Origin of the sequence: Acinetobacter sp. YH12039 (genome assembly GCF_013420015.1) — a bacterium.
Lineage (GTDB): Bacteria > Pseudomonadota > Gammaproteobacteria > Pseudomonadales > Moraxellaceae > Acinetobacter > Acinetobacter amyesii.
Genome location: NZ_VOZA01000010.1, coordinates 1 through 57,671, shown reverse-complemented (window position 1 = coordinate 57,671; position 57,671 = coordinate 1). Strand labels below are relative to the sequence as shown.

Sequence of the window (57,671 nt, the reverse complement as noted above, 5' to 3'; positions counted from 1 at the left end):
CGAACTAAAAGTACCTCAATATATTGAAGATGCAATTCTTTGGGCTTGTTCATTAGACAAATCTTCTAGTGAGGAATAGTTAGATGAAATTTACAGATGAACAACTCCATTATATTGAACGTACACAAATTACAGAGAATATTTTTTTAAATGCATGTCCTGGTAGTGGAAAAACTGAAACCATTGCTCAACGAGTAGCAAATGAAGTTGAAAGTTGGGCGAATTTTCCTAGTGGCATAGCTGTTCTATCTTTTACTAAAAGTGCTGCTAAAGAAATTGAACATCGAATTAAAGAAAAAATTGACAATAACACGACCTACCCACATTTCATTGGAACATTCGATAGCTTTATTTTAAAAAATATTGTGAATCCTCTTTCGAAAGATATTTCCAAATATGAAGGACATAATGGAGATTATTCATTTAAAGTAGTGAACTATGATTCGCAGTTATTTTTTTTAACAAAGTATCCACATGGTTATCAAAAAATTTCAGGACATCATGTAGAAATTGATAACAGAACAGGACGTTTTAAATTTCATACGCCAAATAAAGATACAAACAGAGCTCTTAATGCTATGGTTTTAGAGCAATGGCAAAAAGATGATATTTATCGTGCGAAGAAAAAATGCCGTGATGCAGGTTTTCTAACTCATAAGGATATCGAATACCTTGCGGAATCAGCTCTTACCACTCGTACTGCAACACAGGATTATGCAAAAAAATTAGCAAAAAGATTTCAACTTATCATTGTTGATGAATGCCAAGATCTATCCTTTGAACAACTAAATATCTTAAAAGCCATGATGTTGAATGGAACAAAATTACATTTTGTTGGAGATTTGAATCAATCTATATATGAGTTTAGGGATGTTGATCCTAATGACATTATTAACTTTATAACTGACAATGGCTTTCGAGAAATTCAATTAACTAAAAACTTTCGAAGCTGTCAAAAAATTGTAAATATTGCTACAAATATTATGAAATCAGGTTCAATCGAAGCTGATTTCACATCACCCGAACAATCATGTTTTGTACTTCAGTATAAAGATTCACCTAGCGAAGTGATTTCTCAATTTAATGAACTAACCAAACAGTATAGCAATCGAGTTTTAGTAGCTAGAGGTCATCAAACTTTAAACCAGTTATCTATTGTGGATAGCACACCAGCGAAACCAATTGAGTTCTTACTAAGCTCAATCTTGAATTTTGATGAGACAAGTTATACTTCAATCAATCAGTCACTTATTGATTTTTCAAAATATATTAAAGATAAGGTAAAGCTAGAAACAAAATCTAGTGATTATAATTGCCCTCAAATTATTGCATCAGAATTAGATTGGAGATTGTTCCTCCACAACTCTATCCAGTATTTATTAAATCATGATTTACAATTAGATAGTTGTACATGGACAAATTGGTGCAAAAAAGTAAATGCTGTTGTTATTAATTTGTTTAAGCAAGAATTTGTACTCCCAGAGATTTATGAAGCATTAAAAAATTCTGACTTTAAAATTAGGTCTCCAAGTGGTAAAGCAACACACTGCATCTCTAACTATCACCGTAAAAATGATTCATTAGATATCAAATTCAGAAAATCAACTATTCATGGTGTTAAAGGTGAAACACATGAAGCTACTATGCTGATCTCAAATCCTACACGGAATGGAACTGGCACACATTGGTCTCATTGGATTGGAGATAAAACATCTGAAGCTGCTAGATTTGCTTATGTAGCATCATCTAGACCAAAGCATATTTTAGTTTGGTGTGTTAAAAAATTAAAACCTATTGAAAAAATAGAATTAGAAAGTTTGGGCTTTGAGGTATTGAATTGTTAGTCTTGAAATATAAAATTTTTTACTAGTCAAAGTGTTCAAGTTAGATAAGAATCATTGTTCATGATACTTAGTGTCCATTTTTATTGGAATACGCATTTTGGCTTATATTTTTGAAATTGAGTTCTTATAATTTATATATTTTTTACTAGTAAAATTGATATAAAAGTATTCTTTAAAGAATAAAAAAGATCCCAAGAAGGGATCTTTTTTATATGTTTTATATATATTACTTAACTAGTAATAATCATTAGCCACCTTTTTTTATGAAACTATTTCTCTTCCCTATGAGAGAAAAATTAGGGTTTCCATATAAATTCAAAAATGATTTGTGGGAGCGGTTTAATCCACAAAAACCACTGTACAAATTATAATTTAAAGAAATAGTTCAACTGCTTTTCGTCAATGAGTTTTTATCCCCGCTCAACACCAAGATATAATCCCATACTTTCAACTCTAATGAGTCCTTTTCGGATTTTGCCCCCTTAGAAACATTAGCTAAAAGACACGCAGCTACTATTGCTAGAAATATTTGGATAGATACTCTCAAACTTGTATTAGATATTAATTCAACAAAAGTAAAGTTAAAAACTATTAATGAAAGTGGCAAAAGCACCCGACTTGAATTCATCTGTTTTTTAAATTCAGGAAAATCACGATTAATAACCAATAAATTTTGTTTGTCTTTACTCCACAACATTGGCTCAAAACATACATCCAATTTTTTTTCTAATTTTTCAAGTTCTACATCATCACTAGACAACTGATATCTTCGAACCTTTAAGATTAAATATAATTCGCAGATTCAAATCCCAAGTGCAACACATTTGTAGTTAGTTGAAAAAGTTAGGTGTATTCATAGAATCATTAGACTTTTTCAACTCGCAATTGGAAAGCACACAATGAAGAAATACACCCAACTTTCTCAAGATGAAAGATACGAAATTTATGCTACTTTGAAAAGTAAAAGTTCAATCGCTAGCCTTGCTCGGGAATTAGGACGTTCACGATCAACCATCTACCGTGAATTAAAAAGAAATACTGGGCAACGTGGATATAGAGCTCAACAGGTAGCTAAATTTGCAAGTCAAAGACGGTACCGTCCTTCATCATCAATGACAGCATTTGCCTTCGCTTATATTGATTATTTGATTGGTTTGGACTGGTCACCCGAACAAATTTCAGGTGCTTTAACACAACGCGGTTGGCTGGATGTACCTTCACATGAGTGGATTTACCAGTACATTTATCAAGATAAATCAAAAGGCGGTAAACTTCATCTACATTTAAGGCATCAGAAGAAATATCGAAAACGCGGTTACAAAAACACGGATCGTAGGGGTCAAATCATTGATAAAACAAGTATTCACTGCCGACACCAGGTCATTGATCAACGACAACGTTTAGGAGATTTCGAAGGTGACACGGTGATTGGTAAACATCATAAAGGTGCTTTATTGACTCTCGTTGATCGAAAGAGCCTGTATGTACATATTGTTCATTTAGGGCCAACAAGAGCATCCTCTCAAACGATTACTTGTGCATTAGATCGTTTACAAATGAGCCATGCTTATAGTGTGACATTTGATAATGGCAAAGAATTTTCCGAACACAAAAGAATTACTGATGCTGGCATAGAGACGTATTTTGCTGATCCTTACAAGTCTATTCAGCGAGCTAGAAATGAAAATACGAATGGTTTAATCCGTCAATATCTGCCAAAATCATCATCGTTTGATGGCGTGTCAAACGAACAAATAGAGCAGATAGAATTTGCACTCAACCATCGTCCTAGAAAAACACTAGGTTGGTATACACCGAGTGAAGTTATGGCTGGTTTTTATACTGTTGCACTTGCCGCTTGAATCCGCTATTTAAAAAAGCTCTGGATATCTAAAAAATAATGAGAATCATCTAAAGATTTAAGGTGATTGTACGTAATTCTACTTTCCCCATCTAAATCCCTAAATAAAAGTTAATCAATAATTCTTTCAAACTCTGATTTACTAATATACGAAGAAAAATTATTTGTATAAATTTCAAACCAATGCAAATAATTCAATAAAACTATATAGAATCTTTCATGGACTTTGCCCACATTAAATTGATTGATTTCAAATAAAATTCCAGAAATAAACTCATTAAAATTATTTTTCATTAAAAAAATTCTGTTTTTGTTTTATTTATATACATTTAGAATATAACAATGAAACTCTATTTTGACAAATATAGATGGGCTATGTACTATATATACACCCACCTCAAAACGTCCCTATCGTCTAGAGGCCTAGGACATCGCCCTTTCACGGCGGTAACCGGGGTTCGAATCCCCGTAGGGACGCCAATTCTTCTGTCAGCTCTGAGACAAACTTAAAGTTTATTTATCTATAATTTATATTAATTGATTGCATCATCATTGCATTCTTCTCTACAATTACTCGCTTCATTATTTGATTCTCCTTTTTCTCTATGCAGTCATCACATTCTCCGAATGATGCTTCGCATCAGGGCAATTCTGCGCCGTTAAAACGCGCTATGAGTACTCGACATCTGGTGATGATTTCGCTTGGCGGCGCAATCGGTACTGGTTTATTTCTTGGTTCGGGTGAAGTCATTGCACAAACGGGGCCTGTAGGTGCCATTATTTCGTATTTTTTAGGCGGTATTATCGCCTATATGGTGATGCTTTGCTTAGGCGAGCTCGCTGTACATATGCCAGAATCTGGTTCATTTGGCGCTTATGCTAAACGCTATATCGGACCTGGTACGGGTTATACCATCACTTGGCTCTATTGGCTGACATGGTCAGTAACGCTAGGAACTGAATTTACCGCTGCTGCACTTTTAATGCAGGAATGGTTCCCAGACAGCTCTATGTGGATGTGGACCTTAATCTTTGGTGCTTTTGTATTCTGCTTGAATATGATTTCAACCAAATGGTTTGCTGAATCTGAATTTTGGCTAGCTTTAGTCAAAGTGATTACCGTTGTAGCCTTTATTATTTTAGGTCTATTGGCCATTTTTGGTGTTTTAGGCTATCAAGGCTATGAAGCTGCACCGCTGTTTAGCAACCTCACTGCACAAGGCTGGTTCCCTGAAGGTTTGTTCCCAATCTTCGCTACAATGTTGATTGTTAACTTTGCATTCTCAGGTACTGAACTGATTGGTGTTGCTGCGGGTGAAACCAAAGATCCAGCGAAAAATGTGCCTAAAGCCATTAACACGGCGATTTTCCGCTTATTGATTTTCTTTGTGGGTACCATTGTTGTTATTACTGCACTATTACCACACCAAGAGGCCGGCTTATCTGCCGAAGGTGTAAGTAGTTCACCTTTCGTAACGGTATTCCAGCACATTGGTATTCCTTATGCAGAAGACATTATCCGCTTTGTGATTATCACAGCCCTACTTTCTGCTGCAAACTCAGGTTTATTTGCTGCATCTCGAATGATGTGGTCATTGTCCTATAGTAAGCAATTACCTGCAGTGTTCTCTAAAGTGAACTCGCGCGGTATTCCTTATGTTGCCGTGATCGTGACCATGATCGGTGGTATGCCGGGCTTACTGTCTGAACAATTCGCTCCAGAAACCATCTTCAAAAACTTGTTAGGTGTCGCGGCATTTACCATGGTGGTGGTATGGATGAGTATTTGTTTAAGCCAATTCAACTTCCGCCGTCAGTGGTATAAAGAAGGTAAAACTGCAAAAGATTTAGCTTTTGCTGCACCACTCTTCCCAATTGTGCCGATACTCGGTTTTGTATTCTGTCTTATTACCTGTATTAGTATGGTATTTGACCCAGAAATGTTAACTGGCTTTATCTGCTGTATGATCTTCATTGTGGCGTGTTATATCAGCTACTACACCTTGTATCACAACAAAGATTGATCTGCGTTGTCATACCAAACACGATAAAAGAGTAACTTCGGTTGCTCTTTTTTTATGGCTATATTTTAATAAAAGTAGAATAAAAACTGGTCCGTCGATGAGGTGCAATATGCAGATCATCTTTATCCATGGCATGAATCAACAACAACAAACTGCACGTACGCTCGAACAGCATTGGCTTGCACTGTTGTCTCAAGGCTTAAAGCAAAGCCATCAAGAGACTTTTTTATCGTATATACAGCACCATATGCGCATGCCTTTTTATGGAGACTTACTCACGCGTTATCATTTGCAGAATATGCTTCAAGCCAGCACCTTGACACCTCAAACGTGGCCACATTTTCCGTTTATCCATCGCACTGAACTCCCAGAAAAATCACCAAAAGTACTTGAGCATCATGCTGTACAAAATAATCTACCTGACATCACCCTCAATGATGCTATTGGATTAAGCCAATCATTCAAATCGATCACTGCACTTGGCAAAGATCTTGTCCTACGCGATTTTGCAGTTTTAATGAATTATTTCCCAAAATTACATGCCACACTTTTGCATAAATTTTTGGTCGAAACTTATCTCTATTTATCCAATCCACACTTTATTCAGGCAGTTCATACTCGTCTGCATGAGCAATTACATCAAACGAAACCCACCCTGTTGATTGCACATTCGCTAGGTAGCGTGATTGCGTATCATTTTTTACTGTTACATCCTGAACTCAACATACAGCGCTTTATCACCTTGGGCTCACCTTTGGCTTTTCGTGTCATCCAAGCCCACTTACCTCAGCCTTTACAGCGACCTGATGCAATTTCAGGCGATTGGTTAAACTTTTATTCACATGATGATTTTCTCAGCGCTTTTCCACTGAGTCAGGCACCATTTGATTTTCAACCCGCCATTATCAACCAGCAAATTCAGACATCGATTGAACACCCACACGATATTGCTGGATATTTAACGCATCCAGAAGTTATTGCTACAATCTTACAAGTGTTGAAAAAACCGACATAAATAATGTATTTTTCAAACATTTTTAGCAAATTGTTTTAATTTTATGCACTCAACAACAAAAACTGAATTTATTTATAGAAAAGCGTTTGACACCCCCCGATTTTCACCCTAATATACGCCCACCTCTGAAACGTCCCTATCGTCTAGAGGCCTAGGACATCGCCCTTTCACGGCGGTAACCGGGGTTCGAATCCCCGTAGGGACGCCAATTTTCAGAAGTACATTTTATTAAGTCCCTATCGTCTAGAGGCCTAGGACATCGCCCTTTCACGGCGGTAACCGGGGTTCGAATCCCCGTAGGGACGCCATTATTTAGTCTAAAAACTTAGACTGAAATAAACGGTTTTAAAATTTGCTTTCTGTACTGTCCCTATCGTCTAGAGGCCTAGGACATCGCCCTTTCACGGCGGTAACCGGGGTTCGAATCCCCGTAGGGACGCCATATTCGAGTTGGTTTTAATCACTCATTAAAAAGCTCAAGCATTGCGACTTGGGCTTTTTTATTGCCTTAATTTCTAAATATTTCTTTTAAAAGTTTTGAATCATAAATGGCCTTAGGGGCAATCACCTGCTCATTCAGCGGAATATTTTGACCATAGCGCTGCCGCATTAGACGCTGGACTTCATTTTGTTTTAAATCAAATTGTTTCAGTTGTTGTAATGGAGAAAGTTCGATTCCTAAAGCATGCTGATAAGCTTTCCAAACAATTTCAGAACAGTAAATTGCACGGTCATCCCATTCAAAATATATATCATAGGGTTTGCCCAAGTACTTTTCTGCATGTTGTACCAACTTCATTTTCTGCGGCACATTTAAGGGTTGTTTGAGCCTTTTTACGACATAGTGAGCATTCTCCCCACGCGTGATCCATTGATTTAAAGCGGTATATTGCACAGGTTGAATAGCTTCGAGCACCCAGGTTTGGTTATTTTTATTTACGATCATGCCCATGTGACTATAGGGCGAATGTGTGGCCTTTTGAATGCTTAAACTTTGCTGTGACTTTGAGATATGAAAAATGATATCCCCCGTCTGAAATACGGACTGGGCATAGAGGGCAGAACTGAGCCCCGAAAGAATGACTATTAATATTAAAATTTTAGACATTTTTATTGTAAGCAATATTGATATGAATAAAGGCAACCATAACATGGATGTATGCCGATTGCCCTTATTCTAATAATTCAATGATTGATTAAGCCGACTTACGTGAATTGACTTGCCCTTTAATGACCGCTGTTAAATTTCCTTTGAGATATTTAAAAAACACTTTTAACGGTGAAAGTTTAGGATTTGGCTGTTTGCCTTCACCAATCGATTTAAACTGAGCGGCATACCAAATAATTTCCATAATCGCCATTTTATCAATCATCGGTATGCCAGTTTTAATTTTGTCCACACCGTAACGAACATCCTGCCCCGCCAATAAACGATCAGCCAAATCGACTTCTACAGCGAAAGGACGTGCAATACCAATAAAATCACAAGCTCCACTGTCTAGTGCAGCATTCATGCCTTGCACGGTTCTAAACCCGCCGGTAACCATTAACGCGCATTTCACTTCTTTACGGATATTGTCCGCAAAATCGAGGAAATAAGCTTCACGAGCAATGGTACTGGCTTTACGTTTTTCTTCTTTAGCACCCGCCATCGCTGGCGCTTCATAGGAACCACCCGAGATTTCAATCATATCAATCCCTGCGGCATCGATTGCCTTAAAGACCTCAATCACATCTGCTTCGCTAATTCCGCCGCGTTGGAAATCAGCAGAATTCAGTTTGACCGAAATGATAAAATCATCGGTCGTCGCTGCGCGAACTGCCTTATAGATTTCAAGCAAAAAGCGCATGCGATTTTCATTTGAACCGCCCCACTGATCTTGACGTTTATTGGTCAGTGGCGACAAAAACTGACTAATTAAATAACCATGCGCACCATGCAATTGCACGCCTTCGAAGCCTGCCTTTTCACAAATGTGTGCGGCACGTGCAAAACGCTGAATGATATCTAAAATTTCATCTTCACGAAGTTCGCGCGGTGTTCCAAACGTTGTGGCTAACATCGGACTAAATGGCACAGCAGACGGTGCAACCGTTTCTTTATTTAAACCTTTAGGACATTGACGACCCGGATGTGAAAGTTGAACCAATTGCACCATGCCGTGCTTCTTGCCTAGCTCAGCCCACTGTGTTAACTGCTCCAAATCTCGCTCTGTTTCAGCGACAACAACCCCCGGCTCATTTTTAGCACGAAAATCCACCATGACATTACCCGTAATGGCACAGCCTAAACCACCTTTCGCCCAAGCTTCATATAATCCAAAATGTAAGTGATTGGGTTGGCCTGCGGTATTGGCCAATGCTTCACTCATTGCACCTTTAATGATGCGATTTTTAAATGTGGTATTACGAATTTTAAAGCTTTCAGCTAAATGGCTCATGGCAATGTCCAAAATGAAATAATAAGTCCTGAGTATTTACTCTAATTATTATTTTCTAAAGGTCAAGGATATTTTGACAATGACACTTGTCAAAATATCCATAAGTTTGATTTTAGTATTGGCTGGCTTCAATTAATTTACGGGTATAGTCCGTTTGTGGTCGCGCAAATAGATCTGCGGTGTCTTGAAACTCCATGACTTTGGCATGTCGCAGTACCAACACTTTTTGGCACAAGGCTTTGACCACGTGTAAATCATGACTGATAAATAAATAACTCATATTAAATTCTTGCTGCAAACGCCGTAGCAGCTTCACGATGGCTTTTTGTGTCGTCCGATCTAGTGCCGATGTGGGTTCATCGAGAATCAGCAGTTTAGGACGTAATACCAACGCACGTGCTAAGGCGACTCTTTGCCGTTGCCCACCGGATAACTCATGTGGATAACGCTGCTTGAATGAGCTTGCTAATTCGACTTTCTGCAAAGCTTCATCTATACGCTGTACAATTTCATTTGCAGATAAATGCTGTAAGGCCAGACCTTCGCCAATGGTTTGCTCTACATTGAGCCGTGGATTTAAACTACTGAATGGATCTTGAAAGACGATTTGAAATTCACGACGTAAAGGTCTGAGCTGTTTTTCTGAAAGTTGATTGATGGCGTGTTGATTTAACATAATTTCGCCATCACTTTCTATGAGCCGAGCAATAGCCAGTGCTAAAGAGCTTTTCCCTGAACCACTCTCTCCAACAATACCGATCGACTCACCTTCAGCCATTGTTAAATCCAAAGCTTCTACCGCAACGACATAATTTTTAATGCGATTCAATAAGCCTTGTTTGACTGGGAACTTCACTCCTAACTGGCGTAATTCTAAAAGTGTTTGAGTTTGCGAAACCTGTATTGCTTTACCAAAATCATGGTCTAATAAATTTTGGGTATACGCCTGCTTCGGCTGCTCAAAAATTTCCTGAACACCACCTTGCTCCACCACTTGCCCACGATTCATCACAATCACATATTCTGCATAGCGCTTGACCAAATTCAGGTCATGGCTAATTAATATCATCGCCATATTACGCTGCTGTTGTAGCGACTTTAATAAATTTAAGATTTGCGCTTGCAATGTGACATCTAAAGCCGTGGTTGGCTCATCAGCGATTAAAATATCAGGATCTAAGGCCAATGCCATGGCAATCATGACACGTTGACGCTGCCCGCCTGATAACTCATGTGGATAGCGTCTTAACTTATCTTCAGCATCAGGAATACCCACATCATTTAATAATTCTATAACGCGCTGTCGTGTTTTTGCCTTCGACCATCCCTGTAACAACAATGACTCACCAACAATCTTTTCCACACGATGTAAGGGATTTAAGGCCGTCATCGGCTCTTGAAAAATCATGGCAATTTTCTGTCCACGAATGTTTCGATGCTGCTCAGGACTCAGTCCAAGAATATTCTGTCCATTCAGGCTGACGCTGCCTGTGACCTGCAGATCACTTGGCAACAAACCGAGTATAGCTAGGCTGCTAATCGATTTACCAGAACCGCTTTCTCCAACAATGGCTATCGTTTCACCTGCATGCAAATTAAAATTCAGGTCTTCAACCAAGACCTGTGCTGCATGGGAAATATGTAAATGTTCAACCGCTAATACGATGGGAGGTACATTAACTTGATGATTATTGACGTCTAGGATCGAATGCATCACGTGTCGCCTCCCCAATGTAAATCAATAAAGACAGCACGATCGCTAAGGTAAAAAACCCCGATAAGGCAAGCCATGGTGCATTCAGATTGTTTTTCCCTTGAAGCAATAACTCACCTAAGGACGCGGCATCAGGCGGTAAGCCATAACCTAAGAAATCTAAGGCTGTCAGTGCCGTAATATTTGCCGTGAGCATGAAAGGTAGCTGTGAAAGACTGGAACTCATCGCATTTGGTAAGATATGCCGAAACATAATGGTGCTATCTGTAACGCCAAGACTCCGTGCTGCACGGACATAATCAAAATTACGAGCACGCAAAAACTCTGCACGAACCAAGCCGACCAAAGTGGGCCAGCCAAACAGCAGCATAATGACAAAGAGCCAATACACACTCGGAGTAAACATGCTGACCAAAATCATCACCATGAATAGCATCGGTAGTCCGCCCCAGACTTCTAAAATCCGTTGACCAATGAGGTCTACCCAGCCACCATAATAGCCCTGTATCGCCCCAACCATGATGCCCAATATGGCTGAAGCAAAAGTTAATGCAAAACCAAACAAGAGCGACACACGTAGTCCATATAAAATACGTGCGAGCACATCACGCCCTTGGTCATCGGTACCGAGCCAATTTTGTGCAGTCGGTGCAGATGGCACAGGCACAGCCAACTCTAAATTCGGTGTTTGATAGGAAAATTTAATCAGTGGCCATACAGCCCATCCTTTATCATCAATCAGTTGCTGTACCACAGGATCTTTATAATCTGCCTCAGTTTCAAATACGCCACCGAAAGCAGTTTCTGGATAACTTTTTAATACGGGAACGTATAAAGAATCATCGTATTTGACCAAGAGCGGTTTATCATTGGCAATAAACTCGACAGCTAATGACAACATAAAAATCAAGGCAAAGCTGATAAAGCATGTAAAGCCTAATTTATTTTCTTTAAAACGTTGAAAACGTGCTTGCATGATCGGAGACATTATTTTGCCCCCTGCGAATCAAAATTAATTCGTGGATCAATCATTTGATACATGACATCACTGATTAATCTTAATATCAGCCCCATCAAGGTAAAAATAAACAAGGTGCCAAAAATCACTGGATAATCACGCTGTACAATGGCTTCAAATCCTAATAACCCCAGACCATCTAGATTGAAAATAATTTCAATAAATAGATTTCCCACAAAGAAGATGCCAATTAATGCTTCTGGTAGACCAGCAATAACAATGAGCATTGCATTACGAAATACATGCCCATACAGCACACGTGATTCGGTCAAACCTTTAGAACGAGCAGCAAGAACATATTGCTTATTTAATTCTTCCATAAAAGAGTATTTGGTCAGATAAGTTAAGCCAGCGAAACCACCAATTACCATAGCAAACAAAGGCAACACCATATGCCAAAAATAATCTGAAATTTTGCCAAATACACTTAACTCAGCAAAATTCTCTGAAACTAAACCTTGTAGAGGAAACCACTGAAAATATGAACCACCTGCAAAAAATACAATGAGTAAAATGGCAAAGGCAAAAGCAGGAATGGCGTAGCCGATAGCCAATAAAATAGACGTACTTTTATCAAATAACAGACCATGTTGACGGGCTTTTTTAATGCCTAATGGAATAGACACCATATAGATCAGCAAGGTACTCCATAAGCCAAGGGATAAGGATACAGGCAGCTTTTCCCAAAGTAGCTGGGTCACAGGCTTATCTTTAAAGAAACTGGTACCAAAATCTAGCGTCACATAGCCCTTTAACATGAGCCAAAAACGTTCGAATAATGGTTTATCGAAACCATATTGCGCTTCGATTTTTGCCACCATTTCTTCACTGAGGCCTTTAGCACCTTGGTATTTACTGCCTGTCGTCGCAGTTTCACCACCACCTGTGTTTCCCATACCTTGAAAGGACTCAGCTTGCTGTATGGCTTGTTCAACAGGTCCTCCCGGTGCAATCTGAATCACGACAAAGTTAATCAGTAAAATGAAAAACAATGTTGGAATAATCAGGAGCAATCTTTTTAAAATATATGTGCCCATGTTGCTTTAACATTCCCTGTCATTCATTAGTATTTATTGTTGGCGCAAATAGTTTGCAACTTTTTTCGATTGCGCTTCATTACTCCACCAATAATCAATACCTGTTGATAATTTTGGTTTTACTTTTGGCTGTTGATACATATTCCAATACGCAAACCATTTTTCACCTTTACCATAGGTTGGAATTTGATAATACCCAGCTCTTAATAATCGATCCAATACTTTGGTACGCACCACCAATTGTTCACGATTTGGTGCCCGAATCACCTGTTGTATGACTTCATCAATGATCGGACTTTTAATGCCAGCATAGTTGTAATTGCCAGGCTGATCTGCCGATGCACTTCCCCAAAATTGCGCTTGCTCATTACCCGGATTGAGCGACTGTGGCATAACATTTGTTGTCATATCAAAGTCTTTCGAACGCATCCGTTCTATATATTGAGGCACGTCCACTTGGCGAATGTTTACAGTCACACCTAAACGTTTCATATTGCGCACAAAAGGCATTAATGTTCGCTGTAAGCCATCTTGGTGAATGAGAAATTCAATACGAATGGCTTGACCATGTCGGTCTAATAATTGACCATTTTTAAATCGATAACCAGCATTTATTAATAGCTGACGAGCAGTCAATAAATTATTTCGATTAAATCCACTAGCATCCGAAACGGGATATTTCCAGTTTGATAACACCCCTTTACGCTCTAAAGGGGTTAATTTCGTTAACAATGGTTTTAAAATTTGCATTTCAGCATCTGAGGGTACCCCTTTAGCTTCTAACTCACTATTTGAAAAATAGCTTTGTAGGCGCTGGTATTGACCATAAAACAGAGCTTTATTTTGCCATTCAAAATCATAAGCATAGGTTAAAGCTTGTCGAAAACGAATATCATTAAACGGCGATCGACGCGTATTAAATACAAAACTTTGAGTTGCAATTGGATTTTCATGCTTATCACGATACTTCACCACCATTCCTGCAGTGATGGACGGAAACTTATATTCCGTCACCCATTTTCGTGCTGTAAATTCCTCATGCAAAGTATATTGGCCAGACTTAAAGCCTTCAAAAGCAACATCTAAATTTCGGTAATAGACATATTTCAAATGATCAAAATTATATCGTCCGCGATTAATCACTAAATCACGTCCCCAATAATTAGGATTGCGCTTAAAACTAATACTACGGCCAGAATCAATTCGATCAAGTAAATACGGGCCAGAACCTAAAATCGGCTGCATAGTAATTTTAGTAAAATCTTTTTTTGCCCAATCTTTTTTGGAATAAATCGGCATTTGCGCCAATATTAATGGCATTTCAGCGTTATTACCCGACTTAAAGGTCATTTTGACTTCATATTTAGATAACACTTGGGTTTTATCTAAATCTGCCAAATACATTTGTAAACCTGGGTTTGACTTGGTCTGAAAAGTATCAAAACTAAATTTAACATCTTCAGCAGTGAGTTCTGAACCATCACTAAATCGTGCTTTTGGATTTAAGTGATAAATGACAAAATTCGTATGATCGGGGTCGAACGTTACCTTCTCAGCTAATAATGGATACATCACGCCAGGTTCATCTAAAGAGCTATCCATAAGGGAGTCAAATAAATAATTTACCCCCTCAGCCGCACTGCCCTTACCATTCATACTGTTTAAATTGTCAAATGTCCCATTTGATGAAGTACTTAAATATCCACCTTTGGGTGCAGAAGCATTGGCATAAGGCATGACTTTGACAGAGTCATATTTGGGTGTGCTATGAATCGCAATATAAGGCGTGGTCTGTATCGCAGACCACACACTTTGACCGAACAGAGTAAGCACACAAATCCCAATAGCTTGATGTGCTGATTTGAACGACACCAACATCACTGACAACTCCCTGTAGTCGTTGCTTAATTCGGTACTTTAATCACGTCACCAATACGTAACTGAGCAGACGGTTGCATATCATTCATTTCAGCGAGTTTTGATGTATCAAGTCCATAACGACTTGCTAAACCAATCAGCGTATCGCCGCGTTTAATACGGTATTCACTAATAGTTTTAGGGACTTGTAAATTTTGACCGACACGCAGTCCTGCACGCGGGTTCAAGTTATTTAATTCAGCCAATGCTGCCACAGTTAAACCTGTCCGACTAGCAATCGAATTTAAAGACTCGCCTGATTTCACAGTATAGCTTTCAGTATTTGTTGGTTTCACATTGCTCGTAGAGGATTTAGCTTCCGTTTTTTTGGTTTCAGTTGCTTTACTAGCTACATCAGCAGGTAGTTCACCATCTACTTTTAAACGCTGCCCTACACGAATCGCACTATTGGTATTTAGGCCATTTAATTCAGCTAAATAACGTAATTGAAGATGATATTTCTTCGCAATCACACCCAATGTTTCACCTGATTTCACCACATGAATATCGGTCGCATCAACGGAATTCGTTCGTGTATTGGTTTTGCTTTCAATTTTGGTCGCCTCAGCTTTGGTTTCTACTTTAACCGGTGCGACATCACCTGTTAATTTTAATTTCTGCCCAACGCGTAGACCAGAACTACGCTCTATACCATTTAAATTTGCGACATAGTCCATGCCTAAATCATAGCGACTAGCAATGCCTGTCAGTGTATCGCCAGACTGCACCACATATGTATCCGGAACAGTTGAACTTGCAGGAACTTTAATGCTTTGCCCAGCCATCAGCCCACTATTTACCGACATATCATTTAGACTCGCCAATTCTGACAAACTGATTTTTGACTGCGTCGCAATGCTGTAAAGCGTATCACCACGCTGCACTTTATAGCTTTCAACTTTATACGCAGGATCAACTTTGACATTTTCAATGCGATTCACGACTTTGCTTTCGAGCTTCTCAACTTCTGCTACAGCTTGTAATGGCACATTAATTTTTTGCCCCACCATCAAGCTACTGCCAGCCGTTAAGCCAGTTGTTAAATCTGCCAACTCTTGATTTGACAGCGCATAACGATCTGCAATGAGTTTTAGATATTCACCACGTTTTACCGTGTAGGATTTGGTTTGAACTTTTGCAGGTTTTTCGACAACTTGAGCGGCTTTCTTATCAGCTTCCAATTTTGCTTTCGATGCAGGCGTTTCTTTTAGGGATAATTTCTGTCCAACATATAAACCACTCGTGGTGGTTAAACCATTGTAGTCGGCGAGTTGCTTCGTACTTAAACCAAATTGACTCGCAACAGCTGTAAGACTGTCATTTGCTTTCACCACATAGCTATCTGCGATAGGCTTAGCTTTCGATTCTTCATTATTTTGCACAATCGGTTTCGCATCATATAAATAGATGGTCGTACCGACATACAAGGTCGAATCTGGCGAAATTTGGTTCCAAGCTGCAATATCACGCCAATTCACGCCATTTTTCATCGCGATCAACGCTAATGTGTCGCCCGCTAAAACTGTATAAGTACTGCGTTTACCTTTAGGTGGTACAACTACAATTTCAGAATCTGTACGAATGACATTTTTACCTTGGTTGCGTTTGGCTTCTTCGGAATCTGCACCTGTATTTTCAGCCACGCTTTTCGGGTAAGAGAACCCTTTGGTCAGTTCTTTACCTTGTTGATCTGCAATCGACTGGCTGGTCTGAATCGCAGTCAACTTAATCTTGCCATCATAAGGATCGACAATTTCAGTGCCTTTCGGCGCAATAGCTTTAATTTCCTGAACGACTTCTTCTTGTTCTGCTTTAGTCGCTACTGGTTTTAATACCTCATCGACTGTTTTGGTCTCACCTTCAGCTTTAATAGCCGCCATGATTTGCTCACGCTCATTTGCGCTGAGTGGTGGCTCGACAGATACGGCTTTCACAGGCGTCGAAGGTGTTACAGCGACTGGAATACGCGGCGCACTTGGAATATCACTATTCGATGCAAATGCAGCCAAAGCAGATGATCCTATTGGCGTTTTGCCTTTCGTTCCTGATGGAACACTCGGCGTTACCGTTGTAGCGACTACAGGTGGTTTGGCAGAAGCTGTCACTGTCGGCTGTGTTTTAAGCGTAGGTGGCGTCACTTTAGCGGGCTGAATAGTTTTACTATTTAATTCCGGCGGAGTAACACGTGACGGTGTTATTTCAACATTATTTTTTGGTAAGTTATAAGTTGAATTACTTGCCCAATAACCTGATGAACCACCTGATTGTAATTTTTTCAAACGTGCATCAACTGATGGACTCACATCCGCAGGAATTAAAATCCGCATTGGGCTGCTGCTATCAATCACATCGCCACGATGACCAGGGTTTAGTGCATAGAGTTCTGCACGGCTTAAACCGGTAATAGATGCAATTTCATTTAAATTTGCAGGCCCTACAGCCACTTCACGAAAGTGTGGACGGTTGGCAATTGGTGGCAAACTTACGCCATAGGCACTTGGATTTTTAATAATTTGAGCAACAGCCAAGAAACGTGGGACATAGTTCATGGTTTCTTGGGGCAGTTTTAGCGACCAATAATCCGTTGGCAAACCTGCCGCACGGTTACGGTTAATCGCCTGTTGAATGCGGCCCGGCCCTGCATTATATGCAGCCAAAGCCAATTCCCACGAACCGAACTGGTTATGTAGCGCACCTAAAAACTCATAAGCTGCACGCGTTGATTCCACTACGTCACGACGACCATCATACATTGAGGTTTGTTTTAAGCCGTAAATACGTCCAGTACTTGGAATAAATTGCCATAAGCCCGCTGCGGCTGCACTTGAGGTTGCTGCTGGGTCATAAGAACTTTCAATCACTGGTAATAACGCCAACTCAGTCGGCAAACCACGACGTTCTGCTTCTTTAACCGTGTGATATAAATAACGGGACGCACGCGCACTTAAACGATCAATATATGGTTGACGTGAAATAAACCAACCACGCTGCGCTTCAATTCGCGTATCCCAGTGGTTCAAATCCATTTTGAAACCCACAGTCATACGCTTCCAGACATCACCATGCTTCAGTACTAAAAGGCGATCGCCTTCTACGGCACGCATGTCTGTTGCAGAAAGTAAATCTTCGAGTGAATCTAAACTATTGGCATCGAGAAAGTTTGAGCCAACTTGTTTACTTGCTGAGTTCTGCTTAGTCGTTTGCGATGAAGAACAGCCCGTCAGACCAAGAGCTGCGAGCGCAGAACCCAAGACTGTAAATTTAAAAATTTGTGGTAACGTAGGCTGCCAGACAGTCGCAGTTGATTTATACATAAAAAAATCCAGACAACTCATATAAAATTTATTTTTTAGATATGCCATTGTAGTGAAGCAGAACACAGACACAAGGCGTTAATTTAACGCTATTTCAGTATAAATGTTACAAGAAATTAAAAAAATCGCCAGAAATGGATTTCTCTCTGTCATTTGCGTTATACAATATACGGTTCTGAATGCTTGTTTTTCTCCGGATTTGATTTATGTCTCAAACAATCACGCTTTATGTTGATGGTGCATGTAAAGGCAACCCTGGCTTAGGGGGTTGGGGGGCGTATATCATCCGTGAAACTGGAGAAGAAAAACTCTGCGGTGGTGAAGCTGAAACCACCAATAACCGTATGGAATTGACTGCGGCAATTGAAGGTATTCAACACTGTCCGACCGATGCAAAACTGATCATTTGGACAGACTCTAACTATGTCAAACAAGGCATTACCGAATGGATTCATGGTTGGAAAAAGAAAAACTGGAAAGATGTTAAAAATCCAGATCTGTGGAAATTACTGGATGCAACTTGTCAGGGTCGGGAAATTGAATGGAACTGGATTAAAGGACATGCAGGCCATCCGGGAAATGAAATGGCTGATCAATTGGCCAATCTAGGCGCTGAAAAAACCCTCGAACACATCAAACAAGCGGCATCATCTACAGCTGAAGTACCTAAAAAAAAAGCTGAACCTGACTGGCTATTAAATGATCCATTTGGACTTGAATTTGCTGATAGCGAGGATGAAGCAGAAGAAATCTCAGCCGAGTCAGCTATTGACGCAGAGCAGATTGATGACATTACGATAGAACAACAAGCAACAAACACGGCATCAACGTTGAATGAAGCTGCCCCTATACAGTCTAAGCAAGCTGCTGAAATCCATCCAATGATTGTCATTACACCAGCAACCGTCGATGTATCTGGCCCACGACAATTAATTTTGGATACGGAAACCACAGGTTTCTATTTCCAAGATGGCGACCGTATTATTGAAGTCGGTGCAGTGGAAATGATTAACCGCAAACTGACCGGTAGCTCAATTCATATTTATATCAACCCGCAAAAACCTGTCGGTGAATCTGAAAATATTCACGGAATCAGTGATGACTTTCTAAAAGACAAACCACTGTATGCTGACATTGCTGATGTATTATTTGACTATCTAAAAGGCGCAGAAATCATTGCGCATAACGCAACCTTCGATATGAACTTCCTAGATATGGAGTTTAAACGTGCAGGTTTTGTTGCCTTATCGGAGGTATGTGAAGTCACCGATACCTTGGCTATGGCCAAAGCCAAGCATCCAGGCCAGAAAAACTCACTCGATGCATTAGTGCGTCGTTATGAAATTCCACAACGTGACCGTACCTTCCATGGTGCGTTACTCGATGCGGAAATTCTGTCTGACGTATACCTAGCAATGACGGGCGGTCAGGTTTCCTTTGATATCGATGCCCTGACCCACTCGCAAAATGAAGATGGTTCGCAAACCCGCGCCGCTGTTGAAATAGAATTACCTGTGATTTTACCTTCAGCAGATGAACTTGAAGCCCATGAGACATGGATCAAACAATTTGAAGAAAAACATGGTACACCTTGCCTTTTTGCGAAATAAAATCTAAATTTCGTGTTACTTTTTGTATATAAACAATTCTTACATACGCTATAGTAAAACCATAAACATGGACCGCCTTAAGGGGCGGTTAATAAACAAGATAAAACATCTAGGAAAGGTGCAGATACATGTCTTACCAAACCTCTATCCATTTTGATCCAACGGCTTTGCTGATAATAAAAAATGAGGTTGATAACTCAATCAAGTTAGTCGAATCAGCAGTCAGCACCTTAGTTGAAGATCAAACTTTACCTTTCGGGATTGATGATGCACTGATTCAATTTGAACAATGTGCTCAAGTACTAGCTTTAGTTGATATGCCAAGTTTGGCAAAAATCGCTCAATATTCAGCAGAGTTAATGCGCAAGATCATGGGGAATCCTGCGCAAATTAACACTCAAGAGGTCATCGCACTGAGCGAAGGCACGACCATGCTGAAACGCTACATCGAATTTATCTGCCTACGTGAAGTTAAAATTCCACAATTCCTGCTGGACAGTCTTAATCGTCTAGAACTATCTTTAGGTAAACCTCTAACGTCGGAAGGCCAACACATTGAGTCCCTACTCGATTGTATTACTCCTGACTTTGACTTACCTCAAGCTCCTGCACTTGAAAAATCAAAATACGTTCACCGTCTGTATAAGTTGGCGTTGAATAAATTGATTAAACAAGAAGAAACTGAGCTGGATTTGCAAGCGATTAAATTGGTCGGTGCGTATTTAGCAGGCCTTTCAGACAAACATCCAAGTAAACAATATTGGAACTTGGTTTTTGTTGCGTTTAATCAAATTGATCAAATCTTAATTACCGATGCTCGTTTACGTACCTTGGTAAGCATTGAACGCAATATGGCTCAATATTTTGCAGGAACTGAGCGCTTTAAAGCATCCATTTCTGATTTAGCCAATGTCTTAAGTCTAAACATTAGCCAAGAAGATGACATTTCTTATCATATTCGTGGCAAATTAAATATCGGTGAAGACCTTCTTACCGACACCCAATTGCAAGTTTTCAGTCGTCATTTATATGGTCCTGACTTCGACACCATGCATACCATTGGTGAATTGGTTACGACTGAAATGACGCAAATTCGTAATGATATTGAATTTAACTATCAAAATATGACGCCTGAAAAAACCCAAGAACTTCAAGCGAAATTAAACGAATTGGCAAATATTTTCAAAGTCTTGAACTTAAATGAAGCGTATAACGACCTGTCGCGTCAAGCTGCGTCATTAGGTAATGCTGAGATTTTACAAGATGAAAGCTTTGCCCAGCAGTTGATGAACAATATCTTGTCTGCCATGAACTCGATTGGTGTGCTTGAGCGTCATCACACTTCTAGCCGCTTACAACTTCGTGTGAATAATATGAATATTTCACTCGATCGTTTAGATGAAGCACACGCTGCCCTGTTAAATGAGACCAAGGTTTTAATTGATGCTGCTAGCCAATCTTTGGTTCAGTATTTACAAAACCAAGATTTGACACAACTTGAAGCGACTGCAACTCAATTCCGTGAAATTGGTGGTGCAATGTTGTTCCTCAATGCAGATGCAGCTCAAAATGCGCTGAATTCAACAGCTCAATTCATTGTGAAACGAGTTGAATCTTCAACAGCGATTGATGCAAATGAAGTGAATCAAGCATTAGATTCATTGGCAAGCGCAGATATGTTGATTGACAATTTAAAGAACAAACAACCTGTTTTACAGGGCATGTTTAAGGTAGCATTGGACAGTAGCGAAAAACTGAAATCAGCAGCGGCCTAATGTCTAAATTATCACTTGCGTATATCTTCAAACAACAGCAATTGCTGGTCGATGAAAACTTTCAACTTCCCGAAGTTGAGCAACTCGCAAGTGATTTAAATATTGGCACGGGTGATCGAGTGATTGCCCGTGATCTACTTGAAAATGAGCCAATTCCTGAAGGCTTACAACTCATCCCTATTCGTCAGCTTTTACAACTTTGGAATGTTCAGCAATTTGAACAAGCCAGCCGTGCTATTCAACTTTTAGAATGGCGCCGTAATCATAAATTTTGTAGCCACTGCGGTACTGCAACTCAAGTCCACGCCACAGAATATGCTATGGTTTGCCCTGCTTGCGGTTATCACCAATACCCTCGTGTCAATCCTTGTGTCATTACCGTCATTACCCGTGGTGAAGATGAAATTTTATTGGCAAAAAATGCAAAAAATGTCCGTGCTATGTATGGACTGATCGCAGGTTTTGTTGAAGTGGGTGAAACTCTAGAAGAAGCGGTTCGTCGTGAAACTGAAGAAGAAGTTGGGCTGAAGGTCAAAAATATTCAATATCTGGCAAGCCAACCTTGGCCTTTCCCAAGTAATTTAATGATCGCCTTTAAAGCAGAATATGCTTCAGGTGAGCTTCAATTACAAGAAGAAGAAATAAGTGATGCGGCTTTCTTTAAATTTGATGCATTACCTGAAATTCCGTTCAAAGGAAGTATCGCCCATTCGATGATTATGCATGTCATCCATGGGTCTGCTGTTGCAGATGACACTGAAGCATGGTTATAAGTAGCTATTTTTAGTAAATAAATCATGCAATAAAAAAACCGCCATACTTGGCGGTTTTTATTCTCAATCATTTAACCAAAGACATTAAGGTGGACTAATTTCATCGAGTACACGCATGATTTCAGCTTTGGTTTTAAAGAAGCGACTAAATAAACTCGAAACTGAACCAATCATCGTGATGTGCCCAACACGTGGGATTTGAATCAACTGACTATGGTTGCCTGAGGCTTTTAATCGACGATCAAAATCTTCACTATTGCTATGGCCAACGATATTGTCTTTATCCGCAGTGAATAGATAATGCTTCACTTGATTGTGCTCAACAAAATAATACGGCATCACTTGTTGATACGGTACATTTTGATCAAAGGCATCTGCACAAATCGGATCACCTTTATAATCAAAATGATATGGCCCTGCCAATCCCACAATTGCACGAATATTCTCTTTCACTTGTAGCTGATAAGGCGTCGGATGATACAGTGCAGACATGACATTAAATGCCCCTGCCGAATGTCCCATTAACACCACATTTTCCACTTCAATCTGCAACTTATGCTGAGACTGCGTCAAATAGTTTAATGCAAGGCTAAGATCATCAATTGAAGCCGGAAAAATATATTCAGGTGCGAGATGGTAATTAATGACAGCAACATCGAAGCCTTCTTTGGCAAAAGCTTCACCAATGAATCCATAGTCCTTTTTGTCACCATGCATCCACGCTCCACCATGTACAAACACGATGAGTGGACGTTGCTGACGAGGTGCTGACGTGCGATACAAATCTAGGCGATGGCGCACTTTTAGACCATAAGGGATATTGTTTTGAACATGATATCCTTGTTTGGGTGTCAGTCGATTTAATGCATAACTGCCAAAATCATATAACCGAAAATTTCGATATAAAGATTTAGCCAAATCCATTTTTTGCTGAAGCCGCAGAGACCATTGATTCATATTTTACAGCATCATTTCCGACATTTTATTGAGCATTTGGATCGACAGCATCCGGATCTATCGCTACAGGCGTTTGTACTTCAGGTTGCACATTACCTACAGCAGGTGTGGTGTAACTTGAGTTAATTGAACGTGCCTGTGGATTTGGGTTCTGATCAATATTATCGATTAAAGTGATAATTCGCGTTACATTACCCACTTGTTGCAAGATTTGATTTAAGTCTGTGATTTCCGCACTGTTTAAACGGCCCATCACATAAAGAACAGCATCTTCAGTATGAATGTGTACTTTGCTGTCAGATACCACAGGCGCTTTCATAATCAAACCACGGGTATTCGCAGTGACCGCAGTATCTTGCATGATGGTGCTATAGCTGATCTGATTACCCACTGTAATATAGTTATGTACAGTTTTGACATCACTCATTGAACGGACATTTTCTTCTGCCAATTCTTTTAAATGATTATCTGGCACTTGCCCAGTCAATAAGACATTGCCATGAAAACTTTCAATATTGACACGTGACTGTTTAAAACGAGTATCTAATTTATATAAGTTAATTTTTGCTGTTCGAACAATGGAAGAGTCAATAAAAACTTGTCCCAATGAGCGTGCGCCGCTTTCAGTTCCTACAGGTGCTGATCCTGTTCCATTCGAAATAAAACTCGCACAGCCAGATAAACTTGCGACACAAAGCATCGTTATTGCAATACGCTTAACCACTCAGCACGACTCCTCAAATTTCCACACGTATTTTTCTATGCGTTTACACAGTTTGTTTTATCAAAGATTAATCAACTCTTGATCAAAAGTAAAAGCATTTTCAATCCATTGCTGATGATACGGGTATTTAGAAAAGTCTTGCTGTAGTGTTTTTGCAAAGTGTTGATAAAAATCAAAACAAATTGCATCAAAGCGACAATAATAATTTTGATAATGTGACTGTTCATTTAAAAAATGCAACGCAGTCTTCATCATCTTACGTTGTTTATGAATAGAGATACTTTCGATGGCTTGGGCATAACGGGTATGCGAACGAGCTTTAACTTCAATAAACACCAATTCTTGACCACGTGCAACGATCAAATCAATTTCACCATAACGACTATGATAATTCTGTTGCACCTGTACATAGCCTTGCTGCTCAACCAAACGCAGCGCTTGCCGTTCTGCCCACTGCCCCAGATTCATCTGTCCCAAATTCATCTGCTCTAAGTTTAGCTGCATCGTTTCATCCCTAAAGTGAGATCGCCACGATACCTTTTTTACTTCGCTCATAGCAGTGGGGAACACGCTGAATATTGTTTTGACTAATTTTGATTAGTCCTGTTCGCCCCTGAAACTCAATACTTTTTAATTTCGGTTCTTGCAAATATTGTTTTGCAATATGCCATGTGTCCCCACCAAAAGCTAAAAGACGTTGATATGGCATATCTACTGGATTTTCCTCATAAGCTCGGATCAGGTCAGGCCAACGTGCATCATGTAAGGCAGGTGCATCACAAAATTTCAGTCCTATAGGAATGGGCTTAGTAGCCTCAATCGCATTGGCTACGCTATATAGTTTCGCTTTGGGCAGTTTTGTTTGACTGTTTATCCATTCATTATTGCCTAACAACAACACCCCTTGATTTTTGTCCAGCTTCGTTGGGAGTTGTTCAACCACTTGTATCGGCACTGAACTTTGACTAATTAAGGACATGAGCAATAATTCATGTTCTGCCTCAGTTGCAGGCTGACGTAACACTAACACTTGCGCTAGTTTGTCTTTTTCGAAGACTTTTTGGAGTGCTAAAGCATCATCACGTTTTGATAGACTGTACTGCCAGACGTTTGGAATTTGGCTCGTCGTTTCATTTAAAGCCAACACGCGGACTTTAGGCTTTGCTTTTACAAGTGCTTCTACATCTTGACGTGCTAAAGGACCAATCACCAATTGAGTTTTTTTATTGACCTGTTGCTTCAATATCGCTGCAATTTGCTTTTGATTTGAATCTACAAACTTAATGGGCACTTTGTAGTCTGACGATTGATATGCGCTATTGAAACCTTGCTTAATACTGGATGCGGCTCGCGCCATAGGGCCAGATTCAGGTAGAATGACCAAGACGTCTGCCTGTGCAGCAGTAAACAGACTGCTTAAAAGGCAAAGACCCAAAATTTTGTTCTTATTATCCAACATGGAGAAACCTATGAGTGCTCAGTTATTTGTTGTTGCAACTCCAATCGGGCACTTAGATGATATTAGTTATCGTGCAATTGAGGTATTGAAGTCGGTTAAAATTATTGCCGCCGAGGATACACGAACTTCCGCACAATTACTTAAACATTTTAGTATCAATACACCTTTAACCGCCTGCCACGACCATAACGAAAGTAACAAAATAGACCAGCTGATTGAACGCCTCGAAAAGGGTGAAAATATGGCGCTAATCAGTGATGCAGGCACGCCATTGATCAGTGATCCTGGCTTTAAATTGGTTCGAGCTGCACAAGAAAAAAATATTCGTGTCATTCCTGTGCCAGGTGCCTGTGCTGCCATTGCTGCTCTCAGTGCTGTCGGCCTACCCAGTGACCGTTTTAGTTTCGAAGGCTTTTTACCTTCTAAACAGTCACAACGTCTTTTAGCATTGGAAAAACTGAAAGACGAAACTCAAACCATGATTATTTATGAAGCGCCGCACCGTATTGTGGATTGCCTAAAAGATATGTCGAATGTCTTTGGTGCAGATCGTCCTGTGGGCTTTGCACGTGAAATTACCAAAACATTTGAAACTATTAAAAAAATGTCTTTGGGTGAATTGGTTCATTTTGTCGAATCTGATCACAATCAGCAAAAAGGCGAAATCGTTTTGGTGATTGGTGGTGCGACCGAAGAAAAAGACCTAGAGCAAGAAAAGTTAGACAAATTGCTAACACGTTTACTTCAAGATTTGTCCGTGAAAGCTGCCTCTCAATTGGCTGCAGATTTAACTGGGATTAAAAAGAAAGTGGCCTATCAACGTGCTTTAGAGTTAACCCAAGCGAACGATTAAGCTTAATTTTTTTTATTTTTAATTTGAACCGCTTATGGGACCTACGGGTTCCATAAGCTATCCCATACAATAATTTAAATAGAATGAAAAAAGTTGCTTATAACATGTCCATAAATCTGTCTGTCAAAAAACCGCTGATGTTCATTCTCTTTAATCTGGTTTGGCTCACCGCCCTTGCACATATTATTTATACTGGCATTCAACCCTATCCGCACTATATTAGTGGCGAGCAAATGACGGCCGATCATAGCGCGATTGCGATGGTCTGTGGATATTGTTCCCTCTATTTTGTAGTCGGTAATTTACTCAAACTGAGCCAATTTTGGGATAGGCATCGCTATTGGGCTTATGTCGTTTTGAGTGCGGTATTACTTTTTCAATCTTTTGTCGCTGCTGTGGCGGCCATGCATGCACCGCCGTATATTGCTGCATTTATTATTAATTGTATGTTTTTGCTTTTACTGCATTTTGTGTTCTATCCTATTTACGCGATCAGTCGTAAATATATGAAGCCAAAGACGGCTTGAAGCGACTTCACATCTTATTAACGACTTAACTTCTTGAGCAAACATGCTACAGAGTTAAAAAATGAATGACGTTCATCATCGCACAAGCGAATGAAGCAAAAAAAACACCACATGACGTGGTGTTTTTTCACTTTTAATCTTTTGCCGATTCGTCTGGAGGGACTTCGGTAATACGACCACCACGCGCTAAGAACGCCGCAACTTCATCTTCAAGCGCCTGACGTTGTTTTAGTTTTGCAGTCACTGTTAATGTTTCAGCTTCAGAGGTGTCACCATCAGAGGCAGAATCAGCTGCGTCACCTGCACCTTTTTCAGCTGCTTGTGCTTCATCTTCATCAACTACAGAATCTTCTGGATCATCATAATCGTTCATATCAGTCATTGTGTTCTCCCCGCGAATGACTTCTGTTTGCCAGCGAATGGCTGGTTTTAAATTAACAGAAATTTAGCAATCTCTGAGCATTTCGACTAGTACCCACAACCAAAAAATCGTATCTTTTTTAATCAAAATCGTAACCTTGTTTATACGACTGTCTAAAAAATATCAGACTTTGACCTAAGCTGCGTAGATTGTCTCTTTTAAAATACTCAGACCATTGGCTTGAGCCATAAACGCATCTTTTAGAACAGTCTGATTTTCCACTTGTTTTAAACCAAAGTTTCGCGCCCACACCACAGGTGAAAAAGTGGTGGTTTCTAACCAACCAATCGCGGACATACTATGCATCATGGCATCGTTTTGCCCTTTACGGCGGTGCTCATAGCGCTTCAAACTTTGTTCATGTGCCCACACACCTCGTTTTTTATCGGTCAAAAGCACATCGCAAAGCACCGCTGCATCTAAACAGCCAATATTCACGCCTTGTCCTGCAAGCGGATGAATCACATGGGCCGCATCTCCAATCAGCGCTAGACCATCATGAACATATTGCTGTGCAGCTCGTGCCTTCAATGGAAATTTAGCACGTGGCGTTGCTTCTAAGACTTCGCCGAGCATGTGATGGCTTTCTCGAGTGAGCAACGCAGTAAATTCAACATCGGATAAAGCCACATATTCATCGGCATAATCATCTGGTAAGGTCCACACAATCGATTGCCAATAACCGCTTTCTTCTTTTTTCAGACTCGCCATCGGCAAAAATGCCAAAGGTCCTGTTTCTAAGAAAATTTGACGCGCTACATGCTGATGCGTTTGGGCGGTTTTAATTGCACAGCTCACACCAGCTTGTTTATAGTCCAGCACATCTAGATCAATGAAAGCTTGCTCACGGACAAATGAGTTTGCACCATCTGCACCAATCACCAGTTTTGTTTTGAGCTGGGTACCATCTGCGAGGTGAATGATCCACACACCAACGCCACGCTCAACTCGACTGACCTTGACTTGGGTTCGGTAGTCTTCGAGTTGTTCTAGCATTTTTTCTTGAATGGCTAAATTCAAAACACTTGGTTCGACCATTGAACCTAAAGCTTGCTCAACTGATGGCGTTTGCTCTGTAGCATGGCCAAAATTGATTTCGCCATAGCCATTTTTATTCCACACCTGCATGCCTGTATAAGGCTGCTGACGGGCAAGCTTTTCCCAAATGCCCACGGTCTTGAGTAAATGAATAGTGGCCTGACTAAGCGCCAAAACCCGAGGATTCGCAATACTTTTGGTTTTTTCTGCATCCAAAATAGGTGCCGCATCCAATACCGTAGCCTGCACACCTCCCTGCGCCAATAACAATGCCGTTAAACCACCAACCAAACCACCGCCGACAATTACGGCATCCAATACATCTGTTTGATTTAAACTCATGCTTTTAGCCCCATTGCATAATTCGCGACCAAAGGCTTGATACCCGGAATGGTGTCAAAGGCAACTAACCCAGTATTGCGGATCAATTTTAAAATTGGGTTTTGGTTGCTAAAACCACGAACAACTGAATCACAGAATTTAATCACCCGCTGCTGATCGGTCAGGCGCGATTTTTCATAATCCAGCAACATAGCTGCATCACCCAAATCGGCATTTTTTTCAACTTGCTCTGTTAAATAACGGCGCAGTACATAGGCATCACGCATACACAAGTTAAAGCCCTGACCCGCGACAGGATGAATAGTATGCGCAGCATTGCCCATCAGCACCACACGGCCGACAGCTTGTTTTTCTGCAAGCACTTGGGACAATGGGAAGCTGAAACGTTTACCTGTTTTTTTGAATTTACCTGCACGGTCGCCATAGGTTTCTTGCAAGGCATCTAAGAAATGCTGATCATTTTCATCACCCATCCACTCGCCTTCAGTTCCTTTCGGCACAGGCCAAACCACTGAGCGGCGGTATTCCCCCGGAAGTGGCAACAGCGCTAACGGGCCAAGTGGACTAAAGCGCTCAAAGCCGACATGAGCATGCGGTTTAGAGGTTTGTACCGTCGTTACAATCGCCACTTGATCATAATCATGTTCTGATGCGCCGACACCTAGGGCTTTACGGCAGAATGAGTCACGGCCATCTGCGGCAATCACAATTTTAGATTGTAGTTTGAGCTGTTCTTCAGCACGCTGTGCTTCTAAATATGCAAAGTCTGCATCCTGCGTCAGTGAAGTCACTTGTACGCCATCAATTAATTCAATCAACGGTTCTTTTTTGACTTCTGTGAGCAGCACACGGCCTAACCATGCATTTTCAATGACTTGTCCAAAGCTTTCGACTTTTTCTTGTTCTGCTTTGAGTCTTGCCTTACCAAAACTACCTTGCTCTGTAATATTCACTTCTAAAATAGGTGTGGCGTGTTCCTGCAAAGCATCCCAGAGGCCTAGTTCTTGATAAATTTGCACCGTACGGCGTGACAAGGCGCTGTTTCGTGCATCAAAACTCGAGTGATAAGGCTCAAGGTTTGCATCATCATAATTGGGGTATTTAATGGCTTCTAAAAGTTTTACGCCAATTTTGGCTTTGGCCAACATGAGTGCCAGACTTAAACCGACCATTCCACCACCCACAATGATGACTTCTTGCTGCATGCGTGTTTCCTTATCTGTTGTATTCGATTCGAGTGTCGAAATACGTCATTTATATATTGGATTTATCTTACATCATGACTCAGTTTTTTGACATTGTAATACACGCTCTTGTTGTAGTTTGTGAGGATTGAGCGATGCTTTTAAATCCTGTGTGATTGAGTAACCCCATACGCTCATCACAATCCAGAATGGAATCATTAGAATTGAAAGATACGCACGCCATGTGGCTTTTATGCCATATTGATATGGCTGCGGTCACTATGTTTTTTGCACAGGCAATGGATATTGCTTTAGTCGCACAGTACGTATATTTCGAGGTCAATAAAATAGAAAATGCAGCATTACAAATAAAATAAAGTAAAAATAGTAAAGAAGCCATATAGCACATCAAATTCATGGGGATGACAGAGAAACCAATTTGTGCTCTTCAACCATGGAAAAACCATGAAATGCAATATGCAAATAATGAGCATAGTTAGGCTAAGAAAAATTATCTGTTTAATTTTTTCTGTGCGTGTATAACTTGAGCTGAAGTTTGTCATCTTATTCTCTTCTTTATTATGATGGCTATTCAATCAGACATATTATCTACTTACTTTACCTATCCATGAAATTTAATAAGCCATTGAATTGAGGATATAAATAAACATATAGATCTCAATAAGGAAAAAAACATTTTGGTTTGTACAATTGTTGGTTTTTATGTCGGAGGCTGTGCTCTCCCAATATTGATTTGTCTTTGACTTTTATCATAGTTCGCAAATAGACCCAAAGACTATGAGACATTCAAGAATTCAGACCTTATTATTTTCTCAATGATTATATATGTTATTGTATAGCAATAATATTTAAATAATTCAGTCAAAATATTTGGATCAATATGAGTCAAAAAATATTACAACGCTATGAACAACTACTAAACGATTCTGCTTCTATCAAAGCTATGGCAAAAAAAGCTTATTCAGAATATAGCGGAAGCTATGATACGTTGGGTGATGAGGGTGATGCTCTTTACCTTGAATGGAAAGTTAAAGTTAAAAATCTATTATTGCTATCATGTGGTGAAAAATCTATTCATTACCGTGATTTTTTAGATGCTGAAGAAACTCAAAGCTTTGATACTAACACTAGAATAATCAGTAGATTAATTCCAATTTTGAAAGCAGCATATGATGATTTTAAAAATGGTTTTTTAACTTCTTTCAAACAAATCGTTCAAGCTGAAGTTTTTGATAGTGAATTAGAGCAAGCACGGTCGCTCTTAAATAGTGGTTATAAAAATTCAGCTGCTGTGATTGCTGGTGTAGTTCTAGAAACCGCAATTAAAGAACTATGTTTAAATAATGAAATAGAATTAGAGAAGAAAAAATTAACACGATTAAATGAAGACTTAGCAAAAGCAGGAGTTTATAACCCTCTCCAACAAAAACTCATCACAGCTATGGCTGATATTCGAAATAATGCAGCCCATGGTAACTATGATCAGTTTACAGAGGAAAATGTTCACAGAATGATTGAGGATATCGAGAGGTTTTTACTAGCTTACTCTTCATAAAACTATCAGATTTACATAGAAAAAAATTAATTAACATAAAAAACTCTTGTACACAAAAAAGCCGATCATCTGACCGGCTTATTCTCTTACAGTAAATTACTTCGCCATCAAGGCTTCAATGTCTTCCACCGACTTGACCACTGCAGCTGTTAAAACACGTGGACCTGCTTTAGTTACAGCCACATCATCTTCAATACGAATACCGATACCACGCCATTTCGCATCAACGCTTTCATCATCAGGCGCAATATAGAGCCCCGGTTCAACCGTTACAACCATGCCTTCTTCATAGGCACGCCATTCACCGTCTTGCTTGTATGAACCGACGTCATGCACATCCATACCAAGCCAATGACCCGTACCATGCATATAGAATTGGCGGTAACTTTCTTTTGCGATGATTTCGTCAATATCTCCTTGCATAATGCCAAGATCCAATAAACCTTGAACTAAAATACGCACTGCAACGTTATGTGGTTCTTTATAAGAGTTGCCGATACGCACCGCATCAATCGCCGCAATTTGCGCATCGAGTACGATATTATAAAGTGCTTTTTGTTCAGGGCTGAATTTACCGTTGACTGGGAAAGTACGGGTAATGTCTGAGGCATACAGCTGATATTCACATGCTGCATCAATCAGTACCAAATCACCATCTTTGAGTTCTTTGTCATTTTCCACATAGTGCAAAATACAGCCATTTTCACCGCCGCCGACAATGCTGTTATAGGAAGGCACACAGCCATTTTTACCAAAGACATAATTCAGTTCTGCTTCTAGTGCATATTCCATCATGCCTGGTTTAACCGTTTGCATGGCACGAGTATGCGCTTCTGCTGAAATATCCGAAGCAATCTGCATCAATTCAAGTTCATCATTAGACTTATGCAAACGCATTTCATCAATGATGCGATCTAGTTGAATGACTTGAGCAGGCGCACTTGCACCCTTACGTGATTCACCACTTGCAGCCGAAATCCACTGCGCCACACGAGCATCAAAATCTGGTTGCTGCCCAATACGGTAGAATAATTTATCTTTATTTTGTAATTTTTCTAAAATTTCTTCGTCTAATAAATCAATGGCATAAGCCTCATCAGCTTCATAATTTTCTACAGCCCCATCTACACCCGCACGGTAGCCATTCCAAATTTCCATTTCACGGTCACGTTCACGGCAGAACAAACTATAGCTATAACCTTCTTCTTCGCTATCAAAGGTTTCAATCACTGCAACCGCTTCAGGTTCAGCAAAACCTGTTAAATAAAAGAAACTACTATCAGCTCGAAATTTATAATCTGCGTCGCGATTACGCATGGCTTCTTTGCTCGTGGCAATAATTGCAATACTACGTAGTCCCATTTCACCCGCAAGGATGTCTCGACGTTCTTGAAAATCCGCTTGAGTTAATTTCTTCATTGATATGCTTCTTATACGCTTGGACTATGATTGATTTAATAGGATGATGAACTCCTTAGATAAAGCCCATCATCTATTAATTATTAATGCAAAAAGAATGCCTTAACTTGGACGATGTGGAGTGAACATTTCAACCACATTGCCCGCTTGAGCCGATGAGTTTTTAGCGCTCAGCTGTAACAACGGTGTTTCTGAAACATCTACTTTGGTACGTCCCATCGATAGGCTTACTGGGATTAAACGTACAAATTCGTATAATTCCTGATAGCTTTCTTCACCTTCTTCATCATCATCTGAATCTTCAAATTCTACTGAAGCGACATCTTGTAAATGCTCAATCAATTCTTGCTCATTGGTACGCAGATGACCTGCCGCTAAACCAAAACCAAGAACAACACCTGCACACCAATCTGCCAAGGCTTGCACACGCTCACCTAGCAAGTGATCATCATCTGGTAATAAAGGAAGATAGTCGAGTTCATCATCTGAAAGTGAATGAGCTACATCTTCTGCTTCTTCAGTCAACAATGCCACCGCATCTTCGTCTAATTCAGCTACATCAAGCGTTGCTAAAATTTGTTGCCACTCTTCACGACTCGGGGGTTGTGACACACAAACTATACCAGTGAGTAGACCGTGTAACTCACTTGGGCTTGAAATTTCTTCAATTTTAGAAAAATTCTGGGACCAATCTGACCAACCTGAAATATCGTCTTGCATTCGCTTATCCAATCTCTATACTTCGTATATATTACCTTTGTTTGCAAGACTGTGCGACTACGTTATGTTAGAAGAATTACAGCGTCTCCAAGCGCATATTAGCGTTTTAAAAACGCGACTGGCGCAATTTGAAAGCGAAAATGGTGCCTTACAAGATGAGAAAAACTCATCTAATGAGCAGCATCATGCTCAAATTGTACATAAGAACGGCATTATCACCTCGAAACAAGAAGAAATTGAAACACTGAATGAGCAATTAACTGATTCACGTGCTCAACTTCAACAGCTCAATACTGATGCAACTGCTTTGGCTGACCGATACAGCCGCCTCGAAAAAAGCTGTACTGATCTAAAAAATCGTTTTCAGGAAATTTTGGCAGAGCGTAATGAGTTACGTATCGTCAAAGAAAAAATGCAAAATGAACAACGTCATGCTCAGCAAGAAATTCAAGGTTTAAAGCAAGAACGTGAACGTCTGCTTCAAAAAAATGAACATGCCAAAGCCAAAGTTGAAGCGATTATTCAACGTTTAGCCATTTTAGGTACTGCTCAAGATCAACATGCACAAGAAATTCAACAATTGGCGCATCCGGCTGAAAGCAATGAGGAAGTTTGATCATGAGTGAACAAATTGCAGTTGATTTAAAAGTTCTAGGTCATAGTTTCCGTTTAGCGACGACCTCTGACCAACAAGCAGATTTAGAACGCGCAGCACAATTACTGAATGACAAATACGATGAATTTCGTCGTAAAGCACCACGTATGGAACCGAGTAAACTGATCATTATGGTCGCACTTGAGTTAATGCAAGAAGTCCTGTCGATGAATAAGAGTTTGCAAGAATATGCAAACTGCGAACTTTTGTTGCAAAATATTTTGGAACAAGTGGAAGAATTGACTGATTAATCGGTGGTTTAGTGATTATACTTTACCCGATTGCTTCATTTTAAACACTTTGTCCGCGTTTGGTGATTTGCCAATAACGCTGAATTCGTTATACTGAGCACATCTCTGAGGTGTTCGCCAGCTAGGTCTAATCCCCTGCCGATACTTAAACTTATGGATGTGTTCTGTATATTCTGAGCGTATGCCCTCCTTGTGTGGGAAACCCAGCGAGTGTACGTCGCGTCCACCTTGAACTCATCGGGTTCAGGGTCACGACATTTGCAGCGGCATCTTCGGAGTGTTTATTTTCCAAATCATTAAATGAATTTTAAACATTCATCTCAATTCAAAAATACTCTAAAAAATTCACTATTCTATTTCTGTTCTATTCAACTTCTGTTCCTCGCTTAAATATTTCATTCAAGTTTGTTCATTTTCAAAAGCTTATTTAGTCCGCCTTATTCAATCTTTGAGTTGTTTCCAGTTTGGCTTGCTGCTCATCTAAAGATCTGTCCATTTCAGGGAGTATTTGGCGTAAATATTGAATAGATGAAATGGCTTCATCTACTTGCACGACACCTTTTTCAACCAATCTATATTGTTGCTCGAGTAAAGCGAGTACTTGATTTTGATTCGGCTGCTGCCCCTGACTCATCTGCGTATTTATTTGCTGAAATTCTTGAAATACTTGTTCACGTTGCTGTAATAACTGGGTGTGCATTTCCTTATCTTCTCTTTCTTGTTTTTGTTTTGAACTTTGATCATTTAAAGCATTTTTAGTGGTTTGCACTGTAAGCGGGCTAAGAACTATTTGTGTATCCAGTTGAGTCTGTTGCTGCTTTATGTGCTGTTGCCGTGGTTTTAAAAACTGAATCATAAACAATAAAATCAAGCCAACCACTAACCCGATAACAATCCATTTCTTATACATGATTCAATCTCTAAATATTCTTCAATTAAAAAATTCAGAGCCGATTTGACTCTGATTTTTCCATTTTCTTTTGATTTAAACTGTTTTACTGACTGCCCCATCCTGCTGGTGCATAACCTAAACGAACACGCTGTGGGTGATTGCCAACTGGAACTGTGATGACTTTTTCACCTGTTGCAAAATCAATCACGGTTACTGCATCTGTGGCACTTTCAGAAATGACACAACGTTTACCATCTGGACTTTGCGTTGCCCAATACGGTTTGCCTGCAGCAATCAATTTCGCCGCGGTCAAAGTTTTACGATCGACGATGGTGGCATAATCATCCATCGTTCCTGCGACACATAGTTTTTCACCATCTCCACTGATCGAAAGCCCATGATGGCGTGAGTCATTCACCCATTTGGTGCGATCAGAGGGAATAGTTGTACTTCCTGGAAGCTGTGCAATGCGTGTGACTTTGCCTTGATTGAGATCATATTCGACCAAGCCATTAAAAAATGAGACTTGCGCATAGATTTTGGATTCATCTTTGCTAAACACAATTGGACGCACAGCGTTTGATAGGTCTTTACGACCAAAGGCATCCAATGCAGGACGAAAATCAATTTTCTTCAAGACTTTAAAATTATTAGCATCGGCAATGGTGATATAGCGTTTGCCTTTAGTGAAATCCTGCCACGCTGCATCCATTGAGGTTTCCACATTACCTATGGCTGAGTTAAGAATTTTTGTGCCGCCATCAAAGTAAATATTTTCATGTGGCTTATCTCCTGTGGCAAAGCGCCCGACTTCCTTGCCTGTGTTGATATCGAGTATATGTACGACATTTCCTGAAGACGCTGATACTGCAACCTGTTGCCCATCAGGGGATACTGCCATATGGTCTGCTCGAAATCCCTCAACGGGTGTGCGCCAATTAATTTTCCCTGTTGCAATATTAATCGAGACAACATCTGCATAGCTTGGGCGTGATGCAACCACCGATTTGCCATCTGGTGTGGAATACATATCATCGACCAATTGATCATTTCCCTCTCCTGCTGTATTACGAATATAGCTATAGGCAATCAATTTTACTGGGTTGAGGTAAATCTCAGTGAGCCGTTCCTTTTTGTCGGGCACCATATTGATAACACCAACTTTTTGATAGTTTTTTGCAGGATTGATGACTGTAACCGTACCATCCCAGTTATTACCCACAAAAAAAACTTGCTGGCTATTGGGTGGAATGGGTGCAGTGCTGGTCGCTGCGAAAGTGAGTGGAGACACCATGATTGTCATCGAAAGAAGTGTCCTAATCCAGAGATTCTTTTTCATTTTTATTGTCCATTAATTTGTTTTTATGCATACCTTTTGAGCTACGTCATCAGATAAGTGTCGCTTTTTAAGCGCAAAGAAAGCTTATTCAATATACAAGTGTAGATATAGCGTATTTGTTTTAATTCCGATGAGTTGTTGATTAAAACCAAGTCTTCAATCTGCATTCACTTTTTGGGAAGCAAAAAAAAGCACCCGAAGGTGCTTTTTTAGTTCATCAAATGATTAGTAAATAATTTGATTATTGTTGATTAGGTCATCTAGTTCGACTTTGCTCGTTTGATTGAGCAAGACCACGAGATCTTGTGATTCGTATTTCAGACCTGATGTGCCATCACGGTCAATTGAAATCACAGCTGAATCAGTTTCTTCGTCATATGCTACTGTTACAAACTCTGCGAGATTCGCTTCAGTTGCATCGTCAGAAAGTAATGAAGAGATATCGATTTGGTCAGCAATAGAAAAATCATTTACTGTTGTTAATGTATTACCGCCCAAATTGTCATCTGCAAGAAGGTCAAAAACAATATCATCACCAATAAGTAAACTTTCACTTTCTAATGAGAACATCGCAAACGATGCTGTCGCAGTCACTGTTTCCTAACTCTGTTTCGAGCTGGGTTGTAAGTACATTTACATCTTGAATTGAGGTTTCAGGGACTGTAACTTTCACTACAAAATCTTCAACTTGACTACTTGAAGTGCCTTGATAAGCATAATACCCATCTGAATCTTTGCTTACTGATATACCATTTACCGAAACTTTGGCATCAACTAAAGCATCAAGAGCAGCAGATTTAAATTTCACACCATTTACATTCACATTTGCCTCTGCATCATTTAGAACTTCTGCATGTAAAGTAAATTGTAAAACTTTCTCTGGAACGCCTGCTTCCGGAGCTATTACACCAAGTTGATCCTGTCCATTTTGATTTTTCTCATCTGTCTTAGCAATTTGAGTTCCATCCGCAAATAGCACACCTTCCAACATATTAATTTGGAAACCACTTACATTTTGGACACCCGTAATACTCAAGTTAAAACCATCATTATAGTTGGTTGTATCAGAGTTGTTTAAAATCATTGAATTGACAGGATATTTTTCACCTGAATACGCTTCATCAAATACAATCCAGTCACTCGGAGTACCTTTTTCACCTCCAAAGTCTTTAGGGAAACTATTTGAGAAATTAAGCCCAAGCTCATTCTGAGTCAGAACTTTGTCAATTTTCTCCCAATTGATAATAATAATTTCAGAAACGTTAATTTCACTTTTCAAATTAGTAAAGATTCTTAGCGCTTCGTTAATTTTATTGAAATCATTACCATACTGTGGATCATTGATAATAGCTTGCATCTGTGCAGCAATATCTACAATTTTCGCACCCGCAACAAGATCATCAGAAACATAATTACCTTGTGCATCTTTATAAATCGTACCTAGGTTTGGAACGTTAATCACTGAACTTGACGCACCACCACCAGTTCCACCTGATGTTGACCCTGATACCGAAATTTCACTTGTTAATGTTGCTTTTAACTCAATGAGTTCAGCATTGCCAGTTACAGGAGTTGTAACTTTACCATCAGTAACTTGAAGACTTATCGAAGGCAATACAGCACCTGAATTTAGCTGATCCGCACCTTTCTGAGTTAAGGTTACAGATTGATCAGCCAATGATAATTGATAGAAACCGTCGGCACTAACTGTCGAGCCATTAGCAAATGTCACAGTCAGACTATCATTATCTGCATCCGATGCAGCATAAGCAGCAATTTTTTGACCGGCAACAGCTGCACCAACAGTGACTACTTCTGGTTCAATTTCAATTTCAGGTGCTACGTTTGTTACAGAAGCAGGATACAAAATTACACCGAACTCTAATTCTGAACTTGCAGTTGAACCATTCGATTTTTCAGTTGCAAGAGATTCAAGCTTCACGTTCAACTGTAAAGAATTACCCGTAACAGCCAAACTTGGTGGTGCAATCGCCACTAAGTTTGAACCTTCGATACTCATTCCATCAGCGACAAAACTTAAATTGCCATTTGTATCCGCAGTTCCAAGCAATACTCGAGTTCCGTCCTCTGTAATAGCATAAATTTTCATACCTTAATATCAGCATAAGATAGTGTTTGACCCGCGATGATTGGTGTTTTATTCCCAGCAGCATCTACGATTGTCAATACACCGTCTTTTGGCAGATTTGTTACCGTAATAACAAGCTGATCATTTGCTGTATTTGCATCTGAAATACCAAAATGCGCCCATGTTAATGTCACACTTTGATCTTCTATCGTAACCACTTGGGTTGTCTCAACTTCAGGAGCGATATTGTCCACTGGGACAGTTTTATCTACTTCCTCACCCGGATTACCTGATTCATCTTCATAGCTATCTGTAGGGACAGTTACTGTAACGTTACCATCAACACCTGGAGGTACTTCACCAGTCACAATATAAGAGCCGTCAGGTTGTTCCACTGGCGGCGTAAATGGTACTTCGATTGGACCATTTGGACCTTCAACAACGATTTTATCTTCTGTAATCGTCGATGGATCAACATCATCAGGATAAGTTACAGTAATCTTACCATCTGGTGTAATCGTCACTTCTGCTACAAGCGGAACCATATTGATGTTTTCGTTGCCTGTACCTGGTAGACCCAGGTTACCCGAAGTGTCTTCATATGAACCTTCTGGTACATTAACCGTAACTTTGCCTTCAACGTCCTCTGGCACTTTACCCGTTACCGTAATTGAACCGTCTGGTTGAGTCTCAGGTGTACCAAACTCAACCACGATGTCTTTGCCATTTGGATCTTTAACCGTAATTTGGTCAGGCGTAATTGTGGATGGATCAGTGTCATCAGGGTAAGTCTGTACGATGTCACCATTCGGTGTCACAGTCACTTCAACTTGTGGACGCTCAGTTGTCGCATGTTCAACTTTTCCTGGCGTAAATAAATATGCAAAACCAGATAATTTATTGTTTCAAAACAATATGATTGATGCATACAAAATACATGTGCAACGTGATGAAAAATTATGCGCAGATGATCAAGCTAAGAACCAAAAATGTGCAACTAAACTCTATATAGATGAATTTAAAGCGGGTGATTTTTATATTAATAATTCTGCTGATTTTTATTTAAAAGAAGGCGAATACCAATTTAAGGTGAAAAATTGTACAACTCATTGTAAAAATTATTCAGTTAGCTATTGTGTAAACGAAAAGTCACTTTTGAATAACTTATTACTTACAGTTGATAATAATGGCAAACCTATTATATTAAATAATGATGGCACTACGATTAATAATTGCCCGATTAGAGAAAATGCTCTAAATAATGTGATAAAACCAATTGAACCTAGTTTAGATAATATAAATTTAGCTGCCGATTCTTTATTTAAATTTAATGGTGGCAAACTAAATGATTTACTTCCTGCAGGTAAATCAAGCTTGAATGAACTAGCAACTAAACTTAATAACCAATATGCACGTGATTGATATGATTAAGCTTACCGGCCATACCGACCGTTTAGGCAGTGAACAATATAATCAGCAACTTGCATTGCAACGTGCACAGACTGTCAAAAATTACTTAATGAACCAAGGGATTGCTGGAAACAAATTAAGTTTCGCTTCAGCAGGTGAAACTCAGCCTGTAACCAATGGTTGTTTTGATGTGCAAGATCGAAATGCCTTAAAAGCTTGCTTACAAGCAGATCGTCGTGTTGACGTCCAAATTCTTGGTATTAAAAAGCCTTAAATAAGTCCGCGTTCCTTAAGCCGACTAGTGTTTTAAGGAACGCTTTATATAAAAAAGATAAAATCTATTTCTTCGGACTTTTAAGCTTGAACGCGTTAAAATGCCTTTGAGAATTTTGTGCTACTTTGAAATGAATCATGACTTTGAGCACCACCAGCCTTCGTAAACAACTCCGTAAGCAGCGTCGTAACCTAAACCTATGGGAGCAACGACAAGCTGAACAACAAGTCCTACAGCGTTTAATCAGACTCAGTTATTTTAAGCGCAGTCAGCATATAGGCGTTTATTTACATGCATTTGGTGAAATTCACACTCAAAAGCTTATCCACTACTGTTTTTCGCATCAAAAACACGTGTATTTACCCATGATTTGCAACATGAATCAGCAACTGGTTTGGGTTGAAATCTCACGTCATCAATACATTAGTAAACGTTTTTCTCATCACCCACTCGGCATGAAAGAGCCTATGGCGAGTCGTGGGAAGCATGTTTCTCATCTTGACCTTTTAATCATGCCCTTGCTCGCTTGCGACAAGTACGGCACACGTATTGGCATGGGGGGTGGCTTCTACGATAAAACATTAGCAACAGCTCACTCTATACCCTACCGTTTAGGACTTGGTCACGATTTTCAACTCATCCAAGACCCCTTAGTCCGAGAAGCATGGGATCAACCGCTAGATGGCTTTATCAGCCCATCTCAAACTTTAAGTTTCAAACGTTAATTTGATATTTTTGACGCTGAGTTACACTTAAAAATCACATATTTAGTCATTTTTTATACATTTTAATTGGCATGACCCTTGTAATTTAAAAAATACACATCACTATAAAAAACATGGCAACACCGTTGTCACTCATTAGGAGTGCCCATGTCTGAGATTATTATGAATGAAGAAAGCTTGGAAACTACAATTCCGAGCGTATTACCGCTTTTAGCGCTACGAGATGTGGTTGTATATCCTCACATGCAAATTGCACTGTTTGTGGGTCGCGAAAAGTCGATCAATGCAGTCAATGTCGCACGTGACAGTGACAATCTTGTATTCGTAGTTGCACAAAAAGATTCGCTTACAGAAGAAATTGATCACGACAATTTATATCAATACGGTACTGTCGCGAAGATTGTGCAAGTTGTGAATCATGAGAATGATGAAAACTGTATAAAAGTACTGATTGAAGGCTTATATCGTGCCAAGCTAGAAAAAATTATCGATGCCGATGATTACCTGACTGCCGAGCATTCATTAAGCCCAATGACGGTTTCTGTAGACTCAGAAACTCAGAATAACCGTGTCGAAGAATTACGTACCTTATTTGCTCAATATGCAGAAGCAAAACTGCGTAATGCACGTGAATTGATTGCAGCAGCCAATAAAATTGATGATTTACTGCAATTATTATTCTTCGTAGCAACACGCGTGCCTCTGAATATTGATGTCAAACAAAAATTCTTAGAGCATGATGAATTTGAAGCACATTTAGCTGAACTCATGACCTACTTATTACAACAGTCAGAAGAACAGCAAATTGAGCAAACCTTACATGATTCTGTAAAACGCCAAATGGAAAAGAATCAGCGTGAATACTTCTTAAATGAAAAAATGAAGGTCATTCAACGCGAACTTTCTGACATGAATGGCGGTGCTGAAGATGACGTTGCAGAAATTGAAAAACGTCTAGCTGAAGCCGATTTACCTGAACATGTACGTAAAAAAGCTGAAAATGAGTTCCGCAAGCTAAAAGCGATGCAACCTGCTTCAAGCGAAGCTGCTGTCGTGCGTAACTACCTAGAAGTTATTTTAGATACGCCTTGGAACAAAGCTAGCAAAGTCAGCATTAACCTTGCGAAAGCTCAAGATATTCTTGATGCCGATCACTATGGTTTAGACGACGTGAAAGACCGCATCGTGGAATACCTTGCTGTTCAATCACGTGTGAAAAAACTTCGTGGTCCAATCCTGTGCTTAGTTGGTCCTCCAGGTGTTGGTAAAACTTCACTCGGTGAATCTGTTGCCAAAGCGACTGGTCGTGAATTTGTCCGTATGGCGCTTGGCGGCGTGCGTGATGAAGCTGAAATCCGTGGTCACCGTCGTACTTATATTGGTGCGATGCCAGGTAAAATTGTACAGTCTTTGACAAAAGTTGGCGTAAAGAACCCACTGTTCTTACTCGATGAAATTGACAAAATGGCGCAAGACTACCGTGGAGACCCTGCTTCAGCATTGCTTGAAGTCCTAGATCCATCACAAAACAGCAAGTTCAATGATCACTATTTAGATCTTGATCTAGACCTTTCTGAAGTGATGTTCATCTGTACTGCAAACAGCATGAATATTCCAGAAGCTTTGCTTGACCGTATGGAAGTGATTCGTCTACCGGGTTACACCGAAGATGAAAAAGTGAATATTGCTGAACGTTACCTTGTTCCAAAAGCCATCAAGAACAACGGTCTACGTGCGAAAGAATTAACCGTTCACGAAGAAGCCATCCGCGATATCGTACAACGTTATACACGTGAAGCCGGTGTCCGTAGCTTAGAACGTGAAGTGTCTAAAATTGCACGTAAAGTGGTAAAAGAAGCAGTGAGCAAGAAAGCGAGAAATCTTCAAATTGAAGTGAATTCGAAAAATCTTCCTGACTACTTAGGTCCACACAAATTCGACTTCGGTATGGCCGAAGAAGAAGCTGAAGTGGGTCGTGTAAACGGCTTGGCTTGGACATCTGTTGGTGGTGAACTACTAACAATTGAAGTTGCAGCAGTGAAAGGTAAAGGCAAGTTCATTACCACCGGTTCTCTTGGCGATGTCATGAAAGAATCGATCACAACAGCGATGACCGTTGTACGTACCCGTGCAGATGAACTAGGTATTGAAGCGATTCGCTTTGAAGAAACAGATGTACACGTGCATTTACCAGAAGGTGCAACACCGAAAGATGGTCCATCTGCTGGTTTAGCCCTAACTACCGCTCTTGTTTCAGCGTTTACAGGCATTGCAATTCGTCCAGATATTGCGATGACCGGTGAAACCAGTCTTGGTGGCCGTGCAATGCGCATTGGTGGTTTAAAAGAGAAACTTCTCGCTGCTCACCGTGGTGGCATCAAGCTTGTCTTTATCCCACAAGACAACGTTCGTGACTTGGCTGAGATTCCAGACAATGTCAAAGAAGGTCTAGAAATTAAACCAGTGAAATCGATTGATGAGATTTTACCACTAGCCTTGGTTGATATGCCTAAACCTCTTGCAAAGACACCGATTGTCAAAGCAACTGAAGGTGGCAAAGCTGCACGTCACTAAGCGCTAGCAACTCGCAATAAAAGAAAAAAGCCCTGTTTCGACAGGGCTTTTTTATATCCATTATTTCATACTGTATATTCGAAACTTTTCATTCAAATTCTTCACAACCACCTGATTCAAGCCAACAGCTACAACTATGGATTGGATAACTATTTCAAATTCGACATCAAGATCAATAATAGCCAATAAGAAAGTCTTACAAAATTTGAATGCTATTACTTGAAATATCGCCCTCTATCCCACATATATAGTAGAGAGATATACGCGCTGTATGTTTCTTTATTGGTTCCAATCACGTGTAAAAGCGTGATGATCATTGGAACAAGATGGTCATCTACATCTCCAGGTAGATGACCTTTTATCGCAGTCCACAGGCTTTCGGGGCTGCGTTTTTTATGTCATGCTTTTAAAGACACTCATTTCAAATTTAAGATGGTTTTTACTAAACCATCAATCACTTGAGCCATTTTGTCTAAGTTTAATTTATCCAGGGTATCTTGCTCAGTGTGATAGTGCTTATTACGATAAAATGCCGTATCAGTGATCATCATCGCCGGCATATCAAATTGCCAATAATTCATATGGTCTGAAAAATCCACACCCTGAATAAATGAAGGTGAAATCAAGCGCTCACATTGTAGTTGCTTCAAAGACTCCATCGCCGCACAATACGATGAGGTTAAGTCACGAGACTGAATATTCCCCACCGATGCAATAAAATTCGTATGAGATGGATAAATCCATTTCAGTCCAACTGGATAATCTTGAGTGACTTTGGGATCAAAATAACCAATCATTTCCAGAATATACACACCTGAAATTTTATCCTTTTCCTTTGCTACCGATTTTGCGTGAATAAAACTGCCCATCGACTCTGTTCTAAAATACGGCGGCTCTTCAAGGGTATAAAATACAAATTCAATATTTTGTTTTAATCGCGCTTTTTCAGCCGAAAGAATCCGAGCAGCTTCGAGTACACCTGCAACGCCAGAAGCATTATCATCGGCGCCATGCTGCTCCTCAAATACATCGTAGTGCGCGCCAATGATCACTCGGTTGCTATGCCCTGCATTTAAGGGACAGACCACATTACGGTATGGTTGGCTGTTTACAGTATAGGTTTGAAAACGACAATTCACACCAAATAAACGCATCTGCTCACGAATCCAAGCAGACACCCGGTTTAACTCTTGAATATTCTTATAGTTACGATATTCAGCTTCATTACCAATAATTTGCTCTAAATAGACTTTTAAATTATCCGGTTCAGCTGTTCTAATATTGTTGGCATACGCCGCAAATGAACACCATCCAAAAATTGAAAGCATTGCTGCTTGCTTGAGCAAAAATAATTTACCGTCCTGCCATGTTTTTTTCATTGTTATTATTCCAATTTTCATCTTTGATCTAATCTGTTTATGCTGCGTATTTAAACAGCAAGCAGAACACGATTTCAATTGCAAATTGTGTCTGAACATACAAAGTGCAAGCGAACCGTTATAATGCTCTTTTGTATACTTTCAGGCGCTGTATGAAAATTCGTATTCTGACAATCGGTCAAAAAATGCCAGCATGGGTTCTGACGGGTTTTGAAGATTATTTCAAACGTATTCAGCCTTTTGTTCAAACGCAGATCATTGAACTGCCTATGGCCAAACGTGGCAAAAACGATTCAGAAGCCGACATTTTAAAATACCGTCAAATTGAAGGTGAAAGCATTTTAAATGCCATGAAATCGAATGAAGTACTGATCGCCTTAGAAGTCGGTGGTCGAGAGTTCAGTACCGAAAAACTGGCTGAAACCATGAAAGGTTGGATGCTTGAAGGCAATGATGTGGTTTTAGCCATTGGTGGGCCAGATGGACATTCTGAGGCGGTACGTAAAGCTGCAGCGTGGCATTGGTCTTTATCTAAACTGACTTTGCCACATCCAATGGTTCGTGTCATGCTCATCGAACAGCTATACCGCGCAATGAGTATTAACCATAATCACCCTTACCATCGTGCGGGTTAATCTAAACGGACATCCAGCATCAACAGCAAGCAAGCGTTGCAACAATGAAACAAACCGTTGAAATTATCCGAATTGTTACGCTGAATAATTTAGTGCATGATCATCATATTCCTTTAAACAACCAACGGCGACCGCGATGAATTTACAAACACTTCCAGGTTTATTTATTTCCCATGGCTCACCTATGCTTGCCATCAATCCTGAGCAAGTCGGTCCTGCGTTGGAACGTTTAAGCCTGAATCTTCCAAAACCGGAAGCCATTATTATCATGTCCGCACATTGGGAAAGTAACGCACTAGAAGTAAGTACCAGTGCCCGTCCTGAAACTTGGCATGACTTCCGTGGCTTCCCTGCGGAACTTTATGATATTCGCTATCCAGCACCGGGTAACCCAGAGCTCGCAGAAGAAATTCTCCATTTGCTTGCCAATGCAGGATTATCTGCACACGCCAACAGCACCCGTCCACGCGATCATGGCGTTTGGATGCCGTTATTGCATATGTATCCTGATGCCGACATTCCTGTAATTGAAATATCACTGCCGATGACCATGTCTGCGCAAGAGATCTATAAAATTGGACAAACGCTTGCACCTTTACGTGACAAGCAAATCCTGTTGATTGGATCGGGCAGTATTACTCATAACTTACGTGAATTGGCTTGGGATGGACGTGCAGCAGCCGTGCCTGAATGGGCGTCTACATTCCGTAATTTTGTGGTCAATAAGCTCACTCATCAAGATTTTGATGAAGTTCTCGATTGGCAAAATATTCCGTTTGTACAACGCAACCATCCGACCATTGAACATTTTGCACCTATCTTCTTTGCGATGGGTGCAGGCCCCCGCTTCTCTATTGTTCACAGTAGTTTTAGTATGGGTTCACTAGGTATGGATATTTATCGTTTTGATTAAACGTGAAATAAACTTGGTAGTTTGACTTATTCATAATTTATATTAATAAGTTAACAAATTATTATTCATGGATACATTTTGCTACTTATTTGAGCTGAATGTATTCATATTTTTTTAAAATGAATGGGTTATGCTACAGGCTGAAATTCACTTAGAACAGTTAGCGTAATGAAATTAAAATATTTAGCGATCGCCCTCTTCCCTTTAGTCCTTGCAGCATGTCAATCAAGCGATATCCAAAAAGCTGGAGATTTAGCCGTGAGCGTATTACAACAACAAAATGCTGATAAAACTTTAGCTTCATATCAATGGAGCACCACCACTGAAAATGCGCCAAAACCTTTGGTTTTAAATTTTCTAGAAAATGGCACTTTGGGTATTTCAACCAGCTGTAATAGCATGTCAACCCAATGGAAAGTGGAACACAATACACTTGTAACAGGCAACATTGCATCTACCATGATGGCATGTCCTGATAATGCGATGAAACAAGAAGGACTTGCATCTTCACTCTTTAGTGACCGTAAAGCACCTTTTGTCTTAAATACCACAGATCCACAAAATCCAACGTTAACGATTATTTCTGCAACAGGTGAGAAACTGGTTTTCACTGGAAAATTAACACCTGAAACCCAGTACAACTCACAAGGCGAAACAATTTTCCTTGAAGTCAGCCCTGAAACCAAACAATGTACAGGTGTTGCTCCACAAACTTGTTTGCAAGTGCGTGAAGTGAAGTACGATGAAAAAGGCTTAAAAACACAAGTTGATAAAGACTGGACTTTATTTTACGATCAAATTGAAGGCTTTAAGCACACTCCTGCAGAACGCCAAATTATTCGCGTAAAACGTTTTGAACGTAAAAACCCTGCAGCTGATCAATCAAAATATGCCTATATTTTTGATATGTCAGTCGAACGTGAAGCTGTAAAAGGTACGTTGTAAGTTACAGCCTATAAAAAAACCGAGATCAACGCCTCGGTTTTTTTATATCTTCACAACTGGAAACGCTGATCAGCCGTGCAAAGTTTTCAAATCACGATGTACTGTTCAGCCAATGCTTTAGCGATGTAAATTTAAAGCTACTACAAAAGCAAAATGCCCTGCCTGAATTCATCCTGAAGAATCGCAATCAACAGACCTATATTTTTAAAGGCATACAGCGAATTGCTGATTTACGTGATTTTGAAGCAGAACAATTAACTCAAAAGACGTGGGTTCTCGTAGAGAATAAGGCTCTACCCGCCCCAATAACTCTCACATTCAACAATGGCCGTATAACATTTTTTAGTGGCTGTAATCGCATTGGCCGCAATTATGATGTAGAAAAGCATACTTTGCGTTTTACAGGAGATGTAGGGAGTACCCTGAAGTTCTGCCCACAATTACATCAGCAAGAGCTTCATATAAAACGTTTGCTCAGCCAATCCTTAAATTTTCACTTCAACGTTATAGATAGCAAAATCCAACTTAGGCTCATGAACACTGAGCAACAATTCTATATATTCCAAGCCATTCAGCCATAAAAAACCGAGGCAGAAGCCTCGGTTTTCAGTTCAACTTACGTAGAACTTAGTAAACGCCTTGAGCAAGCATTGCGTCAGCAACTTTTACGAAGCCTGCAATGTTCGCACCGTTTACGTAGTTCACAGTACCATCTTCTTCAGTACCGTATTTCACGCAGTTGCGGTGAATTTCTTTCATGATCGCGTGTAGACGCTCGTCAACTTCTTCGAAAGTCCAACCCAAACGAATTGCGTTTTGAGACATTTCAAGACCAGAAGTCGCAACACCACCCGCATTCGATGCTTTACCTGGTGCATAAAGAATTTTCGCTTCAACGAATTTCTCAACTGCAGCCAAAGTTGAAGGCATGTTCGCACCTTCAGCAACACAGATTACGCCATTAGCAAGAAGAGCTTCAGCATCAGCTTCATCTAATTCATTTTGAGTTGCACATGGCAGCGCGATATCACATTTGATAGACCAAGGACGTTGACCTTCTAAATATTCAAAACCGTGCTTAGATGCAAATTCAGAAATACGGCCACGCTTAACGTTTTTCAATTCCATTACTTCAGCAAGAAGTTCCGTTGTGAAACCGTCTTTTACGTATACAGTACCTGCTGAGTCAGAAAGTGAAACCACTTTCGCACCTAAGTACATTGCTTTTTCAGCAGCGTATTGTGCAACGTTACCAGAACCCGAAATCGTTACGACTTTATCTTTAAAGCTGTCGCCACGAGTTTTCAGCATTTCCTCAGCGAAATACACAGTACCGTAACCAGTTGCTTCAGGACGCGCAAGTGAACCACCGAAAGTTAAACCTTTACCAGTGAACACACATGCTGTGTCGTTGCTTAATTTTTTCATCATACCAGCCATGTAGCCAACTTCACGGCCACCTACCCCGATGTCACCCGCAGGGATGTCAGTGTTAGAACCAAGATGACGGTATAACTCGATCATTAATGCTTGACAGAAACGCATAATTTCGCCTTCAGATTTACCTTTAGGGTCAAAATCTGAACCACCTTTACCACCACCCATAGGAAGTGTAGTTAAAGCATTTTTGAAAGTTTGTTCAAAACCTAAGAATTTAAGAATTGAAAGGTTCACTGATGGGTGGAAACGCATACCACCTTTGAATGGACCAATTGCTGAGTTGTATTGAACACGGAAAGCACGGTTAACTTGAGTTTGACCTTTGTCATCTACCCATGAAACACGGAACTGAATTGCACGCTCAGGCTCAACAAGACGTTCTAGCAAACCGTAGTCAGCATATTGTGGGTTCTTTTCGATGAATGGCCAAAGGCTCGTCATCACTTCTTCAACAGCTTGAAGAAATTCAGGTTGATGTTCATCACGTGTTTTAACGTAGTCTAGGAAGTCGTTAAGGCTGTTATATTTCAACACTTAATCCTCAGCAGATGTATGGATCAAAATTGATCACAATTTTGATCAAAGATATATTTTGGCGCAAAATATTAAATATCTTTTGTAACTAATCAGCAATAGTTTTTTTAAAAAATCTTTAAATTCTTTATAGAACAGCGATTTAAATTGATTAATCAGATATTTTAGTTATAAATACTATTACTTTTAGGAATATTTTAATGAATTATTTTGCTCATTTATGATGCATCTATAGACCCATTTTTGCGCACAGCAATTCATACTGAAACATGCTAGAATTCAACGTCCTCTTTGGTTTTTCTCTGCCTTCATTTGTACTCGCGACTACCCATGACTTCTGAAATTTCCCTCATCCAACAAATTGATGCCCTATTGCCACAAACTCAATGTGGACTTTGTGGACACCGAGACGGCTGCTTACCCTATGCCAAAGCCATCAGTGAAGGAGAAGAAGCCAATAAATGTATACCCGGTGGTCAACCTGTGGCAGATTCACTAGCAGCGTTATTAAATCGTCCACACTTAACAGCAGAAGCCAGCGTTTGGCCAATCCAAAGTGATGGGCGCCCGCAACGGGTTAAAGCTGTGATTCGTGAGGATGAATGTATTGGTTGTACCAAATGTATCAGTGCCTGCCCTGTCGATGCCATTATTGGCTCAGGCAAATTGATGCATACCGTCTTGATGGATTTATGTACGGGCTGCGAACTCTGCATTCCACCTTGTCCAGTGGATTGTATCGACCTTATCGAAGAGCTTGATCAAGTGCCATCTGAAGCCGTTCGAATCGCAGAACAGAATGATTTACGTCGCCGCTACTATGCACATATTCAACGTGAGGAAAAGCGCCGAATTCATCGTAAAGGCCCTGTTGTACGCGCAGAAATTGATACGGAACTTTTTGCCCAATTTTCGACCCAGACAGACTCGGTACCGGTCATTGAAGTCGTAGAAAAACCAACTACACCAGTCGTGCAGCTCGATGCAAAAACCACCATTGAACTTGCTAAAATTCGAACACAAATCAAAAAGTTAGAAAAACAGCTGAGTGTACGAGACGATGCAAAAAAACGTGAGTTACTCCATACGCTCACGCAACAATTAACACAACTGCAAGGGGCTTAATCATGGCTGTTAAAAACATGACTAAGAAGCAAATTCAAACTTTTTTTGAACGCTTACGTGAGCAACGCCCCAACCCGAAAACCGAACTCAATTATAGTAGTGCATTTGAACTTTTAGTGGCTGTTACCCTATCTGCTCAGGCCACTGATGTTAGCGTCAATAAAGCCACAGATAAACTTTTTCCAATAGCAAATACTCCTGAAGCTATTTATGCGTTAGGTGTTGACGGACTGAAGGAATATATCAAGACCATTGGCCTGTATAACTCAAAAGCGGAAAATGTCATTAAAGCCTGCAAGATGCTCATTGAGAAGCATAACAGTATCGTTCCGAATAATCGTGCAGATTTGGAAGCCTTACCCGGTGTCGGTCGTAAAACTGCAAATGTGGTGCTGAATACTGCTTTTGGACAACCAACCATGGCAGTCGATACGCATATTTTTCGTTTAGGGAATCGAACAGGATTGGCTGTCGGCAAAAATGTTCTGGAAGTCGAACACCGACTCGTCAAAGTCATCCCCAAAGAGTTTATTGTTGATTCACATCATTGGCTGATTTTACATGGACGCTATTGCTGCATTGCCCGCAAACCCAAATGTGATGAATGTATCGTGTCTGATGTGTGTAATTGGCCCGACCGTTTTGACTTTGGCGCATTAAGACCGATTAAAACCACCCAAATTGAAGATTAATCTCTTCAATTTCGGGGCAGATGGAATTTGTAAGAATCAATTGATCGAGTTGATGCTTAATTTTTATCTTGTTCTTTTTGTTTTTTATCAAGCTCTTGCTGCAGCTTTGGATGTAAGCGATATTGCTTCGGGCTCAGTTTAGCTTGCTCTGCTTCTTCCACTTGCACCTTACGCAACATTTTAAAGCTGACAAATAATAAGCCCAATAACACCGCCACAGCGATGATGACCATTATAACCAAAGCAAATTTCATAACAGATTCGCCCTAAAAGCCACATAAAAAAAGAGCCCCACTATGCAGTAGGACTCTTTGATTGTCAAAAATTCAAAAAAGTTGAATTATTTAGACTGATCTAATATCGCGAACAAATCAGTTTGAACTTGATCGATTGGACGAAGACCATTTAATTTGTCATAAGTCGGTGCGTTTTCGCCAGAAGCTGCACGACCTTGGTAGAAACCAACCAATTGCTCAGTTTCAGCGTGGTAAGAACCTAAACGCTTGCGAATTGTTGCTTCTTGGTCATCTGGACGTTGAACAAGGTCTTCACCAGTTTCGTCATCTTTACCTTCCACTTTTGGTGGGTTGTAAACGGTGTGATATACACGACCAGATGCTGGGTGTTGACGACGACCAGATAAACGTTGAACGATTTCTTCGTCAGGTACATCAATTTCAATTACGTGATCGATGCTGATACCTTCGTTTTCAAGCGCTTCAGCTTGTGGAATCGTACGCGGGAAACCGTCAAAAATGCAGCCGTTGACACAGTCAGGTTGAGCAATGCGTTCTTTTACAAGACCAATAATAAGCTCATCAGATACAAGGCCGCCATTGTCCATGACGCTTTTAGCTTGTAGACCTAATTCAGTACCTTCACGAATCGCAGCACGGAGCATATCACCGGTTGAAATTTGTGGGATATCGTAGCGCTTACAGATCAACTGAGCTTGTGTACCTTTACCTGCTCCAGGTGGTCCGAGTAATATAATGCGCATAAAAAAACATCCTCATTTTAAACATTGTATATGACGCTATGTAGTGATCTGAACCCAAGATTCAGATCGTCTTCCAGCATCTAATTATAAGAAAGCCACAAACAAATGTATTGTACCCGCGATAAAACCGGTTACACCACCCAAGACAATTAAAATCCATTCGTCTTCCTGAAATGCAGGACGTAATAGATTTTGAAATTCTTTCGGTGTTAGCTCACGAATACGGTCTCTAAACATTTGAAAGATTTTCTGTGCACGGCTCGCATTAAACGCAGGGTCGCATACAGGCACCATCGTAATTTCAATTGAGCGATCGATCAAGTCTGTCTTGAGTTTTGCGTACTCTTTTGGACCTAAAGACAACTGTAATGAGGTACGAACCAGTGGAGATTCCATAATTTCATTAATATGACGTTTCACAATGCGACGGGTCTTATCTTTCTTCCCGCCATACATCATTTCGGTCATGATAGATTTTAACGTAATTAGGTCTTCTGTGACTACACTTGCGAATACATCCGAAACTTCTTCTTGGCGTTTCATAAACGCGCCTTGAACATTGTACGTTCCAATACGTGGAATCACAGGTTTAATCCAAGGGAATTTACGATCTTTAGTTAATTCAAATAATTGCAAATACTTAACAGGGTGCGGCTCAATGGGATTAAATACCATCCAGATGGCAATCCAGTTGGTCAAAAAGCCCCAAATTGCTGCCCAAAATGGAACTGTCCAATGCCATGGCACCACAAACCAAACAACCATCTGGAAGATACCAAAGAACATCCCAATCAAGGCACTAATATGCCAAATAAAGTTGATTTCTTTCTGGCCAACTTTAAGGAACATCCGCACCATCAAGAGACGATCCGCTTCCATTTGACTCACCACCATTTCACGCATGTCAACAAGTGACTCTACGTTCATGGTCAGTTCGGTCACGAGTTCTTTTAAGGTATTTGGTAGCTGTTTATGTGCTTGGGCATAAATACGGCGTTTAATCGAATACGGTAGGTTTTCCCAAAGCACCGCATTTCGGTCTAGCATGACTTCATCAATCAAATGCTCAAGCTCAAAGCCAACTTGTTCACCAATGATGCGCGCCATATCCTCAGGATCCATTGCATCCAAAAACTCGCGTAAGGAACCCAATTTAGACAATGTGTTATCCGTAATAATGCCAGAAATACGTCCAGCTTTTCTTGGCACAATCCCCTGCCATCCCACGGGTAATGGACCTAAATGGAATCCCCAGAAAGTAATCGGGTAAAACACCATTTTCAGTGCCATCCAAACGTGTGCCCAGGTAACGAATGCGGTAACGGGGATAATACTCAGCACAGCCCAAAAATCGGGACGTTGCAAAAAGGTTTGCCACAATTCGTTAACGTACTCAAGCATGCATAACTTCCATATTTAATTTTATTCAGTGAGTGCGGTTATAAAATAAAGTTGATTATTTTCACTACAAACCAAAACTTAAAGTATATGAGATTTGTAGTCTCGGTTCGGTTTCCACAATCACATTACCTGATTTGTCTTCTAATTTTTCACCCGCACCCATGCCTACACTAAACGTACTAATACGCTCGGCACTCAACATCACATAAGCAAGATCGATACCACCACCTAAACGCGCTTCATCTTCACCATCTACTTTCTTGGAGTCGATGTGGCCCGCATAAGCTCCGATATAATAACCATTTTTATCTTTGCCAGTGAGATGAACTGGGTGACGAAAGCCGACTTGCCCACCAGGTGTTTTATCATCGTTCAAGAAAACACCAGCTTTTGCATAGGCAATGCCATATGTGTTTACCCACTCACCATTCACGTGAATAATTTTTTGAGTAAAACCTGCTCCAACATTCCATGGTTGATAACCCTCACCTGTTAATTTTGCCTCAGGTAAAAATGAATTGTCATTGGCATGTGCGATGCTTCCAAGCATCATAAATGCAAGCAATGGATATAATTTATTCATTGTTTTCACAAACTTCCTTAGTATTATTTTTTGGATTATTCCTTTTTTATACGTTTCGACTTTAGCAGAATAATATGAACTGTTATACACAAAGCCCTATATTTTTCATGTCTGCAAAGTCAAAATATAGACTGCAATCACAGCAGAGTCGTTTTTATTTATCAAAAAAATGTCAGTTGCGCTAGAATATGCCTCTTCCGTTATTTTAGCTCTCAGTCTTTAAGTCGAACGCGTATGAAGCAGCATTATCCTTTAAAAAATGTCCAGCAAGAAAAGCGGATTTATCGTAATCGCGTGGTGATTTCGATAGGGATTGTCTCCTTCTTTATGCTGTTACTCGTAGCACGTTATGCATATTTGCAAATCAAAAGTTATGAGACCTTTTCGACTGCTGCAGATCAAAACCGAATTCGACTGCAACCGCTTGCACCTTCTCGCGGTTATATCTATGACCGTAATGGCGTGTTATTAGCGGATAATTATCCAGTTTTCTCAGCAACCATGAGCCGAGCGGATGTTGAAGATATTGATGATACGGTAGAGCGCCTAACGCCTCTGTTAGAACTGACAGATGAGGATATCGAACGCTTTAAAAGTCGAATTAAAACCTCTAAAAAGACTGAACGTGTTTCGATAAAATTGAATTTAAATGAAAATGATATCGCCCGTTTTAGTGAGGTAAAATATCAATTTCCGGGTGTCAATATAGAGACCCAGATGACTCGCTACTATCCACATGGTGAACTGTTTGCCCATGTGATTGGCTACGTGGGTCGTATTAATGACAAAGAACTAAAATCGATTGATAAAGATTTATACGCTGGCTCAAACCTGATCGGTAAAATTGGCGTTGAAAAATCATACGAAGAACTTTTACACGGTATGCCGGGAAATGAGTCGGTTGAAGCCGATGCCTTTGGTAATGTGTTACGTCATCTAGGTCGTAAAGATCCGATTCGTGGTAATGACTTATATTTATCCCTAGATTATGGACTGCAAATGGTCGCTTCAGAGCAGCTTGCAGATCGACGTGGTGCGATTGTTGCGATTGACCCACGTACTGGGGAAATTCTTGCTCTCGTTTCTAGTCCAAGTTTTAACCCTAACTTATTTGTTACCGGGATTAGCAGCAAAGATTATTCTGAACTGCGTGATAGTCTCGATCAGCCATTATATAACCGTGCTGTGCAAGGGGCTTATCCTCCGGGTTCAACGATTAAGCCAATGTTTGGTCTAGGTGGTATTCATTATGGTCTAGTGGACTGGAGTACTGCCATTTCCGATCCAGGCTACTTCACGCTTCCGGGTGACAGCCATCGTTTCCGTGACCACAAAAAAACTGGTCATGGTTCAGTTAATTTACACAAAGCTCAAGTCGTTTCCTGCGATACCTACTTCTATGTCTTGTCCTATCGTATGGGCATTGAAAAAATGAATACGTGGATGCGTCAGTTTGGCTTCGGTGAAAAAACCGGTGTTGATTTACCAAGTGAAAGTACGGGGCTATATCCAAATCCTGAATGGAAACTCCGCACACGGAAGTCCAACTGGCTCAAAGGTGAAACCATTTCTGTCAGTATTGGTCAGGGTGCATTTACTGCAACACCATTACAACTGGCGATGGCGACTGCCATTACTGCCAATCAAGGCTCTCATGTTACACCTCACGTTTTGCGTGAAAGTAAAGGCTCTAAAGTCCACAAAGTCCATAACGCCCCTAATGGTCGCATTCAATTTAATGGTAAGCCAGATGATTGGATCAAAATGCGTGATGCCATGATTGATGTGGTACAAACAGGGACCGGTCGTGGTATTCGTACCCCAATGTATCAAATCGCAGGTAAAACAGGAACTGCACAGGTTAAAAGTATTGCCCAAGGTAAACGTTATAACGAGTCCTTATTGACAGAGCGTCAACTTGACCATGGTTTATTTGTTGGTTTTGCCCCTGCGGAAAAACCTGAAATTGCCATTGCCGTCGTTTGGGAAAATGGTCGTCACGGTGGTTCTGCTGCTCAAATTGCGAAACCGATGTTTGACTACTGGTTATTAACACGTAAAAAGAATCCAATTCGTCCTGCAGGCCATCAAATTAGCGGTGGTCTCATGACTGCAGGTCTAAAACCGAGTGAATTACCAAGCGGCTCGAATATTTTATCTGCCGATCCAAATGCAACCCCAACAGCTCAGCAGAACAACAGTGCAACTCAACAATCGAATACTGCAAATACCCCACCTCGTGCTGCCAGTGCCGCACATGCAACCGATGAGGAATAATTCATGAAAAATCAATTAAGAATCATTGGGGGTGAATGGAAACGCCGTCAACTGCCTTTTGCCAGTATTGACGGTTTACGCCCTACACCTGACCGTATCCGTGAGACATTATTTAACTGGCTCATGTGGGATGTTCAAAATGCCAAAGTCCTCGACCTCTGTACAGGTTCAGGTGCTTTGTCATTTGAAGCACTCTCGCGTGGTGCAGCAGAAGCTGTTTTAATTGAACCTGATCGTACCCAAGCGAAGTTCCTCATGGACAATTTAGAACTCCTAAGGGTCAGTAAACAACGTGTGCAACTCAAAAACATGACGGCACAACAAGCCATTCCTAACTTGAAAGACCAATTTGATCTGATTTTCTTAGATCCCCCTTATAGTCTTGATTTATGGCAGGAACTTGCTGAGTTGGTCGATCCCTGCATTGCAGACAATGGTTTAATTTATATCGAAGCTGATCGTGATCTTGCTCAGTTAAAACTGCCGAGCAGTTGGCAGCAAATCAAACAAACCAAAGCAGGTACGGTACGTGCAGGCTTATATAAAAAGGCTTAATGTAAATGCACACAAAAAAGGACGTCAATGCGTCCTTTTTTATTACTTGAAAATCATTAAACCTGTGGTCGAAGTGGACGCTGGCTGTTAAATCCACCCGGGGTTTTAGCTTTATCCACGGGCGTTACTTTAGGACGTTGTTGCTGTGGTTTTTGCTGCTGGGGCTTACTTGTATTGGGTTTAGCTGGCGTCTGAGGCTTTGCGCTTGGACGATGCACATTTGACGGATGCTGAGATGAAGGATTCTGTACATTCGGGTTATGCGCATTTGGTTTATGCGCATTTGGTTTATATAGGACTTACGCATTGACTGATTCAAAAAAGTATTAAAATACTTTATAAAGTATCTGTGATCAGACGAATTAAACATGCTTCTACAGCAACTTGTACATTACCCATTTATATGGGCTTTCTCATGAC

The 57,671-nt window shown here is 40.2% G+C and carries 55 protein-coding genes, 4 tRNA genes and 1 other RNA gene (1 of these 60 running past the window's edge); 31 read left to right on the top strand and 29 right to left on the bottom strand.

Features of this window, described 5'->3' with window-relative positions:
- Nucleotides 1-79, top strand: the 3' end of a protein-coding gene (locus FTT98_RS18345) for an AAA family ATPase (protein ID WP_180177172.1). It extends 1,853 nt beyond the left edge of the window; 79 of the gene's 1,932 nt are visible here — the last part of the coding sequence; the start codon falls outside the window, past its left edge; it ends in the stop codon at nucleotides 77-79.
- Nucleotides 80-83: 4 nt separating this feature from the next.
- A complete protein-coding gene (locus FTT98_RS06485; RefSeq protein ID WP_180177171.1) occupies nucleotides 84-1,844 on the top strand; it encodes a UvrD-helicase domain-containing protein in 1,761 nt (586 codons plus the stop codon).
- Nucleotides 1,845-2,229: 385 nt separating this feature from the next.
- On the opposite strand, the gene FTT98_RS06480 is transcribed toward FTT98_RS06485, so the two are convergent.
- Entirely contained in the window at nucleotides 2,230-2,604 is a 375-nt protein-coding gene (locus tag FTT98_RS06480) for a hypothetical protein (RefSeq protein ID WP_180177170.1), read from the bottom strand.
- A 139-nt stretch (nucleotides 2,605-2,743) separates the two neighbouring features.
- Here FTT98_RS06480 and FTT98_RS06475 point away from each other — a divergent pair, with 139 nt between their 5' ends.
- From FTT98_RS06475 to FTT98_RS06445, 7 genes are all read left to right on the top strand, one after another.
- Complete coding sequence (locus FTT98_RS06475; RefSeq protein WP_180177169.1) at nucleotides 2,744-3,706, top strand: IS30-like element IS18 family transposase; 963 nt, start codon at nucleotides 2,744-2,746, stop codon at nucleotides 3,704-3,706.
- Nucleotides 3,707-4,109: 403 nt separating this feature from the next.
- Nucleotides 4,110-4,185: transfer RNA gene (locus tag FTT98_RS06470), tRNA-Glu, on the top strand.
- 125 nt (nucleotides 4,186-4,310) lie between these two features.
- Complete coding sequence (locus tag FTT98_RS06465; protein WP_180040731.1) at nucleotides 4,311-5,729, top strand: amino acid permease; 1,419 nt, start codon at nucleotides 4,311-4,313, stop codon at nucleotides 5,727-5,729.
- 109 nt (nucleotides 5,730-5,838) lie between these two features.
- Nucleotides 5,839-6,744, top strand: coding sequence for an alpha/beta fold hydrolase (locus FTT98_RS06460; RefSeq protein WP_180040730.1), 906 nt, complete (start codon nucleotides 5,839-5,841; stop codon nucleotides 6,742-6,744).
- A 132-nt stretch (nucleotides 6,745-6,876) separates the two neighbouring features.
- A tRNA-Glu gene (locus tag FTT98_RS06455) sits at nucleotides 6,877-6,952 on the top strand.
- Nucleotides 6,953-6,976: 24 nt separating this feature from the next.
- Nucleotides 6,977-7,052: transfer RNA gene (locus FTT98_RS06450), tRNA-Glu, on the top strand.
- 58 nt (nucleotides 7,053-7,110) lie between these two features.
- Nucleotides 7,111-7,186 (top strand) — tRNA-Glu (locus FTT98_RS06445).
- A gap of 66 nt (nucleotides 7,187-7,252) precedes the next feature.
- On the opposite strand, the gene FTT98_RS06440 is transcribed toward FTT98_RS06445, so the two are convergent.
- The 7 genes from FTT98_RS06440 to FTT98_RS06410 all read right to left on the bottom strand — a co-directional run bounded on the left by FTT98_RS06440 (nucleotide 7,253) and on the right by FTT98_RS06410 (nucleotide 18,185).
- A complete protein-coding gene (locus tag FTT98_RS06440) occupies nucleotides 7,253-7,852 on the bottom strand; it encodes a YiiX family permuted papain-like enzyme (RefSeq protein WP_180177168.1) in 600 nt (199 codons plus the stop codon).
- An 88-nt stretch (nucleotides 7,853-7,940) separates the two neighbouring features.
- Complete coding sequence (locus FTT98_RS06435) at nucleotides 7,941-9,185, bottom strand: NADH:flavin oxidoreductase/NADH oxidase family protein (protein WP_180040726.1); 1,245 nt, start codon at nucleotides 9,183-9,185, stop codon at nucleotides 7,941-7,943.
- A gap of 112 nt (nucleotides 9,186-9,297) precedes the next feature.
- Complete coding sequence (locus FTT98_RS06430; RefSeq protein ID WP_180040735.1) at nucleotides 9,298-10,899, bottom strand: ABC transporter ATP-binding protein; 1,602 nt, start codon at nucleotides 10,897-10,899, stop codon at nucleotides 9,298-9,300.
- Nucleotides 10,874-11,887: an ABC transporter permease gene (locus FTT98_RS06425; protein ID WP_180004178.1), complete on the bottom strand. Its 1,014-nt coding sequence runs from the start codon at nucleotides 11,885-11,887 to the stop codon at nucleotides 10,874-10,876. The genes FTT98_RS06430 and FTT98_RS06425 overlap by 26 nt, the downstream gene beginning before the upstream one ends.
- Nucleotides 11,887-12,954, bottom strand: coding sequence for a microcin C ABC transporter permease YejB (locus FTT98_RS06420; RefSeq protein WP_180004177.1), 1,068 nt, complete (start codon nucleotides 12,952-12,954; stop codon nucleotides 11,887-11,889). Before FTT98_RS06420 ends, FTT98_RS06425 begins: the two co-directional genes overlap by 1 nt.
- A gap of 33 nt (nucleotides 12,955-12,987) precedes the next feature.
- The gene (locus FTT98_RS06415) at nucleotides 12,988-14,832 is read right to left on the bottom strand and encodes an extracellular solute-binding protein (RefSeq protein ID WP_180004175.1); all 1,845 of its coding nucleotides are present in this window, start codon (nucleotides 14,830-14,832) and stop codon (nucleotides 12,988-12,990) included.
- A gap of 26 nt (nucleotides 14,833-14,858) precedes the next feature.
- A complete protein-coding gene (locus tag FTT98_RS06410) occupies nucleotides 14,859-18,185 on the bottom strand; it encodes a LysM peptidoglycan-binding domain-containing protein (RefSeq protein WP_180004172.1) in 3,327 nt (1,108 codons plus the stop codon).
- Nucleotides 18,186-18,391: 206 nt separating this feature from the next.
- On the opposite strand from FTT98_RS06410, the gene dnaQ reads away from it, so the two are divergent.
- From dnaQ to nudC, 3 genes are all read left to right on the top strand, one after another.
- Complete coding sequence (gene dnaQ, locus FTT98_RS06405; RefSeq protein WP_180040724.1) at nucleotides 18,392-19,795, top strand: DNA polymerase III subunit epsilon; 1,404 nt, start codon at nucleotides 18,392-18,394, stop codon at nucleotides 19,793-19,795.
- 128 nt (nucleotides 19,796-19,923) lie between these two features.
- Nucleotides 19,924-21,570, top strand: coding sequence for a chemotaxis protein (locus tag FTT98_RS06400; RefSeq protein ID WP_180040722.1), 1,647 nt, complete (start codon nucleotides 19,924-19,926; stop codon nucleotides 21,568-21,570).
- Complete coding sequence (gene nudC, locus FTT98_RS06395) at nucleotides 21,570-22,343, top strand: NAD(+) diphosphatase (RefSeq protein WP_078192931.1); 774 nt, start codon at nucleotides 21,570-21,572, stop codon at nucleotides 22,341-22,343. Before FTT98_RS06400 ends, nudC begins: the two co-directional genes overlap by 1 nt.
- A gap of 84 nt (nucleotides 22,344-22,427) precedes the next feature.
- Here the strand turns inward: nudC and FTT98_RS06390 are convergent, their stop codons facing one another.
- The 4 genes from FTT98_RS06390 to FTT98_RS06375 are packed head-to-tail and all read right to left on the bottom strand — an operon-like array spanning nucleotide 22,428 to nucleotide 25,483.
- Nucleotides 22,428-23,300 carry an alpha/beta hydrolase gene (locus FTT98_RS06390; RefSeq protein ID WP_180004167.1) on the bottom strand — a complete coding sequence of 291 codons (873 nt, stop codon included), beginning with the start codon at nucleotides 23,298-23,300 and terminating at the stop codon, nucleotides 22,428-22,430.
- 25 nt (nucleotides 23,301-23,325) lie between these two features.
- Entirely contained in the window at nucleotides 23,326-24,024 is a 699-nt protein-coding gene (locus FTT98_RS06385) for a BON domain-containing protein (RefSeq protein ID WP_180004165.1), read from the bottom strand.
- A gap of 60 nt (nucleotides 24,025-24,084) precedes the next feature.
- Entirely contained in the window at nucleotides 24,085-24,492 is a 408-nt protein-coding gene (locus FTT98_RS06380) for a YraN family protein (RefSeq protein WP_180040734.1), read from the bottom strand.
- Between the two features lie 46 nt (nucleotides 24,493-24,538).
- Nucleotides 24,539-25,483, bottom strand: coding sequence for a penicillin-binding protein activator (locus tag FTT98_RS06375; RefSeq protein WP_180024160.1), 945 nt, complete (start codon nucleotides 25,481-25,483; stop codon nucleotides 24,539-24,541).
- Nucleotides 25,484-25,493: 10 nt separating this feature from the next.
- Between FTT98_RS06375 and rsmI the strand changes: the two genes are divergently transcribed.
- Both rsmI and FTT98_RS06365 read left to right on the top strand, forming a co-directional pair.
- Entirely contained in the window at nucleotides 25,494-26,336 is an 843-nt protein-coding gene (rsmI, locus tag FTT98_RS06370) for a 16S rRNA (cytidine(1402)-2'-O)-methyltransferase (protein ID WP_078189168.1), read from the top strand.
- A 104-nt stretch (nucleotides 26,337-26,440) separates the two neighbouring features.
- The gene (locus tag FTT98_RS06365) at nucleotides 26,441-26,863 is read left to right on the top strand and encodes a hypothetical protein (RefSeq protein ID WP_180040718.1); all 423 of its coding nucleotides are present in this window, start codon (nucleotides 26,441-26,443) and stop codon (nucleotides 26,861-26,863) included.
- 133 nt (nucleotides 26,864-26,996) lie between these two features.
- On the opposite strand, the gene FTT98_RS06360 is transcribed toward FTT98_RS06365, so the two are convergent.
- From FTT98_RS06360 to ubiH, 3 genes are all read right to left on the bottom strand, one after another.
- Nucleotides 26,997-27,245: a hypothetical protein gene (locus tag FTT98_RS06360; protein ID WP_078189169.1), complete on the bottom strand. Its 249-nt coding sequence runs from the start codon at nucleotides 27,243-27,245 to the stop codon at nucleotides 26,997-26,999.
- Between the two features lie 174 nt (nucleotides 27,246-27,419).
- A complete protein-coding gene (locus tag FTT98_RS06355) occupies nucleotides 27,420-28,664 on the bottom strand; it encodes an FAD-dependent monooxygenase (protein WP_180040716.1) in 1,245 nt (414 codons plus the stop codon).
- A complete protein-coding gene (gene ubiH, locus FTT98_RS06350) occupies nucleotides 28,661-29,869 on the bottom strand; it encodes a 2-octaprenyl-6-methoxyphenyl hydroxylase (protein WP_180040714.1) in 1,209 nt (402 codons plus the stop codon). The genes FTT98_RS06355 and ubiH overlap by 4 nt, the downstream gene beginning before the upstream one ends.
- A 188-nt stretch (nucleotides 29,870-30,057) precedes the next feature.
- Here ubiH and FTT98_RS06345 point away from each other — a divergent pair, with 188 nt between their 5' ends.
- Both FTT98_RS06345 and FTT98_RS06340 read left to right on the top strand, forming a co-directional pair.
- Nucleotides 30,058-30,225, top strand: coding sequence for a hypothetical protein (locus tag FTT98_RS06345; protein WP_180040712.1), 168 nt, complete (start codon nucleotides 30,058-30,060; stop codon nucleotides 30,223-30,225).
- 524 nt (nucleotides 30,226-30,749) lie between these two features.
- On the top strand, nucleotides 30,750-31,424 hold the full coding sequence (locus FTT98_RS06340; RefSeq protein ID WP_180040710.1) for a HEPN domain-containing protein: 675 nt from the start codon (nucleotides 30,750-30,752) through the stop codon (nucleotides 31,422-31,424).
- 96 nt (nucleotides 31,425-31,520) lie between these two features.
- On the opposite strand, the gene pepP is transcribed toward FTT98_RS06340, so the two are convergent.
- Together pepP and FTT98_RS06330 are read right to left on the bottom strand one after the other, a co-directional pair.
- Nucleotides 31,521-32,843: a Xaa-Pro aminopeptidase gene (gene pepP, locus FTT98_RS06335; RefSeq protein ID WP_180040708.1), complete on the bottom strand. Its 1,323-nt coding sequence runs from the start codon at nucleotides 32,841-32,843 to the stop codon at nucleotides 31,521-31,523.
- A gap of 102 nt (nucleotides 32,844-32,945) precedes the next feature.
- Nucleotides 32,946-33,563 (bottom strand): UPF0149 family protein, encoded by a 618-nt coding sequence (locus FTT98_RS06330; protein WP_180004153.1) that lies wholly within the window; start codon nucleotides 33,561-33,563, stop codon nucleotides 32,946-32,948.
- A gap of 64 nt (nucleotides 33,564-33,627) precedes the next feature.
- On the opposite strand from FTT98_RS06330, the gene FTT98_RS06325 reads away from it, so the two are divergent.
- From FTT98_RS06325 to ssrS, 3 genes are all read left to right on the top strand, one after another.
- Entirely contained in the window at nucleotides 33,628-34,179 is a 552-nt protein-coding gene (locus FTT98_RS06325) for a hypothetical protein (RefSeq protein WP_180012162.1), read from the top strand.
- Between the two features lie 2 nt (nucleotides 34,180-34,181).
- The gene (locus FTT98_RS06320; protein WP_168378082.1) at nucleotides 34,182-34,469 is read left to right on the top strand and encodes a cell division protein ZapA; all 288 of its coding nucleotides are present in this window, start codon (nucleotides 34,182-34,184) and stop codon (nucleotides 34,467-34,469) included.
- Nucleotides 34,470-34,568: 99 nt separating this feature from the next.
- Nucleotides 34,569-34,751: non-coding RNA, 6S RNA (gene ssrS, locus FTT98_RS06315), on the top strand.
- 145 nt (nucleotides 34,752-34,896) lie between these two features.
- On the opposite strand, the gene FTT98_RS06310 is transcribed toward ssrS, so the two are convergent.
- The 5 genes from FTT98_RS06310 to FTT98_RS06290 form a co-directional block, all read right to left on the bottom strand.
- The gene (locus FTT98_RS06310) at nucleotides 34,897-35,379 is read right to left on the bottom strand and encodes a hypothetical protein (RefSeq protein ID WP_180040706.1); all 483 of its coding nucleotides are present in this window, start codon (nucleotides 35,377-35,379) and stop codon (nucleotides 34,897-34,899) included.
- An 85-nt stretch (nucleotides 35,380-35,464) separates the two neighbouring features.
- The gene (locus tag FTT98_RS06305) at nucleotides 35,465-36,664 is read right to left on the bottom strand and encodes a YncE family protein (RefSeq protein WP_257220712.1); all 1,200 of its coding nucleotides are present in this window, start codon (nucleotides 36,662-36,664) and stop codon (nucleotides 35,465-35,467) included.
- Nucleotides 36,665-36,925: 261 nt separating this feature from the next.
- Nucleotides 36,926-37,270: a type I secretion C-terminal target domain-containing protein gene (locus FTT98_RS06300; protein ID WP_180012168.1), complete on the bottom strand. Its 345-nt coding sequence runs from the start codon at nucleotides 37,268-37,270 to the stop codon at nucleotides 36,926-36,928.
- Nucleotides 37,251-38,810, bottom strand: coding sequence for a hypothetical protein (locus FTT98_RS06295; RefSeq protein ID WP_180012170.1), 1,560 nt, complete (start codon nucleotides 38,808-38,810; stop codon nucleotides 37,251-37,253). The genes FTT98_RS06300 and FTT98_RS06295 overlap by 20 nt, the downstream gene beginning before the upstream one ends.
- Nucleotides 38,807-39,607, bottom strand: coding sequence for a cadherin-like domain-containing protein (locus FTT98_RS06290; RefSeq protein WP_180040702.1), 801 nt, complete (start codon nucleotides 39,605-39,607; stop codon nucleotides 38,807-38,809). Before FTT98_RS06290 ends, FTT98_RS06295 begins: the two co-directional genes overlap by 4 nt.
- Between FTT98_RS06290 and FTT98_RS06285 the strand changes: the two genes are divergently transcribed.
- The 4 genes from FTT98_RS06285 (at nucleotide 39,588) to lon (ending at nucleotide 43,772) form a co-directional block, all read left to right on the top strand.
- Entirely contained in the window at nucleotides 39,588-40,211 is a 624-nt protein-coding gene (locus FTT98_RS06285) for a hypothetical protein (protein ID WP_180040700.1), read from the top strand. The two genes, FTT98_RS06290 and FTT98_RS06285, sit on opposite strands and share 20 nt — an antisense overlap.
- 1 nt (nucleotide 40,212) lies before the next feature.
- The gene (locus FTT98_RS06280) at nucleotides 40,213-40,473 is read left to right on the top strand and encodes an OmpA family protein (protein WP_180040698.1); all 261 of its coding nucleotides are present in this window, start codon (nucleotides 40,213-40,215) and stop codon (nucleotides 40,471-40,473) included.
- 137 nt (nucleotides 40,474-40,610) lie between these two features.
- Complete coding sequence (locus FTT98_RS06275; RefSeq protein WP_180040696.1) at nucleotides 40,611-41,198, top strand: 5-formyltetrahydrofolate cyclo-ligase; 588 nt, start codon at nucleotides 40,611-40,613, stop codon at nucleotides 41,196-41,198.
- Between the two features lie 147 nt (nucleotides 41,199-41,345).
- Nucleotides 41,346-43,772 carry an endopeptidase La gene (gene lon, locus FTT98_RS06270; RefSeq protein WP_180177167.1) on the top strand — a complete coding sequence of 809 codons (2,427 nt, stop codon included), beginning with the start codon at nucleotides 41,346-41,348 and terminating at the stop codon, nucleotides 43,770-43,772.
- A gap of 416 nt (nucleotides 43,773-44,188) precedes the next feature.
- On the opposite strand, the gene FTT98_RS06265 is transcribed toward lon, so the two are convergent.
- Nucleotides 44,189-45,151: a M20/M25/M40 family metallo-hydrolase gene (locus FTT98_RS06265; RefSeq protein WP_373685131.1), complete on the bottom strand. Its 963-nt coding sequence runs from the start codon at nucleotides 45,149-45,151 to the stop codon at nucleotides 44,189-44,191.
- Between the two features lie 152 nt (nucleotides 45,152-45,303).
- Here FTT98_RS06265 and rlmH point away from each other — a divergent pair, with 152 nt between their 5' ends.
- From rlmH to FTT98_RS18340, 4 genes are all read left to right on the top strand, one after another.
- The gene (gene rlmH, locus FTT98_RS06260; RefSeq protein ID WP_180040694.1) at nucleotides 45,304-45,786 is read left to right on the top strand and encodes a 23S rRNA (pseudouridine(1915)-N(3))-methyltransferase RlmH; all 483 of its coding nucleotides are present in this window, start codon (nucleotides 45,304-45,306) and stop codon (nucleotides 45,784-45,786) included.
- 136 nt (nucleotides 45,787-45,922) lie between these two features.
- Nucleotides 45,923-46,699, top strand: coding sequence for a dioxygenase (locus FTT98_RS06255; protein ID WP_180040692.1), 777 nt, complete (start codon nucleotides 45,923-45,925; stop codon nucleotides 46,697-46,699).
- A gap of 168 nt (nucleotides 46,700-46,867) precedes the next feature.
- Nucleotides 46,868-47,644: an META and DUF4377 domain-containing protein gene (locus tag FTT98_RS06250; RefSeq protein ID WP_180040690.1), complete on the top strand. Its 777-nt coding sequence runs from the start codon at nucleotides 46,868-46,870 to the stop codon at nucleotides 47,642-47,644.
- Nucleotides 47,645-47,688: 44 nt separating this feature from the next.
- A complete protein-coding gene (locus FTT98_RS18340; protein WP_180040732.1) occupies nucleotides 47,689-48,225 on the top strand; it encodes an META domain-containing protein in 537 nt (178 codons plus the stop codon).
- Between the two features lie 46 nt (nucleotides 48,226-48,271).
- On the opposite strand, the gene gdhA is transcribed toward FTT98_RS18340, so the two are convergent.
- On the bottom strand, nucleotides 48,272-49,618 hold the full coding sequence (gene gdhA, locus FTT98_RS06240) for an NADP-specific glutamate dehydrogenase (RefSeq protein WP_227591817.1): 1,347 nt from the start codon (nucleotides 49,616-49,618) through the stop codon (nucleotides 48,272-48,274).
- A gap of 330 nt (nucleotides 49,619-49,948) precedes the next feature.
- Between gdhA and FTT98_RS06235 the strand changes: the two genes are divergently transcribed.
- Nucleotides 49,949-50,743 (top strand): RnfABCDGE type electron transport complex subunit B, encoded by a 795-nt coding sequence (locus FTT98_RS06235; RefSeq protein WP_180040687.1) that lies wholly within the window; start codon nucleotides 49,949-49,951, stop codon nucleotides 50,741-50,743.
- 2 nt (nucleotides 50,744-50,745) lie between these two features.
- Nucleotides 50,746-51,435: an endonuclease III gene (gene nth / locus FTT98_RS06230; RefSeq protein WP_180040685.1), complete on the top strand. Its 690-nt coding sequence runs from the start codon at nucleotides 50,746-50,748 to the stop codon at nucleotides 51,433-51,435.
- A 56-nt stretch (nucleotides 51,436-51,491) separates the two neighbouring features.
- Here nth and FTT98_RS06225 read toward each other — a convergent pair whose 3' ends face one another.
- From FTT98_RS06225 to FTT98_RS06210, 4 genes are all read right to left on the bottom strand, one after another.
- Entirely contained in the window at nucleotides 51,492-51,689 is a 198-nt protein-coding gene (locus FTT98_RS06225) for a hypothetical protein (RefSeq protein WP_180003963.1), read from the bottom strand.
- Between the two features lie 86 nt (nucleotides 51,690-51,775).
- Nucleotides 51,776-52,435 (bottom strand): adenylate kinase, encoded by a 660-nt coding sequence (gene adk, locus FTT98_RS06220; RefSeq protein ID WP_078189866.1) that lies wholly within the window; start codon nucleotides 52,433-52,435, stop codon nucleotides 51,776-51,778.
- A gap of 84 nt (nucleotides 52,436-52,519) precedes the next feature.
- Nucleotides 52,520-53,836: a hypothetical protein gene (locus FTT98_RS06215; protein ID WP_078189867.1), complete on the bottom strand. Its 1,317-nt coding sequence runs from the start codon at nucleotides 53,834-53,836 to the stop codon at nucleotides 52,520-52,522.
- A gap of 64 nt (nucleotides 53,837-53,900) precedes the next feature.
- Complete coding sequence (locus FTT98_RS06210) at nucleotides 53,901-54,419, bottom strand: hypothetical protein (protein ID WP_180040683.1); 519 nt, start codon at nucleotides 54,417-54,419, stop codon at nucleotides 53,901-53,903.
- Between the two features lie 234 nt (nucleotides 54,420-54,653).
- Between FTT98_RS06210 and mrdA the strand changes: the two genes are divergently transcribed.
- Both mrdA and rsmD read left to right on the top strand, forming a co-directional pair.
- Nucleotides 54,654-56,696 carry a penicillin-binding protein 2 gene (gene mrdA, locus FTT98_RS06205; protein WP_180040681.1) on the top strand — a complete coding sequence of 681 codons (2,043 nt, stop codon included), beginning with the start codon at nucleotides 54,654-54,656 and terminating at the stop codon, nucleotides 56,694-56,696.
- A gap of 3 nt (nucleotides 56,697-56,699) precedes the next feature.
- Nucleotides 56,700-57,251 carry a 16S rRNA (guanine(966)-N(2))-methyltransferase RsmD gene (gene rsmD / locus FTT98_RS06200; protein ID WP_180040679.1) on the top strand — a complete coding sequence of 184 codons (552 nt, stop codon included), beginning with the start codon at nucleotides 56,700-56,702 and terminating at the stop codon, nucleotides 57,249-57,251.
- 56 nt (nucleotides 57,252-57,307) lie between these two features.
- On the opposite strand, the gene FTT98_RS06195 is transcribed toward rsmD, so the two are convergent.
- Nucleotides 57,308-57,469: a hypothetical protein gene (locus FTT98_RS06195; protein WP_180040677.1), complete on the bottom strand. Its 162-nt coding sequence runs from the start codon at nucleotides 57,467-57,469 to the stop codon at nucleotides 57,308-57,310.
- Nucleotides 57,470-57,671 lie beyond the last annotated feature (202 nt).

What these genes read in the sequence shown, in the direction of transcription:
- FTT98_RS06485 (WP_180177171.1), top strand. Translation starts at nt 84, where the DNA reads ATGAAATTTACAGATGAACAACTCCATTATATTGAACGTACACAAATT.
- FTT98_RS06475 (WP_180177169.1), top strand. Translation starts at nt 2,744, where the DNA reads ATGAAGAAATACACCCAACTTTCTCAAGATGAAAGATACGAAATTTAT.
- FTT98_RS06465 (WP_180040731.1), top strand. Translation starts at nt 4,311, where the DNA reads ATGCAGTCATCACATTCTCCGAATGATGCTTCGCATCAGGGCAATTCT.
- FTT98_RS06460 (WP_180040730.1), top strand. Translation starts at nt 5,839, where the DNA reads ATGCAGATCATCTTTATCCATGGCATGAATCAACAACAACAAACTGCA.
- FTT98_RS06440 (WP_180177168.1), bottom strand. Translation starts at nt 7,852, where the DNA reads ATGTCTAAAATTTTAATATTAATAGTCATTCTTTCGGGGCTCAGTTCT.
- FTT98_RS06435 (WP_180040726.1), bottom strand. Translation starts at nt 9,185, where the DNA reads ATGAGCCATTTAGCTGAAAGCTTTAAAATTCGTAATACCACATTTAAA.
- FTT98_RS06430 (WP_180040735.1), bottom strand. Translation starts at nt 10,899, where the DNA reads ATGCATTCGATCCTAGACGTCAATAATCATCAAGTTAATGTACCTCCC.
- FTT98_RS06425 (WP_180004178.1), bottom strand. Translation starts at nt 11,887, where the DNA reads ATGTCTCCGATCATGCAAGCACGTTTTCAACGTTTTAAAGAAAATAAA.
- FTT98_RS06420 (WP_180004177.1), bottom strand. Translation starts at nt 12,954, where the DNA reads ATGGGCACATATATTTTAAAAAGATTGCTCCTGATTATTCCAACATTG.
- FTT98_RS06415 (WP_180004175.1), bottom strand. Translation starts at nt 14,832, where the DNA reads ATGTTGGTGTCGTTCAAATCAGCACATCAAGCTATTGGGATTTGTGTG.
- FTT98_RS06410 (WP_180004172.1), bottom strand. Translation starts at nt 18,185, where the DNA reads ATGTATAAATCAACTGCGACTGTCTGGCAGCCTACGTTACCACAAATT.
- dnaQ (WP_180040724.1), top strand. Translation starts at nt 18,392, where the DNA reads ATGTCTCAAACAATCACGCTTTATGTTGATGGTGCATGTAAAGGCAAC.
- FTT98_RS06400 (WP_180040722.1), top strand. Translation starts at nt 19,924, where the DNA reads ATGTCTTACCAAACCTCTATCCATTTTGATCCAACGGCTTTGCTGATA.
- nudC (WP_078192931.1), top strand. Translation starts at nt 21,570, where the DNA reads ATGTCTAAATTATCACTTGCGTATATCTTCAAACAACAGCAATTGCTG.
- FTT98_RS06390 (WP_180004167.1), bottom strand. Translation starts at nt 23,300, where the DNA reads ATGAATCAATGGTCTCTGCGGCTTCAGCAAAAAATGGATTTGGCTAAA.
- FTT98_RS06380 (WP_180040734.1), bottom strand. Translation starts at nt 24,492, where the DNA reads ATGAATCTGGGGCAGTGGGCAGAACGGCAAGCGCTGCGTTTGGTTGAG.
- FTT98_RS06375 (WP_180024160.1), bottom strand. Translation starts at nt 25,483, where the DNA reads ATGTTGGATAATAAGAACAAAATTTTGGGTCTTTGCCTTTTAAGCAGT.
- rsmI (WP_078189168.1), top strand. Translation starts at nt 25,494, where the DNA reads ATGAGTGCTCAGTTATTTGTTGTTGCAACTCCAATCGGGCACTTAGAT.
- FTT98_RS06365 (WP_180040718.1), top strand. Translation starts at nt 26,441, where the DNA reads ATGTCCATAAATCTGTCTGTCAAAAAACCGCTGATGTTCATTCTCTTT.
- FTT98_RS06360 (WP_078189169.1), bottom strand. Translation starts at nt 27,245, where the DNA reads ATGACTGATATGAACGATTATGATGATCCAGAAGATTCTGTAGTTGAT.
- FTT98_RS06355 (WP_180040716.1), bottom strand. Translation starts at nt 28,664, where the DNA reads ATGAGTTTAAATCAAACAGATGTATTGGATGCCGTAATTGTCGGCGGT.
- ubiH (WP_180040714.1), bottom strand. Translation starts at nt 29,869, where the DNA reads ATGCAGCAAGAAGTCATCATTGTGGGTGGTGGAATGGTCGGTTTAAGT.
- FTT98_RS06345 (WP_180040712.1), top strand. Translation starts at nt 30,058, where the DNA reads ATGGAATCATTAGAATTGAAAGATACGCACGCCATGTGGCTTTTATGC.
- FTT98_RS06340 (WP_180040710.1), top strand. Translation starts at nt 30,750, where the DNA reads ATGAGTCAAAAAATATTACAACGCTATGAACAACTACTAAACGATTCT.
- pepP (WP_180040708.1), bottom strand. Translation starts at nt 32,843, where the DNA reads ATGAAGAAATTAACTCAAGCGGATTTTCAAGAACGTCGAGACATCCTT.
- FTT98_RS06330 (WP_180004153.1), bottom strand. Translation starts at nt 33,563, where the DNA reads ATGCAAGACGATATTTCAGGTTGGTCAGATTGGTCCCAGAATTTTTCT.
- FTT98_RS06325 (WP_180012162.1), top strand. Translation starts at nt 33,628, where the DNA reads ATGTTAGAAGAATTACAGCGTCTCCAAGCGCATATTAGCGTTTTAAAA.
- FTT98_RS06320 (WP_168378082.1), top strand. Translation starts at nt 34,182, where the DNA reads ATGAGTGAACAAATTGCAGTTGATTTAAAAGTTCTAGGTCATAGTTTC.
- FTT98_RS06310 (WP_180040706.1), bottom strand. Translation starts at nt 35,379, where the DNA reads ATGTATAAGAAATGGATTGTTATCGGGTTAGTGGTTGGCTTGATTTTA.
- FTT98_RS06305 (WP_257220712.1), bottom strand. Translation starts at nt 36,664, where the DNA reads ATGACAATCATGGTGTCTCCACTCACTTTCGCAGCGACCAGCACTGCA.
- FTT98_RS06300 (WP_180012168.1), bottom strand. Translation starts at nt 37,270, where the DNA reads ATGTTCTCATTAGAAAGTGAAAGTTTACTTATTGGTGATGATATTGTT.
- FTT98_RS06295 (WP_180012170.1), bottom strand. Translation starts at nt 38,810, where the DNA reads ATGAAAATTTATGCTATTACAGAGGACGGAACTCGAGTATTGCTTGGA.
- FTT98_RS06285 (WP_180040700.1), top strand. Translation starts at nt 39,588, where the DNA reads ATGTCACCATTCGGTGTCACAGTCACTTCAACTTGTGGACGCTCAGTT.
- FTT98_RS06280 (WP_180040698.1), top strand. Translation starts at nt 40,213, where the DNA reads ATGATTAAGCTTACCGGCCATACCGACCGTTTAGGCAGTGAACAATAT.
- FTT98_RS06275 (WP_180040696.1), top strand. Translation starts at nt 40,611, where the DNA reads ATGACTTTGAGCACCACCAGCCTTCGTAAACAACTCCGTAAGCAGCGT.
- lon (WP_180177167.1), top strand. Translation starts at nt 41,346, where the DNA reads ATGTCTGAGATTATTATGAATGAAGAAAGCTTGGAAACTACAATTCCG.
- FTT98_RS06265 (WP_373685131.1), bottom strand. Translation starts at nt 45,151, where the DNA reads ATGAAAAAAACATGGCAGGACGGTAAATTATTTTTGCTCAAGCAAGCA.
- rlmH (WP_180040694.1), top strand. Translation starts at nt 45,304, where the DNA reads ATGAAAATTCGTATTCTGACAATCGGTCAAAAAATGCCAGCATGGGTT.
- FTT98_RS06255 (WP_180040692.1), top strand. Translation starts at nt 45,923, where the DNA reads ATGAATTTACAAACACTTCCAGGTTTATTTATTTCCCATGGCTCACCT.
- FTT98_RS06250 (WP_180040690.1), top strand. Translation starts at nt 46,868, where the DNA reads ATGAAATTAAAATATTTAGCGATCGCCCTCTTCCCTTTAGTCCTTGCA.
- FTT98_RS06235 (WP_180040687.1), top strand. Translation starts at nt 49,949, where the DNA reads ATGACTTCTGAAATTTCCCTCATCCAACAAATTGATGCCCTATTGCCA.
- nth (WP_180040685.1), top strand. Translation starts at nt 50,746, where the DNA reads ATGGCTGTTAAAAACATGACTAAGAAGCAAATTCAAACTTTTTTTGAA.
- FTT98_RS06225 (WP_180003963.1), bottom strand. Translation starts at nt 51,689, where the DNA reads ATGAAATTTGCTTTGGTTATAATGGTCATCATCGCTGTGGCGGTGTTA.
- adk (WP_078189866.1), bottom strand. Translation starts at nt 52,435, where the DNA reads ATGCGCATTATATTACTCGGACCACCTGGAGCAGGTAAAGGTACACAA.
- FTT98_RS06215 (WP_078189867.1), bottom strand. Translation starts at nt 53,836, where the DNA reads ATGCTTGAGTACGTTAACGAATTGTGGCAAACCTTTTTGCAACGTCCC.
- FTT98_RS06210 (WP_180040683.1), bottom strand. Translation starts at nt 54,419, where the DNA reads ATGAATAAATTATATCCATTGCTTGCATTTATGATGCTTGGAAGCATC.
- mrdA (WP_180040681.1), top strand. Translation starts at nt 54,654, where the DNA reads ATGAAGCAGCATTATCCTTTAAAAAATGTCCAGCAAGAAAAGCGGATT.
- rsmD (WP_180040679.1), top strand. Translation starts at nt 56,700, where the DNA reads ATGAAAAATCAATTAAGAATCATTGGGGGTGAATGGAAACGCCGTCAA.